At 60.4% G+C, this 54,019-nt stretch carries 64 protein-coding genes, 1 tRNA gene and 1 pseudogene (2 of these 66 running past the window's edge); 44 read left to right on the top strand and 22 right to left on the bottom strand.

Annotated features, from left to right (window positions below):
* Together DU505_RS17315 and DU505_RS17310 are read left to right on the top strand one after the other, a co-directional pair.
* On the top strand, positions 1–676 hold the 3' portion of the coding sequence (locus tag DU505_RS17315) for an O-acetylhomoserine aminocarboxypropyltransferase/cysteine synthase family protein (RefSeq protein ID WP_114480237.1). The gene continues 599 nt to the left of window position 1, outside the view; the window shows 676 of its 1,275 coding nt (coding positions 600–1,275); its start codon lies off the left edge, out of view; it ends in the stop codon at positions 674–676.
* 188 nt (positions 677–864) lie between these two features.
* On the top strand, positions 865–2,457 hold the full coding sequence (locus tag DU505_RS17310; RefSeq protein ID WP_245948025.1) for a methyl-accepting chemotaxis protein: 1,593 nt from the start codon (positions 865–867) through the stop codon (positions 2,455–2,457).
* Between the two features lie 20 nt (positions 2,458–2,477).
* Here DU505_RS17310 and rarD read toward each other — a convergent pair whose 3' ends face one another.
* On the bottom strand, positions 2,478–3,404 hold the full coding sequence (gene rarD / locus DU505_RS17305; RefSeq protein ID WP_114480236.1) for an EamA family transporter RarD: 927 nt from the start codon (positions 3,402–3,404) through the stop codon (positions 2,478–2,480).
* A 140-nt stretch (positions 3,405–3,544) separates the two neighbouring features.
* Between rarD and DU505_RS17300 the strand changes: the two genes are divergently transcribed.
* Positions 3,545–4,360, top strand: coding sequence for an amidohydrolase (locus DU505_RS17300; protein ID WP_114480235.1), 816 nt, complete (start codon positions 3,545–3,547; stop codon positions 4,358–4,360).
* Positions 4,360–5,061 carry a pseudouridine synthase gene (locus DU505_RS17295; protein ID WP_114480234.1) on the top strand — a complete coding sequence of 234 codons (702 nt, stop codon included), beginning with the start codon at positions 4,360–4,362 and terminating at the stop codon, positions 5,059–5,061. The genes DU505_RS17300 and DU505_RS17295 overlap by 1 nt, the downstream gene beginning before the upstream one ends.
* Before the next feature lie 2 nt (positions 5,062–5,063).
* Here DU505_RS17295 and DU505_RS17290 read toward each other — a convergent pair whose 3' ends face one another.
* From DU505_RS17290 to gloB, 7 genes are all read right to left on the bottom strand, one after another.
* Positions 5,064–6,800, bottom strand: a complete 1,737-nt coding sequence (locus DU505_RS17290; protein WP_114480233.1) for a GGDEF domain-containing protein — start codon at positions 6,798–6,800, stop codon at positions 5,064–5,066.
* A 200-nt stretch (positions 6,801–7,000) separates the two neighbouring features.
* Entirely contained in the window at positions 7,001–8,599 is a 1,599-nt protein-coding gene (locus tag DU505_RS17285; protein ID WP_114480232.1) for an ABC transporter ATP-binding protein, read from the bottom strand.
* Positions 8,592–9,677 carry an ABC transporter permease gene (locus tag DU505_RS17280; protein WP_114480231.1) on the bottom strand — a complete coding sequence of 362 codons (1,086 nt, stop codon included), beginning with the start codon at positions 9,675–9,677 and terminating at the stop codon, positions 8,592–8,594. Before DU505_RS17280 ends, DU505_RS17285 begins: the two co-directional genes overlap by 8 nt.
* A 4-nt stretch (positions 9,678–9,681) precedes the next feature.
* Positions 9,682–10,755, bottom strand: coding sequence for a microcin C ABC transporter permease YejB (locus DU505_RS17275; protein WP_114480230.1), 1,074 nt, complete (start codon positions 10,753–10,755; stop codon positions 9,682–9,684).
* Positions 10,756–10,804: 49 nt separating this feature from the next.
* Complete coding sequence (locus tag DU505_RS17270; RefSeq protein WP_114480229.1) at positions 10,805–12,640, bottom strand: extracellular solute-binding protein; 1,836 nt, start codon at positions 12,638–12,640, stop codon at positions 10,805–10,807.
* 273 nt (positions 12,641–12,913) lie between these two features.
* The gene (locus DU505_RS17265; RefSeq protein WP_114480228.1) at positions 12,914–14,071 is read right to left on the bottom strand and encodes a transglycosylase SLT domain-containing protein; all 1,158 of its coding nucleotides are present in this window, start codon (positions 14,069–14,071) and stop codon (positions 12,914–12,916) included.
* 69 nt (positions 14,072–14,140) lie between these two features.
* Positions 14,141–14,908: a hydroxyacylglutathione hydrolase gene (gloB, locus tag DU505_RS17260; protein ID WP_114480227.1), complete on the bottom strand. Its 768-nt coding sequence runs from the start codon at positions 14,906–14,908 to the stop codon at positions 14,141–14,143.
* A 211-nt stretch (positions 14,909–15,119) separates the two neighbouring features.
* Here gloB and DU505_RS17255 point away from each other — a divergent pair, with 211 nt between their 5' ends.
* From DU505_RS17255 to nudC, 4 genes are read left to right on the top strand one after another with little or no spacing between them, the layout of a single operon-like run.
* Positions 15,120–15,908: a methyltransferase domain-containing protein gene (locus DU505_RS17255; RefSeq protein WP_114480226.1), complete on the top strand. Its 789-nt coding sequence runs from the start codon at positions 15,120–15,122 to the stop codon at positions 15,906–15,908.
* A complete protein-coding gene (gene rnhA, locus DU505_RS17250; RefSeq protein ID WP_114480225.1) occupies positions 15,901–16,386 on the top strand; it encodes a ribonuclease HI in 486 nt (161 codons plus the stop codon). The genes DU505_RS17255 and rnhA overlap by 8 nt, the downstream gene beginning before the upstream one ends.
* 16 nt (positions 16,387–16,402) lie before the next feature.
* A complete protein-coding gene (gene dnaQ / locus DU505_RS17245; RefSeq protein ID WP_114480224.1) occupies positions 16,403–17,164 on the top strand; it encodes a DNA polymerase III subunit epsilon in 762 nt (253 codons plus the stop codon).
* Complete coding sequence (gene nudC / locus DU505_RS17240; RefSeq protein WP_114480223.1) at positions 17,164–17,940, top strand: NAD(+) diphosphatase; 777 nt, start codon at positions 17,164–17,166, stop codon at positions 17,938–17,940. The genes dnaQ and nudC overlap by 1 nt, the downstream gene beginning before the upstream one ends.
* Positions 17,941–17,995: 55 nt before the next feature.
* Here nudC and DU505_RS17235 read toward each other — a convergent pair whose 3' ends face one another.
* The gene (locus tag DU505_RS17235) at positions 17,996–18,307 is read right to left on the bottom strand and encodes an SCP2 sterol-binding domain-containing protein (RefSeq protein WP_114480222.1); all 312 of its coding nucleotides are present in this window, start codon (positions 18,305–18,307) and stop codon (positions 17,996–17,998) included.
* Between the two features lie 146 nt (positions 18,308–18,453).
* Here DU505_RS17235 and sohB point away from each other — a divergent pair, with 146 nt between their 5' ends.
* Positions 18,454–19,494, top strand: coding sequence for a protease SohB (gene sohB, locus DU505_RS17230; protein WP_114480221.1), 1,041 nt, complete (start codon positions 18,454–18,456; stop codon positions 19,492–19,494).
* A 14-nt stretch (positions 19,495–19,508) separates the two neighbouring features.
* Here the strand turns inward: sohB and DU505_RS17225 are convergent, their stop codons facing one another.
* Positions 19,509–19,829: an ArsR/SmtB family transcription factor gene (locus DU505_RS17225; protein WP_114480220.1), complete on the bottom strand. Its 321-nt coding sequence runs from the start codon at positions 19,827–19,829 to the stop codon at positions 19,509–19,511.
* Positions 19,830–20,188: 359 nt separating this feature from the next.
* On the opposite strand from DU505_RS17225, the gene DU505_RS17220 reads away from it, so the two are divergent.
* From DU505_RS17220 to DU505_RS17210, 3 genes are all read left to right on the top strand, one after another.
* Entirely contained in the window at positions 20,189–22,099 is a 1,911-nt protein-coding gene (locus DU505_RS17220; protein ID WP_114480219.1) for a propionyl-CoA synthetase, read from the top strand.
* Between the two features lie 202 nt (positions 22,100–22,301).
* A complete protein-coding gene (locus DU505_RS17215; protein ID WP_114480218.1) occupies positions 22,302–22,973 on the top strand; it encodes a 7-cyano-7-deazaguanine/7-aminomethyl-7-deazaguanine transporter in 672 nt (223 codons plus the stop codon).
* 24 nt (positions 22,974–22,997) lie between these two features.
* Complete coding sequence (locus tag DU505_RS17210; protein ID WP_114480217.1) at positions 22,998–23,780, top strand: alpha/beta fold hydrolase; 783 nt, start codon at positions 22,998–23,000, stop codon at positions 23,778–23,780.
* A 20-nt stretch (positions 23,781–23,800) separates the two neighbouring features.
* Here the strand turns inward: DU505_RS17210 and DU505_RS17205 are convergent, their stop codons facing one another.
* Entirely contained in the window at positions 23,801–24,979 is a 1,179-nt protein-coding gene (locus DU505_RS17205) for an ABC transporter substrate-binding protein (RefSeq protein ID WP_181872861.1), read from the bottom strand.
* Between the two features lie 242 nt (positions 24,980–25,221).
* Between DU505_RS17205 and DU505_RS17200 the strand changes: the two genes are divergently transcribed.
* Positions 25,222–26,928, top strand: coding sequence for a potassium/proton antiporter (locus tag DU505_RS17200; RefSeq protein ID WP_114480215.1), 1,707 nt, complete (start codon positions 25,222–25,224; stop codon positions 26,926–26,928).
* Positions 26,929–26,970: 42 nt separating this feature from the next.
* Here the strand turns inward: DU505_RS17200 and DU505_RS17195 are convergent, their stop codons facing one another.
* Positions 26,971–27,516, bottom strand: a complete 546-nt coding sequence (locus DU505_RS17195) for a YaeQ family protein (RefSeq protein WP_114480214.1) — start codon at positions 27,514–27,516, stop codon at positions 26,971–26,973.
* Positions 27,517–27,801: 285 nt separating this feature from the next.
* Here DU505_RS17195 and DU505_RS23185 point away from each other — a divergent pair, with 285 nt between their 5' ends.
* Positions 27,802–27,933 (top strand): small membrane protein YohP, encoded by a 132-nt coding sequence (locus DU505_RS23185; RefSeq protein WP_479688578.1) that lies wholly within the window; start codon positions 27,802–27,804, stop codon positions 27,931–27,933.
* A gap of 40 nt (positions 27,934–27,973) precedes the next feature.
* On the opposite strand, the gene DU505_RS17190 is transcribed toward DU505_RS23185, so the two are convergent.
* Positions 27,974–28,423: a GNAT family N-acetyltransferase gene (locus tag DU505_RS17190; protein ID WP_114480213.1), complete on the bottom strand. Its 450-nt coding sequence runs from the start codon at positions 28,421–28,423 to the stop codon at positions 27,974–27,976.
* A gap of 412 nt (positions 28,424–28,835) precedes the next feature.
* Between DU505_RS17190 and DU505_RS17185 the strand changes: the two genes are divergently transcribed.
* The 12 genes and pseudogenes from DU505_RS17185 (at position 28,836) to DU505_RS23145 (ending at position 36,394) form a co-directional block, all read left to right on the top strand.
* A complete protein-coding gene (locus DU505_RS17185; RefSeq protein WP_114480212.1) occupies positions 28,836–30,065 on the top strand; it encodes a tyrosine-type recombinase/integrase in 1,230 nt (409 codons plus the stop codon).
* Positions 30,066–30,258: 193 nt separating this feature from the next.
* The gene (locus DU505_RS17180) at positions 30,259–30,891 is read left to right on the top strand and encodes a hypothetical protein (RefSeq protein ID WP_114480211.1); all 633 of its coding nucleotides are present in this window, start codon (positions 30,259–30,261) and stop codon (positions 30,889–30,891) included.
* Between the two features lie 116 nt (positions 30,892–31,007).
* Entirely contained in the window at positions 31,008–31,190 is a 183-nt protein-coding gene (locus DU505_RS17175; RefSeq protein ID WP_114480210.1) for a helix-turn-helix transcriptional regulator, read from the top strand.
* Between the two features lie 331 nt (positions 31,191–31,521).
* Positions 31,522–33,225, top strand: a complete 1,704-nt coding sequence (locus DU505_RS17165; RefSeq protein ID WP_114480208.1) for an AAA family ATPase — start codon at positions 31,522–31,524, stop codon at positions 33,223–33,225.
* Between the two features lie 230 nt (positions 33,226–33,455).
* Positions 33,456–33,629, top strand: a complete 174-nt coding sequence (locus DU505_RS22630; RefSeq protein WP_181872860.1) for a hypothetical protein — start codon at positions 33,456–33,458, stop codon at positions 33,627–33,629.
* Between the two features lie 69 nt (positions 33,630–33,698).
* Positions 33,699–33,914 carry a hypothetical protein gene (locus DU505_RS17160; protein ID WP_114480207.1) on the top strand — a complete coding sequence of 72 codons (216 nt, stop codon included), beginning with the start codon at positions 33,699–33,701 and terminating at the stop codon, positions 33,912–33,914.
* Entirely contained in the window at positions 33,911–34,363 is a 453-nt protein-coding gene (locus DU505_RS17155; RefSeq protein WP_114480206.1) for a hypothetical protein, read from the top strand. Before DU505_RS17160 ends, DU505_RS17155 begins: the two co-directional genes overlap by 4 nt.
* On the top strand, positions 34,363–34,653 hold the full coding sequence (locus tag DU505_RS17150; protein ID WP_114480205.1) for a hypothetical protein: 291 nt from the start codon (positions 34,363–34,365) through the stop codon (positions 34,651–34,653). The genes DU505_RS17155 and DU505_RS17150 overlap by 1 nt, the downstream gene beginning before the upstream one ends.
* Positions 34,650–34,811, top strand: a complete 162-nt coding sequence (locus tag DU505_RS22625) for a hypothetical protein (RefSeq protein WP_181872859.1) — start codon at positions 34,650–34,652, stop codon at positions 34,809–34,811. Before DU505_RS17150 ends, DU505_RS22625 begins: the two co-directional genes overlap by 4 nt.
* 154 nt (positions 34,812–34,965) lie before the next feature.
* Positions 34,966–35,169 (top strand): annotated as a pseudogene (locus DU505_RS17145) (hypothetical protein); the annotation flags it as partial.
* 75 nt (positions 35,170–35,244) lie between these two features.
* Entirely contained in the window at positions 35,245–36,039 is a 795-nt protein-coding gene (locus tag DU505_RS17140; RefSeq protein ID WP_147273094.1) for a hypothetical protein, read from the top strand.
* A 43-nt stretch (positions 36,040–36,082) separates the two neighbouring features.
* Positions 36,083–36,394, top strand: a complete 312-nt coding sequence (locus tag DU505_RS23145; RefSeq protein ID WP_422667058.1) for a HEPN domain-containing protein — start codon at positions 36,083–36,085, stop codon at positions 36,392–36,394.
* Positions 36,395–36,517: 123 nt separating this feature from the next.
* Here the strand turns inward: DU505_RS23145 and DU505_RS17130 are convergent, their stop codons facing one another.
* The gene (locus tag DU505_RS17130; protein ID WP_181872858.1) at positions 36,518–37,375 is read right to left on the bottom strand and encodes an RDD family protein; all 858 of its coding nucleotides are present in this window, start codon (positions 37,373–37,375) and stop codon (positions 36,518–36,520) included.
* Positions 37,376–37,829: 454 nt separating this feature from the next.
* Here DU505_RS17130 and DU505_RS17125 point away from each other — a divergent pair, with 454 nt between their 5' ends.
* The 4 genes from DU505_RS17125 to DU505_RS22400 all read left to right on the top strand — a co-directional run bounded on the left by DU505_RS17125 (position 37,830) and on the right by DU505_RS22400 (position 42,110).
* A complete protein-coding gene (locus tag DU505_RS17125; protein ID WP_114480200.1) occupies positions 37,830–38,090 on the top strand; it encodes a hypothetical protein in 261 nt (86 codons plus the stop codon).
* A 242-nt stretch (positions 38,091–38,332) separates the two neighbouring features.
* Positions 38,333–41,212 carry a phage tail tape measure protein gene (locus tag DU505_RS17115; RefSeq protein WP_114480198.1) on the top strand — a complete coding sequence of 960 codons (2,880 nt, stop codon included), beginning with the start codon at positions 38,333–38,335 and terminating at the stop codon, positions 41,210–41,212.
* On the top strand, positions 41,209–41,655 hold the full coding sequence (locus tag DU505_RS17110; RefSeq protein ID WP_114480197.1) for a hypothetical protein: 447 nt from the start codon (positions 41,209–41,211) through the stop codon (positions 41,653–41,655). The genes DU505_RS17115 and DU505_RS17110 overlap by 4 nt, the downstream gene beginning before the upstream one ends.
* Positions 41,655–42,110, top strand: coding sequence for a hypothetical protein (locus tag DU505_RS22400; protein ID WP_147273093.1), 456 nt, complete (start codon positions 41,655–41,657; stop codon positions 42,108–42,110). The genes DU505_RS17110 and DU505_RS22400 overlap by 1 nt, the downstream gene beginning before the upstream one ends.
* A 95-nt stretch (positions 42,111–42,205) precedes the next feature.
* Here the strand turns inward: DU505_RS22400 and DU505_RS17095 are convergent, their stop codons facing one another.
* Positions 42,206–42,460, bottom strand: coding sequence for a hypothetical protein (locus tag DU505_RS17095; RefSeq protein WP_114480194.1), 255 nt, complete (start codon positions 42,458–42,460; stop codon positions 42,206–42,208).
* Positions 42,461–42,698: 238 nt separating this feature from the next.
* On the opposite strand from DU505_RS17095, the gene DU505_RS17090 reads away from it, so the two are divergent.
* From DU505_RS17090 to DU505_RS22620, 7 genes are all read left to right on the top strand, one after another.
* Positions 42,699–43,205 (top strand): DUF1441 family protein, encoded by a 507-nt coding sequence (locus DU505_RS17090; RefSeq protein ID WP_114480193.1) that lies wholly within the window; start codon positions 42,699–42,701, stop codon positions 43,203–43,205.
* 35 nt (positions 43,206–43,240) lie between these two features.
* Positions 43,241–44,314 carry a hypothetical protein gene (locus DU505_RS17085; protein WP_114480192.1) on the top strand — a complete coding sequence of 358 codons (1,074 nt, stop codon included), beginning with the start codon at positions 43,241–43,243 and terminating at the stop codon, positions 44,312–44,314.
* Positions 44,315–44,526: 212 nt separating this feature from the next.
* Positions 44,527–45,312, top strand: coding sequence for a hypothetical protein (locus DU505_RS17080; RefSeq protein ID WP_114480191.1), 786 nt, complete (start codon positions 44,527–44,529; stop codon positions 45,310–45,312).
* A gap of 50 nt (positions 45,313–45,362) precedes the next feature.
* Positions 45,363–45,536 (top strand): terminase TerL endonuclease subunit, encoded by a 174-nt coding sequence (locus DU505_RS23140; RefSeq protein WP_422667057.1) that lies wholly within the window; start codon positions 45,363–45,365, stop codon positions 45,534–45,536.
* Positions 45,533–45,886: a head-tail connector protein gene (locus tag DU505_RS17070; protein ID WP_114480189.1), complete on the top strand. Its 354-nt coding sequence runs from the start codon at positions 45,533–45,535 to the stop codon at positions 45,884–45,886. The genes DU505_RS23140 and DU505_RS17070 overlap by 4 nt, the downstream gene beginning before the upstream one ends.
* A complete protein-coding gene (locus DU505_RS23135; protein ID WP_422667054.1) occupies positions 45,883–46,089 on the top strand; it encodes a phage head closure protein in 207 nt (68 codons plus the stop codon). The genes DU505_RS17070 and DU505_RS23135 overlap by 4 nt, the downstream gene beginning before the upstream one ends.
* 100 nt (positions 46,090–46,189) lie before the next feature.
* On the top strand, positions 46,190–46,354 hold the full coding sequence (locus DU505_RS22620) for a hypothetical protein (RefSeq protein WP_181872857.1): 165 nt from the start codon (positions 46,190–46,192) through the stop codon (positions 46,352–46,354).
* A gap of 146 nt (positions 46,355–46,500) precedes the next feature.
* Here DU505_RS22620 and DU505_RS17060 read toward each other — a convergent pair.
* A tRNA-Ser gene (locus tag DU505_RS17060) sits at positions 46,501–46,590 on the bottom strand.
* Between the two features lie 76 nt (positions 46,591–46,666).
* On the opposite strand from DU505_RS17060, the gene DU505_RS17055 reads away from it, so the two are divergent.
* The 7 genes from DU505_RS17055 to DU505_RS17025 all read left to right on the top strand — a co-directional run bounded on the left by DU505_RS17055 (position 46,667) and on the right by DU505_RS17025 (position 50,083).
* A complete protein-coding gene (locus DU505_RS17055) occupies positions 46,667–47,101 on the top strand; it encodes an NUDIX hydrolase (RefSeq protein WP_181872856.1) in 435 nt (144 codons plus the stop codon).
* A 121-nt stretch (positions 47,102–47,222) separates the two neighbouring features.
* Positions 47,223–47,891: a Bax inhibitor-1/YccA family protein gene (locus tag DU505_RS17050; RefSeq protein ID WP_114480186.1), complete on the top strand. Its 669-nt coding sequence runs from the start codon at positions 47,223–47,225 to the stop codon at positions 47,889–47,891.
* Between the two features lie 74 nt (positions 47,892–47,965).
* Entirely contained in the window at positions 47,966–48,358 is a 393-nt protein-coding gene (gene tusD / locus DU505_RS17045) for a sulfurtransferase complex subunit TusD (protein ID WP_114480185.1), read from the top strand.
* A 10-nt stretch (positions 48,359–48,368) separates the two neighbouring features.
* Entirely contained in the window at positions 48,369–48,746 is a 378-nt protein-coding gene (gene tusC, locus DU505_RS17040) for a sulfurtransferase complex subunit TusC (protein WP_114480184.1), read from the top strand.
* 37 nt (positions 48,747–48,783) lie between these two features.
* Positions 48,784–49,074, top strand: a complete 291-nt coding sequence (gene tusB / locus DU505_RS17035; protein ID WP_114480183.1) for a sulfurtransferase complex subunit TusB — start codon at positions 48,784–48,786, stop codon at positions 49,072–49,074.
* Entirely contained in the window at positions 49,074–49,427 is a 354-nt protein-coding gene (locus DU505_RS17030) for a TusE/DsrC/DsvC family sulfur relay protein (protein WP_114480182.1), read from the top strand. The genes tusB and DU505_RS17030 overlap by 1 nt, the downstream gene beginning before the upstream one ends.
* Positions 49,428–49,486: 59 nt before the next feature.
* Complete coding sequence (locus DU505_RS17025) at positions 49,487–50,083, top strand: acyl carrier protein phosphodiesterase (RefSeq protein ID WP_114480181.1); 597 nt, start codon at positions 49,487–49,489, stop codon at positions 50,081–50,083.
* Here the strand turns inward: DU505_RS17025 and DU505_RS17020 are convergent.
* From DU505_RS17020 to DU505_RS16995, 6 genes are all read right to left on the bottom strand, one after another.
* Positions 50,070–51,278 (bottom strand): molybdopterin molybdotransferase MoeA, encoded by a 1,209-nt coding sequence (locus tag DU505_RS17020; protein ID WP_114480180.1) that lies wholly within the window; start codon positions 51,276–51,278, stop codon positions 50,070–50,072. The genes DU505_RS17025 and DU505_RS17020 overlap by 14 nt on opposite strands.
* Complete coding sequence (gene moaB, locus DU505_RS17015) at positions 51,271–51,792, bottom strand: molybdenum cofactor biosynthesis protein B (protein WP_114480179.1); 522 nt, start codon at positions 51,790–51,792, stop codon at positions 51,271–51,273. Before moaB ends, DU505_RS17020 begins: the two co-directional genes overlap by 8 nt.
* A complete protein-coding gene (locus tag DU505_RS17010) occupies positions 51,789–52,112 on the bottom strand; it encodes a DUF1244 domain-containing protein (protein WP_114480178.1) in 324 nt (107 codons plus the stop codon). The genes moaB and DU505_RS17010 overlap by 4 nt, the downstream gene beginning before the upstream one ends.
* A 105-nt stretch (positions 52,113–52,217) precedes the next feature.
* Positions 52,218–53,276, bottom strand: a complete 1,059-nt coding sequence (locus tag DU505_RS17005) for a formate dehydrogenase subunit gamma (protein ID WP_114480177.1) — start codon at positions 53,274–53,276, stop codon at positions 52,218–52,220.
* Positions 53,277–53,288: 12 nt separating this feature from the next.
* Positions 53,289–53,939 carry a formate dehydrogenase FDH3 subunit beta gene (gene fdh3B / locus DU505_RS17000; protein ID WP_114480176.1) on the bottom strand — a complete coding sequence of 217 codons (651 nt, stop codon included), beginning with the start codon at positions 53,937–53,939 and terminating at the stop codon, positions 53,289–53,291.
* 26 nt (positions 53,940–53,965) lie between these two features.
* On the bottom strand, positions 53,966–54,019 hold the 3' end of the coding sequence (locus DU505_RS16995) for a molybdopterin-dependent oxidoreductase (RefSeq protein ID WP_114480175.1). Its footprint extends 2,802 nt past the window's final position; only the last 54 of its 2,856 coding nucleotides appear in the window; its start codon lies off the right edge, out of view; the stop codon is at positions 53,966–53,968.

Genomic DNA, 54,019 nt, shown 5'->3' with positions numbered 1-54,019 from the left:
AGCGACCAAGTACATCGGTGGCCATGGCACCACGATAGGCGGCGTCATCGTGGATTCCGGCAAGTTCCCCTGGGCCGATCATCCTCAGCGCTTCCCGCTGCTCAACGAGCCGGATGTCTCCTACCATGGGGTGAGCTACACGCGCGATGTCGGTGAAGCCGCCTTCATCGCCCGCGCCCGCGTGGTACCGCTGCGTAATATGGGTGCGGCGCTATCGGCGCAGGCGGCCTGGAATCTGCTGCAAGGGTTGGAAACCCTTTCGCTGCGCATCGAGCGGGTCTGTGCCAATGCGCGCAAGGTGGCGGAATATCTCGACAGCCATGCAGCGGTAACCTGGGTCCAGTATGCCGGTTTGCCCGGCCACAAGGATCACGAGCTCGCCCAGCGCTATATGAACGGTCACGCCTCGGGCATCCTCAGCTTCGGCATCCAGGGCGGACGCGAAGCGGGGGCACGCTTCTACGACGCGCTTGGCATGGTCCTGCGACTCGTCAACATCGGTGATGCCAAGACCTGCTCGTCGATTCCGGCATCCACCACCCACCGTCAGCTGAATGACGAGGAAATGATCGCCGCCGGGGTGACACCCGACATGGTGCGTCTCTCCATCGGCATCGAGCATGTCGATGATATTATCGCCGACCTGGAACAGGCGCTCGCCGCCAGTCAGGCCTGACGACATGGCCGCCCCACGCATGGGGCGGCTCGCCTCCAACGGTACAACCGAGACATAAACCGATTATATCGGCGGATGTGTTTATGTCTTGAGTTGTGCTTTGGTCTGTCAGGCCAAAGTGGTGATGCTAATACGTCTTACAAGACGCTAATCTCTGGATACTTCCTATAACAAAGAGATAAGGCGTCATGCGGATACTGATGTTTCTGTTAGCCGCGGTCTCCCTTGCCGCGGGCGTTCTCGTAGTGAACGATCTCGGCTTGGGCTGGCAAGCCTACCTTGGCCTGGGCCTCGCTGCCCTTGCCGGCTGCCTTTTTTCACTCGCAGGGCTGGCCAGTGTCTATCGCGCCGGTGCCGCTACCCTGGAAACGCAGGGCATCAAGGCCTGGCTGCCGGCTACCCGGGATTATCTGTCATTGCGACGCATGGCCCATGGCTTGATACGCCAGGCCAGTAATACCGCCATTGCCTCTGCCGAAGTGTCGCATCATGCCGACCGCATGGATCAGCGTCTGGAGCGCCAGGGGCACACGGTGCGCGAGGCCTCCTCCAGCATGGCCGCGATCACCACTGCCATCGAACAGGTGGCAGCCAGTGCGGCCAACGTGGCGAATCTTGCCAGCCGCTCCCGGGATGCCAGTCATGTCAGTCGCGAAGCCCTTGGCCAGGTGATCGAGGAGATGCAGGCCCTGGCCGAGCGTTCGGAAGAGGCGCTGGAGCTGCTCAATATGCTGAGCCAGAAGGCCGACAGCGTGCGTCACGTCACCTCGCTGATCGAGGAGATCGCCGAGCAGACTAACCTGCTGTCGTTGAATGCCTCGATAGAGGCGGCCCGTGCCGGCGAGCATGGTCGCGGCTTTGCCGTGGTAGCCGGTGAGGTACGCCAGCTGGCGGGACGAACGGCGGATGCTACACGCAATGTCGAAGCCCTGGTCGGCGATATCGGAGACAGCAGCCACCGCGTGGTCGATACCATCGGGCATTTAATGCAGCGCGTCGGCGATCGGGCCAAGGAGATGAGCAAGGTCGGCGAACAGCTCACCGAGATGACCGGCAACTTCGATCAGGTCGAAAGCGAGATCCGCTCCATTGCCGAGGCCATGGACGATACCAACCAGCACTCCCAGCGCGTGGCCGGAACGCTGACGACACTGGAGGGTGAGACCGAGCAGGGCACGCACGATATGCATGGCCTGGCAAGTCAGGCCCGCGCACTTATGGCGGGTGCAGAAGCCGTCGACGGGGCACTGGCGCAGCAGCGCCTGGAGGGACGGCATCAGGAGGTCTTCGAAGCGGCGCGCGAAGCGGCAGCCAAGATCGGCAAGTTGCTCGAGTCGGCTATCAAGGGAGGAGAGCTCGATGAGCAGGTGCTTTTCTCACCTCGGTACATACCGATTCCCGGCACCAATCCGGTCCAGCATCTCTCGGGGTTCGAGAGTTACACCGACGAGAATTTTCCTGCCATCCAGGAGCCGTTGCTGGAACGCCTGGGGGTGGCCTATGCCATCGGCATCGATCGTCGCGGCTATATCCCCTCGCATAACCTGAAGACGAGTCAGCCCCCGACCGGGGACTATGAACATGACCTGAAATTCTGTCGCAACAGGCGGATCTACGAAGATCCCACCGGCCAGCGCTGTGGCTCCCACGAAGAGACCTTGCTGCTTCAGACCTACAAGCGCGACACCGGCGAGATCATGCACGATCTATCTGTGCCGATCTACGTGGGTGGCAAGCACTGGGGTGGTTTTCGTGTCGGCTACAAGCCCGAATCGGCCTGATCGTTGTTGGCGCTATCCCGTCATTTCGACTGGCTCCCTGCCGGAGCCAGCGGTGGCCGGGAACGGGTATGCCACGCCGACCACGAATACAGTGCAAGGCTGGTCCAGATCAGCACGAAGGTGGCCAGCTGGATCGGGGAGAGCGGCTCGCGAAACACCAGCAGTGCGATGAAAAACTGAATGGAGGGGTTGAGATACATTAGAAAACCGAGCGTTGCCAGACGAAGCCGGCGGGCGGCGCCGGCGAAAGCCAGCAGGGGCAGGGCGGTGATCACGCCGCTGGCGATCAACAGCAGGGTCGTGCGAGGCGTGTCGAGAAAATGGGAGAGCTCGGCCATCGACAGCCAGGAGAGCGCCATCAGCCCAAACGGAAGCAGCAGGAGGGTCTCGACGAAGAGACCCGATAGGCCGTCCAGGGGTACCTGCTTGCGCAGCAAGCCGTAGGTACCGAAAGAGAGCGCAAGAGTCAGGCTGATCCATGGAAGCTCCCCCAGCAGCACCAACTGGATAGCGATAGCAATCGCAGCAATCAGCACGGCCAGGCTCTGCAGTCCGGCCATCCGTTCGCGCAGTACCAGCATCCCGAGTGCGACATTGACCAGCGGTGTCAGAAAATAGCCCAGGCTTGCCTGGAAGACTTGGCGAGTCTCCACTGAATAGATATAGAGCCCCCAATTGATCGCAATCAGCACGGCGCAGCCGAGCACCCTTCCCAGGCGCCTGGGTTCGGCCAGCGCCTGGCGGATCGGTTGCCATCGCTTCATCACTGTGACAAGCCCCACCAGGAAGAGACACGACCAGACGACGCGGTGGATCAGGATCTCGAAGGCGGGCACACCCTGGAACAGGGCGAAAAACAGCGGGAAACAACCCCACATCACATAGGCGGTGAGGCCGAAGGCAATACCCTTGGCGGCTTCGGGGTCGGGAAGGGGCTTGACGGACATTCCATCATCTCTTGGAGAAAGCAGTAACTTAGCAGGCTATTTGTTGTTTTTCCATGGTGGGCGACGGGCGAGCATTGGCTGACGGAGCTGTTCTGCTGAGTTAGGCTGTGGGGATGGCGAATCACCCAAGGGAAGCCGAGATGAGCGATTTGCGTACGACACTGGTGCAGTGCGACTTGCGCTGGGAGGACCCGGAAGCCAACTGCCGCATGCTGGAACAGGAACTGGACGGAATCGATGGTTCGCAAACCGACCTGATCGTTCTGCCGGAGATGTTCTCGACCGGTTTTACCATGAACTCCCGTGAAATGGCCGAGCCCATGGAGGAGAGCCGCGCCGTGGCCTGGATCCAGCAGCAGGCCATCGATCGTGGCTGCGTGGTGACCGGGAGCGTGGCTGTGGTGGAAGGCGAGCACTATTTCAATCGGTTGATCTGGGCTCGTCCGGATGGCAGCCGCGCCTATTACGACAAGCGTCACCTGTTTCGCATGGCCGGTGAGCACGAACGCTACTCCATGGGCCACGAGCGTGTCATCGTCACATTGAAGGGTTTTCGAATCCTGCTGAGCGTTTGCTACGATCTTCGCTTCCCAGTCTGGCTGCGACAACAGCCGGCTACCAACGAGCATTTCGAATACGATGCTCTGCTCTGCGTGGCCAACTGGCCAGCCCCGCGCCGTCATCCGTGGCGGATCTTGCTCCAGGCCCGTGCGATCGAGAACCTCTGCCCGGTGATTGGCGTGAATCGTGTCGGTGAAGATGCCAATGGTATGGCCTACGCCGGCGACTCGATGCTGGTGGACTTCAAGGGAGAAGCCGTTATCGACGAGCCCCGGGACCAGCCCTTCATCAAGACGGGGGTGCTTTCCCGGGATGCGCTCGATGCCTTCCGCGAGAAATTCCCGGCATGGCGGGATGCGGATCATTTCAATGTGGCCGATGGAGTCGGGTTCTGATGCGACTGGACCGATTTCTGTCCGAGACAACCGATCTGACCCGCAGCCTGGCCAAGAAGGTACTTCACCGGGGCGAGGTCACCGTCAATGGCGAGGTGGTCAAGCAGCCGGCCGTACAGGTCGGTGAACAGGACCGGGTGCTATGGGTGGACGAGCCGCTGGCACTGGTTGGCCTGCGCTATATCATGCTGAACAAGCCGGCCGGCGTGGAGTGCACTGCCCGCCGCGGGTTATACCCCAGGGCGATCGACCTGATCGAACTCCCCAAGGCAGAGCGGCTGCAGACGGTAGGGCGGCTCGATGTCGATACCACCGGCATGGTCTTGCTGACCGATGATGGTCAGTGGTCACATCGTGTCACCTCTCCCCGCAAGCGCTGCGGCAAGCTGTACCGCGTTACCCTCGCTGACCCCCTTGAGGGTGAGGCGCTGGAAAATGCCGTGGCCTGCTTTGCGGAAGGGGTCGTGCTCGACGGAGAGGAGAAACCAACGCAGCCCGCCGAGCTGGCCATGCTGACCCCTGTCGACGCCGAGCTGACGCTTTATGAGGGCAAGTATCATCAAGTTAAGCGCATGTTCGGGGCTATCGGTAATCGCGTGGAAGGACTTCACCGCGTGTCCATCGGGCCGTTGAGTCTCGGCGAGCTGGCGCCAGGAAAATGGCGGGAACTGACCGATGTTGAGGTGGCAGCCTTTTTCTGAAATCAGGACGCGGTGTAGGTTTCGAAGCGATCTCGGCCGCGTTGCTTGGCGCGGTAGAGCGCCTGATCGGCTAGCCGAACCAATTCCACGGGATCGTCGGTGTGATCGGGATAGGTAGCGATACCGCAAGAGAGGCTGACGCGGCCCAGTTCCTTTTCGCCATGGACAAAGCGTTGGTCACGCATCGACCCGAGAAACCGTTCTATGCGTTCCGTCGCCTCTGCGGACGTGGCGCCCGGCATGATGACAACGAACTCCTCACCTCCCAGTCGGCAGACCGCATCGGCTTCGCGGAAATAGTCTATCAGCAGTCTTCCGATGCTCATGAGTACGGCATCACCGGTTTCATGGCCATGTAGGTCGTTGAAACGCTTGAAATGGTCGATATCGAACATCACCAGAGTGACGGGCCGCCCCCGTCGGGCGATGGCTGTCTCCTGTTCAAACCTCTCGTCGAAATGGCGCCGATTCTTCAGTCCCGTCAAGGGGTCCTGATAAGAGAAGGCGAGTAGTTTCTCGACCATCTCCTGAAGCGCCTGGGTACGCTCTTCCACTTGCTGCTCAAGGCGCTGATTGAGTCGAATCAACTCAATCTGGGTGCGAGAATAGTGGCGCAACGAAATCGCCACGATAGTCAGGCTGAAGGCCAGGGCGCCGGCGCTGACCGGCACGCGGGCCCAGGGAAGCAGCCCATGAGCGACAGCCATGTCGACCAGCAGAAGTAGCCCGAAGACACCATAGGTGGCAATGACCCACTGCTGTTCGCCAGTCAGCTTGTTCAGGCGCAAGGCAATGATGGCGAACAGGGTTGGCAGGGTGATCGCCAGCAAGACATCGTAAACAGGAAAGGTGCTGGAAAGATTGACGGCGCCACTCAATGCCAGCGTCAGTGCTGCCACCAGATAGACCAGATGGAGTTGCCATAATAGACGAATCCAGCGTGAATGCCGTGAATCGAACCAATGCTCGAGTAGCAGCCCGATGCCGACCGGCAACGCGTAATAGCCGGCAGCAGCCAGGTAGTCCCACAGTAGCGGCAGGTTCAGGAGAAGCTGGCTGGCCTGGGTTTCAGCAAGAATCATGATGCCGGAGGCGAGCGAGAAGAGGCCGATGCCGGCAAAGCTGCGTCGCCTGGTGTGGATCAAGGCAAAGATGCCTGCCAGCAGGGCAAGAAGGAGAGAAAACGCACTGATCACCAGGTCGACGGCGGATTTCGTGAGTATGAGTTGCCAGAGATCGGGGCGATCCATGAGCTTCACCTCACCCCACAGCCCGATATCGATATAGTTGGAGAAGACACGGAAAAAGAGCGGTTTGTTGGCAAAATCCTCCGGCAGGCTGATCATATGCCATGGCCAGCCTACGAAGCGACCCTTGCCCTGTTCATCGAAATGGCCGTACTGGTAGATCAACTCCGATTCCAGGTAGACCTGTACGATCAGGTCGACACTGTAGATATAAAGCACGGGATCGCGCCATTCGCCTGAGGGCAGGGTGATGCGGAACCAGGCATTGCTTTCGCTCTCTCGGCCCGGTGGATTGGAAGGGAAGTCGATCGCCTGCCACGCCTCCGTGGCTTCTTCCTGGATCCAGGCTGGCGTGCCATCGGCTTGCACCGGCGAATCCCCCCAGCGGTACTCCCACCCCGCATCGAGATCAAGCGGCGCCGTGGAAGCGAGAAGAAGCTGTGGCGTGACGACAAGCAGCAGTGCCCAGAGCAGGGAAAGGGGAAGTCTCATAGCGTCACTTTGGGCAGGAAGGCAGGCTACCAGTATAAAGCAACCACACCGAGCACCCATTAGCTGGGACATGGGTGGCTCTCAACGGTGGTATAGGGGTGGCCATGGGCATTATACCGTTATCCTTCTTCTAATATCCCTATGCATGCTGCTGTTTCAACGTCTCATGCTTCAAGCCATGCGATCATCGTGACAGGGGGTCAGGTGTCGGGCCGAAGCCCTGCTGCCTTGACCAGTGCGCGTGTGTAGTCGCTGCCCGGGTTCTGGAGCACATCCAGGCAGTTACCTTCCTCTATCAGCTCACCCTCTTTCAGTACCATCACGCGGTGCGCCATCGCACGTACCACGGCAAGGTCATGGCTGATGAAGAGGTAGCTCAGACCGCGACGAGCCTGCAGGTCGCGAAGCAATTCCACGAGCTGTTTCTGTACGGTGCGGTCGAGGGCCGAGGTCGGTTCGTCCAGTATCACCAGCTCGGGTTCGAGGATGAGCGCTCGAGCCACGGCAATGCGCTGTCGCTGGCCTCCCGAGAACTCATGGGGATAGCGCGCGGCACAGTCGGCCGGCAGGCCAACTTCCTGCAGCGTGGCCTGAACCCGTTGCAGCACTTCGTTCTCCGCAAGCTTGGGATAGTGAAAGCGCAGTCCTTCGCTGACGATTTCCGAGACTGGCAGGCGAGGCGATAGCGATCCATAGGGGTCCTGAAAGACGACCTGGAAGCGACGCCGCCGCTTGCGAAGCGCGTTGCCGCTCAATCGATGGAGACGTTCGCCGCCGAAATCGATCTCGCCGTCACAGGGCGTGAGTCGCAGGAGGGCCATGGCCAGGGTGGTCTTGCCCGAGCCTGATTCACCGACGACGCCCAGGGTTTCGCCGGGGGCGATGTGAAGGTCTATCGGTTTGACCGCTTCGAAGGGTGGCGGACGCTTGGCGAACAGTCGTTTTGGTCGCTGGAAGCTGACTGACACGCCTCTGGCCCGTAGCAGCGGCGCGACGGCGGATACTGGCACGGGGTGCCCCGTGGGTTCGGCCTCCAGCAGGGTCCGGGTATAGTCGCTGCGGGGTGAGTGGAAGACTTCGGAAACCGGCCCGGTTTCCTGCTCGCGGCCATTGTAGAGTACACAAACCCGGTCGGCATGCCGGCGAACCAGGTTGAGGTCGTGGGTGATGAAGAGCATGCCCATGCCGTGGCGGTCGCGAAGCTCGGCGAGCAGGGCAAGAATTTCCTGCTGAACGGTGACATCCAGTGCGGTGGTGGGCTCGTCGGCGATCAGCAGTTCGGGATCGTTGGCAATTGCCATGGCGATCATCACGCGCTGGCGCTGGCCGCCGGAGAGCTGGTGCGGCCAGGCGTCCAGCAGCTCATCGGGGCGTGGCAGTTTCACCTGCTCCAGCAGTGTACGCGTGCGCTCGCGTGCCGCACGGCCCGAAAGCCCCTGGTGCAACCGCAGTGTCTCTCCGATCTGCTTGGCCACGGTGTGCAGCGGATTGAGCGAGGTCATGGGTTCCTGAAAAATGAATCCGACACGTCCTCCACGCAGCCCCTGCCAGTCACGCTTCCTGAGGCTGGTCAGGTCAGTCTTGCCCAGCCAGCGGCCACCCTCCACGCTAGCGTTATCGGGTAGCAGGTTCATGGTGCCCAGCGCTGCCACCGACTTGCCGGAGCCGGATTCGCCCACCAGAGCAAGTGTCTCGCCGCGTCGCACCTCGAGGGTGAGCTCCTGCAATACCGGAACGCCGTCGAACGCGATGCTCAGCTTATCCAAACGCAGCAGGTCTCGTGAATGCGATTCAGGCATTGGGCTGGGTCCTGGTCAGGGGAGTGGCACTCTGGGCGTGCTGAATGTGTCGCGGGTCGAATGCATCACGCAGTCCCTCGCCGATGAACACGAGCAGCGACAGCATCAGCGACAGGCTGATAAAGGCGGTAATGCCTAGCCAGGGTGCATGCAGGTTGTTCTTGCCCTGGGCGACAAGTTCTCCCAGCGACGGTGAGCCGGGTGGCAGGCCGAAGCCGAGGAAGTCCAGTGCCGTCAGCGTGGTGATGGCACCGGTGAACAGGAAGGGAATAAAGGTAAGTGTCGCCACCATGGCATTGGGCAGGACGTGACGCCACATGATCAGGCGCGAGGGTAGGCCCATGGCCTTGGCGGCGCGCACATACTCCAGGTTTCGTGCCCGCAGGAACTCGGCGCGCACTACGTCCACCAGGCCCAGCCAGGAGAAGAGCAGCATGATACCCAGCAGCCACCAGAAGCCCGGTTGCACGAGGCTGGCGAGGATAATCAAGAGAAACAGTACCGGCAGTCCCGACCAGATCTCGGTCAGGCGCTGTCCTACCAGATCGGTCTTGCCGCCGAAATAGCCCTGTATGCCACCGATGAGCACGCCCATCACCAGCGAGCCGGCAGTCAGCACCAGAGCGAAGAACACAGACAATCGGAAGCCGTAGATGACACGGGCCAGGACGTCGCGCCCCTGGTCATCGGTACCCAGCCAGTGACGCCTGTCTGGCGGGGATGGCGAGGGGCGCATCATCTGCATGTCCAGGGTCTGGTAGGAGAAGGGGATCGGTGGCCAGAGCGCCCAACCATGGTCCTCGATCTGCGCCTGTATGAACGGGTCGTGGTAATCGGTTCGTGTCGGCAGGAACCCGCCGAACTCGGTCTCGGGATATTCCACCAGCAGGGGCGCATACCACTGCCCATCGAATTGCATCACGATGGGTTTGTCGTTGGCGATCAGTTCGGCGACGAGGCTCACGCCAAACAGGACCAGGAAGATCCATAGCGACACCCGCGCCCGGCGATTCTGGCGGAAGACGCTGATGCGTCGACGGGCGATGGGGGAGAGCTTGGAGGTGAACGCAAAGGCCATTGGCTCAGGACTCCCGAGTCTCGAAATCGATACGTGGATCCACCCAGACATAGGTGAGGTCGGAAACCAGTTTCAGAATCAACCCGATCAGGGTGTAGAGGAAAAGCGTGCCGAAGATCACCGGATAGTCGCGCTGCATCACCGCCTCGAACCCCAGCAGCCCCAGGCCCTCTAGTGAGAAGATCACTTCGATCAAGAGCGAGCCGGTGAAGAAGATCGTGATCAGTGCCCCGGGCAGGCCGGCGATGATGATCAGCATGGCATTGCGGAACACGTGGCCATAGAGCGTCCGACGGTCACTGGCGCCCTTGGCGCGGGCGGTGAGCACATACTGCTTGTGAATTTCGTCGAGGAAGCTGTTCTTGGTCAGCATGGTCAGGGTGGCAAAGCTGCCGATGGTCATGGCCACTACCGGCAGGGTGATGTGCCAGAAGTAATCCTTGATCTTGCCCCAGGTGGAGAGTTCGTGAAAATCCGGCGAGGTGAGTCCGCGAAGTGGGAAAAAGTCCCAGTAACTGCCCCCAGCGAACAGCACGATGAGCAGGATGGCGAAAAGGAAGCCGGGGATCGCATAGCCCACGATCACCAGCCCGGAGGTCCAGACATCGAACCGTGAGCCATGATGTAGCGCCTTGCGGATGCCCAGCGGAATCGATATCAGATACACGAGCAGAGTGGTCCAGAGGCCAAGCGATATCGACACCGGCAATCGCTCGATCATCAGTTCGACCACCGGTCGATCACGGAAGAAGCTGTTGCCGAAATCAAAGGTGGCATAGTCGCGCATCATGCCGAAGAAGCGGATATGGGCCGGCTTGTCAAAGCCGAACTGCTGCTCGAGCTGTTCGATGAAACGTGGGTCCACGCCGCGAGCGCCGCGGGATTCGTCCCGGACGACAACGTCGCCGCCGCCGGCATCGAGTCGGGTACTGGACATGGCGTCCATGCCTTCGAATCGCGCCATCATCTGGTCGATGGGGCCGCCAGGGGCAGCCTGGACGATGATGAAGTTGAGCAGCATGATTCCAATGAGGGTAGGAATCATCAGCAGCAGTCGGCGCAGGATGTAGCGGCTCACGATGGGGTCATCCTTGTGAAAGCAGCATTAACAGAGGTACCCGCACGGTCTATCGGCGGCGAAGACGACGGTTGATCTCGTCTTCTCGCTCGATGTCGACCCACCAGGCCGACAGGTCGAACCCGTACTCGGGGAAAGGCTCGGGATAACCGAACTTGTCCCAGACGGCAATTCGCGTCTCGCCGGAATGGTAATGGGGGATGGTAATGAAGTTCCACCTCAGCACCCGGTCCAGCGCGCGAGCGGCTGTATTGAGCTCACGCCGGCTGTCGGCCCGTATCAGGCGCTCGACCAGTTCATCGACCACCGGATCCTTCAACCCCATCAGGTTGCGGCTCTGGGGGCTCTCAGCGAAGTCGCTGGTCCAGAATTCGCGCTGTTCGTTGCCGGGGTTGTTTGACTGGGGAAACTGACCGGTGATGATCTCGAAGTCGAAGCTTCTCAGGCGGTTGAGGTACTGGTTGATATCGACGATGCGCAGGCTGCCCTGAATGCCGAGGCGTGACATGTTGCGCAGCATGGGTTGCACGACTCGTTCCAGGCCGCTGTCGAACAGCATGACCTCGACGGATAACGGATGTCCGCGGTCACCGTCTACCAGGACACCATCCCGGACCTCATAGCCCGCCTCCAGCAGCAGTTCGTAGGCCAGTCGCAGGCGCTCGCGCAGATCAGTCGGGTGATCGATAGGTAACGCACTGTCGAAGACCCGCTCGGGCAAGGCGTCACGGTGCGGTTCGAGCAGGGCGAGCTCCGGCTCTGTCGGCAGCCCTTCGGCCGCCATCTCGGAGTTCTGAAAGTAACTCTCTGTCTGGCTGTAGGAGTCGTAAAAGAGGTTGGCGTTGAGCCATGGGAAGTCGAAGGTGAGATTGAGCGCCTCGCGTACGCGAACGTCCTGGAATTTATCCTCTCGCAGGTTGAAGACAAAGGCCTGCATGCGTGACGGCTGCCCGTCCGGCACGGTGATCCGCTTCACCAGGCCGTCGTTGTAGGCGGGGAAGTCGTAACCGATGGCCCAGGTGGCGGCACGAGCATCGGTGCGATAGTCCATGACGCCGGCCTTGAATGCCTCCCAGGCGATATCGCGGTCTCGATAGTAATCGTAGATGAGCCGGTCGATATTGTGGCGTCCACGATTCACGGGCAGTTCGGCGCCCCAGTAGTCCGGCACTCGCTCATAGACGATGCGGCGGCCAGGTTCCACCTCGGCGAGGCGATAGGGGCCGGAGCCGGGATGGCGTGCCAGGGTCGGTGCGCTGAAGTCGTGCTCCTGCCAGTAGTGCTTCGGCAGGATCGGCAACTGGCCCACGATCAAGGGCAGCTCGCGGGAGTGGTTGGTGGCGAACTCGAAGCGGACGGTATGGCGCTCCAGCGCTTCGACACTCTCCACATCGGCGTAGTAGCCGCGGTAGAACGGGTTGCCTTCCTCCACCAGCAGATTGAAGCTGAAGACTACGTCCTCGGCGGTGACGGGCTCGCCATCGTGGAAGCGTGCCTCGGGCCGAAGGTCGAACTCGATCCAGAACCGGTCGGGGTCGAGGCGCATGCCTTCGGCCAGCAGGCCGTAAACGCTGAAAGGCTCATCGACGTTTTCCACCAGTAGGGTGTCGTAGATTTCACCGATGCCGATAGCGGGTGTGCCACGGATGATGAAGGGGTTGGTGGAATCGAAGCTGCTGCCCACGGCGGCACGGGTCAGGCTGCCCCCCTTGGGGGCAGCCGGATTGACGTAGGGGAAGTGATCAAAGCCTTCACTCAAGGCCGGCTCGTCGTAGAGAGCGAGGCCATGAACGGTAGGAATCGCTTCGTGCTCGTCGGCGATTGTCGACGAAACCCAGCCCGTGGCCAGGGCAATCAAGAAGAGGCAACGTATGACGAACCGCATCGATGACATCCTTGCTGAAACATGCCCTGGCAGGCAGGGGTGCCGCCTTAAGGTGTCAGGCCTTCCGTTGCTTGTAAACCTATCCTGTCGAATTTCATGACGCTAGGAGCCTGTCGGATATGACCGATCGTCACGAGAGATTTGGATTTCGAGACAAGTTTATCGATCTGATGAGGCGAATAGCCCGCTATTTAACGAATCAGATCGAATGAAATTGGCCGAAAGACCGGGTCTCGCAGTAGATCAGCGTTAAGTCCGACAGGCTCCTGGCTGTCAACGTGCGGCCAGGCTGCGCCGGGGAATGTCCAGCCGTTGCCCCTCGTGGATGACGTCCCCGTTGAGTCCGTTTTGCTGGCGTATCTCTTCCACGCTGCTGCCGTGCAGGGCGGCAATGGACGACAGGCTGTCGCCTCGGACAACCACATACTGCTCCGCACCAGTGCCGGGGCCCGGCGGTAGCGGGGCCGTGAGGTGGGCAAGGACCGCGTCTTCATGCTCGATCGGCACCAGCACCACTTCGGCCGTGGCGGGATGAGCGCTGCCATTGGTCAGGCCGGGATTGAGTGCCGACAGTTCGGCCTGGTCCATGCCCGAGACGGTGGCCAGTTGAGCAAGGTTGATTGGCGCCTCCACCGTTACCTTGGCGAAGGTCGGTGCATCGTCGATTTCCGGTAATTCGACACCGTGGGCCTCGGGGTCGGCGATGATGGCAGCGATGGCATTGAGCTTTGGCAGGTATTGCATGGTTTCGTTGGGCAACTGGAGATGCCAGTAGTCCGTTGGCTCGCCACGGGCGGAGGCGGCATGTCGCGCGCGGTTTACGGTGCCGGCTCCGGCATTGTAGGCGGCGAGAGAGAGCTCGAGGTCACCCTCATACCACTGTTCTGCCTGCAGCTCGATATAATCCAGGGCAGCCTCGGTCGAAGCCACGACATCGAGTCGACCGTCGTAGCCATTGAGGCGGCTAAGGCCCAGGGCATCTCCGGTACCTGGCATGAACTGCCAGAGCCCGGCGGCGCCGCGATGACTCCGTGCCGTGGGATCGAAGGAGCTCTCCACGAAAGGGATCAGTGCAATTTCGCCAGGCAGACCACGTGTTTCCACTTTCTCGTTTATCCAGGCCATCCAGGGGCGAGCCCGCTCGATGATCTCGACCACGTTGGACGGGTTGCCCCGATAGTACTCGATCCAGTGCTGGACGCGCGCATCGTGGCTACGATCCTGCCATTGCAGGTTGTCACGCAACCGCTCCCAGGTGTCGCCGGGAAGATAATCCAGTTGCAGATCGTCCCAGAAATGCGTCGTCGAGAACGCATTGCTGGCTCCGGGGTGGGGGGCAGCCTGACTATGTGCGCCGGTAGCCAAGGCTCCGAACAGGGCAAGGCTGCTGACGAGGCCCAAGGCTCTTCGTCGAGCGGTATGGTAGGTCATGCGTTCTCCTTCAGGTCGCTGAGGCGGCGTGACGGGGGGCCGCCAGGCTTCCATGGGATGCGTCGAAAATCAGAATGTATCTTTCCAGGCTCGCAGGGTGGCGAAGGTGGCCTGGTCGGTATCGGTATTGCCATGCTGTGAAGCGGCGGCACGCACCTCGGGATCGGCGCAGCGCAGGAAGGGGTTGATCCGCTTCTCGCGCCCCAGGCTGCTGGGCAGAGTCGGCCGATCGAGATCCCTTGCGCGCCGGGTCTCCTCGAGCGCCATGGCCACGTCTGGATTGTTCGGGTCGGCGGCTGTGGCAAATGTCAGATTGGCTTGGGTATATTCGTGTGCGGCGAAGACCAGGGTGTCGTCGGGCAGCCTGGCGAGCGCCTGTAGTGCCTGGTACATCTGTTCCGGAGTGCCTTCGAACAGCCGGCCACAGCCGGCCGAGAACAGGGTGTCGCCACAGAACAGCAGGGGGGGGATACCCGGGGTGAAGAAGGCGATATGGTCCAGGGTGTGTCCCGGTACCTCGATGACGTCGAAAAGGCGTCCCATGACACGGCAGGTGTCGCCTTCGCCGACACGCTCATCGATACCTGCTATCTGGGGGTTGCGGGGGCCGATAACGTGGGGTGAGTATCGTTCGATCAGTTCGGCAAGGCCGCCGACGTGGTCATGATGATGATGGGTGATGAGAACGTGGGCGAGATTCAGCTTGTCCCGCTCCAATGCCTGAATGACCGGGCTGGCATCGCCGGGGTCCACGATGCAGACATCGGGGCTCGTGTCCTGGCGCATTAGCCATATATAGTTGTCGCCAAATGCGGGAATCGGTGTCACGCTCAGCATAGGCCTAACGTCCTCGTCGCGTCGTCAACCGGTGTGTTGCAGGGCGCGGAGCCTTGTTCTCGCAAGCCGCACTATCGATGCGTGTACATGGTTTCCAGACACGACCGACCGATGCGCGCTAAAGCCGAGAGCCATTGCCATGGCGGCCAAACGCTGCCATTTTGCTATAAATTGCCTGCAAAACCGGTGATAATGGAGGGTGTTGTAGTCAATGTCAAACTCACAGGATTTGTTGGCTCTGGCTCAACTGTTCCGCGAAGGGCGCCGCTACTGGTCAAGCCCCGATGGCGTCGCTCACTGGCGTGCCGAACGTGCCTGCCTGGGACCTGTCTGTGAGCGTTTGCATGGGCTCCACAGCCTGGAGCTCGGCATGGGGCCCACTCTGACCGACATGTCGCCCATTCATCACAGCATGCGCTGGGCGCCGACCGCCGAACTGGCCGAGCAGCCGTCTACCCTGGTCTGTCCACCCGATGCGCTGGCGTTACCCGATGAGAGCCTGCAGTTGGTGATCATTCATCACCTGCTGGAAATCGTGCCGAATCCTCACCGACTCTTGCAGGAGGCCGCTCGGCTCACCGGCGATGACGGCTGCTTGATCATATTCGGTTGGGCCCCGCTGGGGGTGGCCGGGTTGACACGCATCTCGCCGGGGCGTCGGCGTCGGCTACCGTGGCGTGGGCAATGGCGGACGCCGGCCAAATTGCGCGACTGGCTGGCGTTTGTGGATTTCCGAGTCGAGCGGGTAGACTACTGCGGCTTTCATCTGCCTGGCAGCATGCCGGGTAACGCGACGCTGGAGACCCTGGGGCGACGTCATAACGTGCCGTTTGGGGACAGCTACATCATACGCGCGCGACGCCGAACGAAACTGGCCCAGATTCAGCGCCCCCGTCTCCGACTTGGTGGCGCGCTGGGAGGCAATTCACTGGGCCATGCTTCCCGGATCGGGCGTCCCGTAGTGGAAGATTCCAGCAAGAGGACCGCAGAGGTTGAGTGATAACGAACAGGGCAAGTCGTTACCCAGCGTCACCATATTCACCGATGGGGCATGCCGTGGGAACCCGGGGCCGGGCGGCTGGGGGGCAATACTGACCAGCGGTCGACACGAAAAGACCCTCAATGGTTTCGAAGCGAACACCACCAATAATCGGATGGAGCTGATGGCGGCCATCATGTCGCTGCGTGAGCTCAAGCAGCCATGTCGGATAGACCTCTGGACCGACTCCGAGTACCTGCGCAAGGGTATAACCGAGTGGATCCACGGCTGGATGAAGCGTGGCTGGAAGACAGCAAACCGCCAGCCGGTCAAGAATGCCGAGCTATGGAGAGAGCTGCTGGAGGAGGCCAACCGGCACCAGGTGCAGTGGCACTGGGTGAAGGGCCATAGTGGCCATCCGGGTAACGAACGTGCCGATGCGTTGGCCAACGCCGCCATCGATGCCCATCGCGCCAAGCCAGACGTCGTCATCAAATAATCGTGAGCCAAGTGTCATGCGTCAGATTGTTCTGGATACGGAAACAACCGGTATCGATCCCAAGGAAGGCCATCGGCTGATAGAGATCGGCGGCGTGGAGCTGGTCAATCGCCGCCTTACCGGCCAAACCTACCATCAGTACATCAACCCGCAGCGGGAGATCGAAGCCGAAGCCATCGCCGTGCACGGTATTACCAACGACGACCTGAACGACAAGCCGGTCTTCGCCGAGATTGCCGATGCATTCTGGGACTTCATTCGCGGTGCAGAGCTGGTGATCCACAACGCGGCCTTCGATGTGGGGTTCATCGACCACGAATTCATGCTGCTTCATGCCCAGCGCCGCGAGCCACGCCTGGGCCCGGTGGCGGAGCATTGCTCCATCCTGGACACCCTGCGACTGGCCCGCGACCGTCACCCGGGGCAGCGCAACAACCTCGATGCGCTGTGCAAGCGCTACGAGATCGATAACGGCCGCCGGGTACTCCACGGGGCCCTGCTGGATGCCGAGATCCTGGCCGAGGTCTACCTCGCCATGACCGGTGGCCAGACGGCCCTGACACTGGATGCCGAAGAGCGCCGTGCCGATGACGCCATGGCCGGGGGGTTGTCGATTCGCCGCCTCACGTTGGCGCCGGGCAGCTTGAACGTCTTGCCCCCCGCTGCGGAAGAGCTGATTGCCCACCAGGCGAAGCTCGACCAGATCCGTCAGGCATCGGGTTCCTGCCATTGGGATGCCCTTGCTGTGGCGAGTGAGCTGGCAGTAAAGCCGAACTGATGTTGCGCCGCGAACTCCCTCTGGAAGCGGCCAGTGGCCGGGTGATTCGGATTGCCGCCGGCCGCATCGCGCCCGGGCCGGATGCCACGCCTCTTCAGCCCGAGCAGGCATGGACGGCGGAGATGCAGCCGCTATGCTACTGGCACGACGAGCCGGTGGCGCTGGCAGTGGAAGCGCATGGTGGTGGTGACTGGCCGGATGGCAGGAGTTGGCTGGCCAGGTTACCCGAATCCTGGTTTCCGCTGGTTTCCACGGCCCTGCAGGTTTCGGCCTGGCTTCGTGACCATCGCTACTGTGGTCGCTGTGGGGCCGGTTCGATACGACTGGATGGCGAGTTTGCCATGCACTGCGACGCCTGCGGCCTGCGTAACTACCCCAGGATATCCCCCTGCATCATCACGCTGGTGACGCATGGCAACGCCATGCTATTGGCCAGGAGCCCTCGCTTCCCGCCTGGTCGCTTCTCTACACTGGCCGGTTTCATCGAGCCGGGTGAGTCTGCCGAGGAGGCCGTGCATCGAGAAATCTTCGAGGAAGTGGGGCTGACGGTCGGGCGGATACGCTACTACCGCAGCCAGGCCTGGCCGTTTCCCCATGCGCTGATGCTGGGTTTCTTTGCCGAAGCCGCCAGCCGGCGTATCCGTATCGACGGTGTCGAGATAGCCGATGCTGCCTGGTTCATGCCGCAGCGGCTGCCGCAGCTGCCGCCGCCCTATTCCATTTCACGCGCCCTGATCGAGACGCATCTCGCCGAAGTGAAGGGCAGCCCCTGTTGAATGCAGGGTGGGCCGTCTAACGGCGGCCCACGTCGGCTTGCCATGTAGCATCGGATCAACGTGCCGGGAACAGGCTCGTCAGCTTCGTCGCCAGCATGACGTTACCGGTCGCCTTGAGCTTGCCGGTCATGAAGGCGGTCATGCCATTGATCTCTCCGTTCATCACACCCTTCAGGGTATCGGTACTCATGCTCAGGCTGACCGAGGGGTCGTCGTGCTCACCCTCTTCAATGGCGAGGTTGCCATCCTTGATGACCAGGTAATGGCTGCCATTGTCGCTGAAGTGAAACTGGAAGACGTCATCCATGCCCTTGGCGGCCTGAGGGTCGAAACGGTCTTGCAGTTTGTCGAACGCGTTACTGGACATGCGAGGGCTTCCTCTGTCTGGGGATCAAGGGAGGGTCGGGCACTTCTGATGAGGGTATTTTAAACAACTGTTTTAATCAAGGGCATTGTACCGGGCGTCAGGCGGCGTCAGGATAAGTCGTCCAACCAGGAAGCGGAGAAAGCAACGTGAACGAGTGGCTGATGGATATCGGGCGCTTCACGGCCCAGCTGACGGTCTTGATACTACTGGTGGGAATCGTGGTGATCATCGTCGCCCGGGCCAGGAGCGAAGGTGGCGACCGTCTGCGCATGCGTATCGAGGAGCTCAACCATCGACATGAGTACCGGCGGCGACGGCTGACCCTTGCCGCCAGCGAGCCGGGTGCTCGCAAGCGACTGCTCAAGGCGTTTCGGCGGGATGACAAGGAACAGGGACGCCAGGGGCGCAAGGCGCCGGGTGAGCCACGACAGACGGTCTGGGTACTGGATTTTCGCGGCGACATCAAGGCATCGGGGGTGGGGCGGCTGGCCGAGGAGATATCGGCCGTCATTGCCGCCGCCTCGGAAGGCGACGAGGTGGTGGTACGCCTTGAATCACCCGGCGGGCTGGTGCACGCCTATGGCCTTGCCGCGGCCCAGATGGATCGGCTACGGGATGCCGGCCTGACGACCACCGTCTGTGTCGACAAGGTGGCTGCCAGCGGGGGATACCTCATGGCCTGTGCCGCCGACCAGCTGCGCGCTGCTCCCTTTGCGGTCCTGGGTTCTATCGGTGTGGTGGCACAGCTGCCGAACCTGCATCGGCTGCTCAAGCGGCACGATATCGATGTCGAACTGCTGACCGCCGGCGAGTACAAGCGAACCCTGACGGTCTTCGGCGAAAATACCCAAGAGGGGAGGGAGAAATTCAAGGCGGACCTGGAAAACATCCATGCGCTATTCAAGTCGCATGTTGCCGAGCGCCGCCCTCAGCTGGATATCGAGGGGGTCGCTACCGGCGAGACCTGGTATGGTCGGGATGCCCTGGACAAGGGCCTGATCGATGCCCTGGGCACCAGCGAGGCGTATCTCGTTTCACGCATGGAGGATGCGCGCGTGATCGGCATGCGCCTGGAGTTGCGCCGAGCAATGGGCGAGCGGCTCGGAATGGCCATATCGAAAGGGGTGGAGGGCGGCATCGAGCGAATAATGGAGCGACTCGATGCCGGCCGCTGGGAGAAACGCTGAGTCAGCAACACCCGTTACGGCTTCTGTAGCCTGACCAGCGTTCCGATCAGCTCTCGGGCCTGTTCACCCTGCAGGGAGTAGTAGATGGTCTGGGAGGCCCGCCGCGTCGTGACCAGGCTTTCCCGGCGGAGGATCGCGAGGTGTTGCGAAAGGGCCGACTGGCTCAGCGACAGGCGTTGATTGAGTTCTGTCACGGACAGTTCCGAGTCGTCGAGCAGGCATAGGATGCGCAATCGGTTGTCATTGGCCAGCGCCTTCAGAAGGGCGGTGGCCTGATCGATGGCAATATCACCGGCTTCAAGCAGACGGGATGCGTTACTGTGCGAGGTGCTCATGTCGTTCTCCCCGTGTTGGCTGCCCGGCTGCGGTGCAGGCCGGGGCTGGCGGCTTCGGGCGGCTACCTCGGCCTGAGGCATCAGCGTTACAGCGTGCTGCGGCAGGAGGCAGGGGTGTGACAGTGCCCTTCATGGTTATGGCATTGCTCATTTAGTTATCATTGATAGTGGCCTATTAGCTGTCAAACGTCGAATCAACGAAGCTTGATCCCCGTTTGGTCAATACATGATTATTGTCAACAATAAGTCCGATTTTCTCACTTGCATGGGCTGGATTAGCCGATGGTATGAAGGAAATTCCCGGGAAACTCTCTAGAGTGTCAACAATCCCAGGCAACCTCGTGTCGGACAGGACGCTCATGACAAGCTATAAAACCGAATTCAGCCGCTCAATCGAGCAACCGGAATCCTTCTGGGCCGAGCAGGCTCGGCGCATTCCCTGGTTTACGCCGCCCACGACCATACTTTCCTACGATGAGCAGCAGCATGCGCGCTGGTTCGTCGATGGTGAATTGAACATCTGTCATGCGGCTCTGGATCATCACGTCGACCATGGGCGGGGCGAGCAGCCGGCTATCCTGTGGGACTCTCCCGTTACCCAGAGCAAGCGAACCCTGACCTACCGTGAGATGCGGGATCAAGTTGCGTTATTTGCCGGGGCGCTGAAGAACCTGGGGGTGGAGAAGGGCGACCGGGTGGTCATCTATATGCCCATGGTGCCAGAGGCCCTCATGGCAATGTATGCCTGCGCTCGTCTGGGCGCGGTGCACTCCGTCGTGTTCGGCGGCTTCGCGCCTCATGAACTGGCGGTGCGTATCGACGATGCCCGGCCCAAGGTCGTCGTGGCGGCCTCCTGCGGGATCGAGGTGGGGCGAGTCATTTCCTACAAGCCGATCATCGATGCCGCCATCGAACAGAGCGAACACAAGCCGGACGCCTGCGTGATATTTCAGCGTGACCAGCAGCTTGCCGAGCTTGGCGAAGGCGACCACGACTGGGCGGAGCTGGTGGCGAAAGCAGAGCCTGCGGCGTGTGTCCCGGTAAAGGGCAGCGACCCGCTTTACGTGCTGTATACCTCAGGCACCACGGGAAAGCCCAAGGGTGTGGTGCGCGACACCGGCGGCTATGCCGTCGCACTCCACTACTCCATGGAGGCAATATATGACGTGGCTCCCGGGGAGGTGTTCTTCTCTGCCTCGGACGTGGGCTGGGTGGTGGGGCACTCCTACATCGTCTACGCCCCCCTGTTGCGCGGCTGTACCACCGTGGTCTACGAAGGCAAGCCGGTCAACACCCCGGATGCGGGGGCCTTCTGGCGCTTGATCAGCGAGTATGGCGTGAAGAGCTTCTTTACCGCCCCCACGGCCTTTCGCGCCATCAAGAAGGAGGACCCGGACGGCAAGCTGTTGGCGCAGTACGATATTTCTTGCCTCAAGGCGCTGTTCCTGGCCGGCGAGCGACTGGACCCACCCACCTTCCACTGGCTGGATGACCTCCTGGAAGTCCCCGTTATCGACCATTGGTGGCAGACGGAGACTGGCTGGCCTATCGCTGCCAACCTGCACGGTCTTGATCCGATGCCGACCAAGGCCGGGAGCGCCACGGTTCCAGTTCCCGGATTTGACGTACAGGTTCTCGACCGTGAGGGGGAACAGGCCAAGCCGATGGAGCAGGGGAGCGTCGTGATCAAGCAGCCCATGCCCCCGGGCTGCCTGGTTGGTGTCTGGGGCGACCCACAGCGTTTTCACAGTGCCTATATGGCAGCCTTCCCCGGTTACTATCTGACCGGTGACGGTGGCTATTTCGATGAGGATGGCTACTTGTTCATCATGGGGCGCACCGATGACGTCATCAATATCGCCGGGCATCGCCTCTCCACCGGTGAGATGGAAGAGGTCGTGGGTGCCCACAAGGCCGTCGCCGAATGCGCCGTTATCGGTATTCATGATGCGCTCAAGGGGCAGGTGCCGGTGGGTCTGGTGATTCCCAAGGATGGATTCGAAGGCGATGAGTTAGCGCTGGAAAACGAGCTGATTGCACTGGTGCGCGAGAAGATCGGGCCCATTGCCTGTTTCAAGCAGGTATTGGTCGTCAATCGGCTGCCAAAGACACGCTCAGGCAAGATATTGCGCAAGCTGTTGCGCAATATCGCCGATGGCAAGGAGTATGGCGTCCCCTCCACCATCGACGATCCGGCCAGCCTGCAAGACGTCCACGATGCGATGAAGGACCGCTCGGTGGGCGCGGCACATGAGGCGCGGCAAATCTGAGCCGCCAGTCTGACCAGCTCGTCTGAACTGGCCGCCTGCGCAGCGATAGCGCCACCCAACCGGTGGCGCTATCGCGTTTGGAGCAGCAAATTGGCCACTACCCGCCATCACACGTATAATCCGCGCCTTTCCGAGGGTTCCCTCACCCCTCGCTCTGCAATGACACGACTCCGTCCGGCGAGTCGTCAAAAAGGACCGGCCGATGTTTGTGTTGACGGATGCCCAGTACCGCCGCTGCCTCATGCTGCTGGTGACGTTTCATATCCTGGTGATCGCTGCCAGCAACTACCTGGTTCAGTTGCCCTTCACGCTATTCGGGTTTCATACGACCTGGGGCGCCTTCAGCTTTCCCTTCATCTTCCTGGCCACCGACTTGACTGTGCGGCTATGCGGCAAGGAGGCGGCGCGCGCTATTGTCCTGCGCGTCATGCTGCCGGCACTGCTGATTTCCTATGTGGTATCGGTGGTCTTTCCCCGGGGTGGCTTTGCCGGGGTGGAGGCCTTGGGCGAGTGGAACCTCTTCGTGGCGCGTATCGCCCTGGCGAGCTTCATGGCCTATGTGCTGGGCCAACTGCTCGACGTCCAGGTCTTCGACCGGCTTCGCGGGTTGAAATCATGGTGGGTGGCGCCTGCGGTATCGACCGTCTTCGGCAACCTGGCCGATACTGCAGCCTTCTTCGCCACGGCCTTTTACCGCAGCCCCGATCCCTTCATGGCAGCCAACTGGGTCGAGATTGCCACTGTCGACTATGTGATCAAGCTTGGCATCAGCCTACTGTTCTTCCTTCCGCTTTACGGCGTGCTGCTCGCCTGGCTGAGTCGCCGGCTGGTCTCTCTGACAGGCCAGCAGGACCTGGCGCCGCAGCGCTCCTGATTCGAAACCGATACCGGAGGCCCCATGACTGTCGAACTCAATTACCACGATGCCGGTGGTGACGGTACGCCGCTGCTCGTTGTGCACGGCCTGCTGGGCAGCGCCGACAATTGGCGTTCCCACGTCAAGCAGTGGCAAGAGCGCCGCAGAGTCGTGGCCGTGGATCTGCGTAACCACGGCCGCTCCCCCCATGTTGCGGGCATGAGCTATCGGGAGATGGCCCAGGATCTGCTGGCCCTGATGGACCGTCTCGGGATCGAGCGTGCCCATCTGCTGGGGCACTCCATGGGCGGCAAGGTGGTTGTCACGTTAGCGCGGCTTGCCCCCGAACGCGTCGCTTCGCTGATCGTCGCCGATATTGCGCCCCAAGCCTACGGGCATGGCCACGACGCCGTTTTTGCCGGTCTTCGCCGTTTGGCGGAGGGCAGGCCTGCCAATCGCCGTGAAGCCGATGCATTGCTGTCCGAACACGTCGAGGAGCGTGCCACGCGCCTGTTCCTGGCGACCAATCTTCAGCGTGGCGAAACAGGCGAGCTCGAACTGCGTATCGGTCTGGAGCAGATCGAGGATGGCTACGAGGAAATCATGCAGGCCCCGGCAGGACAGGGTGCCTTCGATGGGCCGACGCTGGTGTTGCGTGGGGGGAACTCCCACTACGTCACCGACGACATGTTGCCCGCGCTGCGTGAGGTGTTGCCCCAGGCGGAGATCAAGACCCTGGAGGGAGCGGGGCATTGGTTGCACGCCGAACAGCCCGAGGCCTTCCAGGCGGCGGTCAACGACTTCCTCCGCACGCTGGATTCATGACGTCATCCCGAATGCGAGACTCAGGGCGTCAGCGCGCCAAGGTCGATGGCCAGGCGCTCCAGTGGCGTGGCCGTGTCGAGCACCCCGGCGTCAAGGAGGTATTGCTCGAAACCGCGATAGCGGCCGTGGTCAAGGGCGGCTGGTTGTAGCGAGAGGCGTGGGAAGACGTGGCTCCAGGCAGCGTGTGTGGCCGGGTCATCCAGGGCGGGTTCAGAGGCCGCCAGCAATTCCCAGGCTTGTTCCGGATGGTTGACTATCCATAAGGTCGCCTCCTCGATGGCCGCCACGAGCGCGCGAATCGCTTCGCGTTTGCCGTTCAGCCTGTCGCGGTTGGCCATGAGGATCAGGCCATCATGGTGGGGGATGCCATGCTCCTCGACGCTCAGAAACCGGGAGGCAACACCCTCATCCACCAATTGCCGCGGTAACAGGAAGCGGTGGTTGATCATCACGCCATCGACAACGCTTTCTCGCATGGTGTCCCGCGCCGAGTAATGGACTTCACGTGCGTCCACCAGCTCGAGGCCCTTCTCCAGCGTGAGCACATTGGCCAGCAGGCGGGAGAGGAGGATATCGCGCCCATCGAGGTCGGTATAGCCGAGGTGAACACCCTCGAGGCTGAGTTCTCCATTCCCGTTGAACATAGGGTCACGCAGCAACAGCCCCGCCATAGGTGTGCCGATTAGCGTGGCAACACGAATCAGGGGGAGCCCCTTGCTCGCCAGCAGATGAAGCTGCGGTTGTCGACCCAGCGCCAGGTCGGTCCTGCCGGCTGCAAGCAGCTTGGTCGGCACATTGGGATCCGCCGGGCTGACCAGGGTGACATTCAGCCCTCGGCGAACGAACATCCCCTTTTCCCGTGCCACCAGCAGGGCAGCGTGCTGGGGATTGAGGTACCAGTCCAGGGTGATCTCGAGCGCAATCAAGGGGGGCGGGACGATCGGTTCGGCAGGCGTGCTGGCGACGGAGGGAATGTCGGCGCCCTGGGCTTCGATGTCAGGTGAGGGATCCGCTGGCAGCAGCAGCTCTATGAATGAGGGGCCTTCAATCTGAGGTGGTAGTCGGACGAGCGGGGTCAGCTCATCCTGGGCAAGGGTTTCAGCCCGGTAGAATGCCGGCGGAGGTGTGTTGACCTCGGTTTCTAGCGTGAGTGGAGGGGCGATCAGTGCTTCGGATGATTCCCCTTCGGATGGAGCCAAAGAAGAATCGGCGAGAAGAGCTGTTGGCGTCAGGGCAAGCAACACGACCATTGGGGCCAAAGCGCGTACTGCGGACCATCGATAGGGTCTAGCCATGGGATGGATGTGTCTCCAGCGGCGATGGCAAACAATCGGTAAGGGACCAGTTTAGCCTTGCCGAACGATGGAAGGCCAGCGGCGCCCTTCGCTGCCCAACCTTCCCTGTCATGTCATAATGACGGGCTCCGCGTCTCGAGGCATCTATGGATACCATCAATACCCTTTTCCTGTTGAGTGGTTTACTGATCGCTCTCAGCGTGCTGGCCAGCCGCCTCTCCTCCATGGTGGGGCTCCCCCTGCTGTTGATCTTTCTGGGGCTGGGGATGCTGGCAGGCGAGGAGGGGGTGCTCGGCATCCAGTTCGACGATTACTCTCTGGCCTTCCTTATCGGCCATCTGGCCTTGGCCATGATCCTGTTGGATGGTGGGCTGCGCACACGCCTCAAGACGTTCCGGGTAGGCTTCAAGCCAGCCTTGTCGCTGGCTACGCTCGGCGTATTCGTTACCAGCGCCCTGGTCGGCATCATCGCGATGTGGGTGTTCGAGCTCACTCTGGTCCAGGGCCTGCTGGTTGGAGCGATCGTGGGGTCCACCGACGCGGCCGCCGTCTTCTCCATGCTCAGCGGGCGTGGTGTCCACCTCAATGAGCGTGTCAGTGCCACCCTGGAGATCGAGTCCGGCACCAACGACCCCATGGCGATATTTCTCACCCTGTTGTTGGTCGAGGTGTTGGTGGGCGACATCAGGGGCGTGTCGTCCACTCTGCTGTTCCTCCTCACCCAGTTCGGCCTGGCACTGGTGATTGGCCTGGGTGCCGGCTGGCTGAGTGGCAAGCTCTTGCGCTGGCTGGACCTGGCGCCGGGCCTTTATGCCTTGTTGGCCCTGGCGCTGGGTTTTTTCGTGTTTGGCCTGACCAGCTTCCTCGGGGGAAGTGGCTTCCTGGCGATCTATCTGACCGGCCTGATGATAGGCAACCAGCCGGGGCGCCATCTCAATTTCATTCTTCCCGTGCATGATGGGCTAGCCTGGCTGAGCCAGATCGGGCTCTTCCTCATTCTTGGCCTGCTGGTCAGTCCCAGTGGCTTGCTGGAGTATGCGCTACCGGCGTCCCTGGTTGCCTTGGCATTGATCTTCGTGGCCCGACCGCTGGCGGTGCTGGTCACCGTCAAGCCATTCTTCAAGTTTCGCTGGCGAGAGATCGGGTTCATCTCCTGGATGGGCTTGCGGGGGGCCGTGCCTATCGTGCTGGCAATCTTTCCGGTGATCGGCGGAGTAGAGAACTCGGAACTCTACTTCAATGTCGCCTTTGCCGTGGTCTTGATGTCACTGCTCATCCAGGGGGGGACGCTCCCGTTGATGGCGCGCTGGATGCGAGTCGAGATTCCGCTGGGCGTGACGCCGAACCATCGTGGGCCGCTGGGCATCCTGCCCGAGAACGACTACGAGATGTTCGTCTACAAGGTCGATAACCAGGACCTTGATGACGTGCCGATACGGCTGTTGCGCTTTCCTTCCGGCGCTGTTATTTCGGCGCTATTTCGCCAGCACGCCATGCTGCATCCCAAGGGCAGCACCCGCCTCAAACTGGGTGATGTGATCTGCGTGATCGGACGTAGCGACGATCTGCCTTCTCTGAACCGGCTGTTCAGTGGCGATGCCAAGCTCAAGCAGGAGCGGGCATTCTTCGGCACCTTCACTTTCGACGGTAATGCCCTGATGCGTGATATCGCCGGCGTCTATGGCTTGACCCTGAGCCCCGGTGAGAACGACATGACCCTGGCCGAGTTCGTCTCCTTGAGGGTCGGCGGCCACCCGGTGGTTGGTGATGACGTGGACTGGCACGGCATCCACTGGGTGGTCAGCGAAATGGATGGCAACAGGGTGACCCGCGTCGGCCTACGGCTTTATTGACCGCGGGGCGGGGCGCTCTCCGCGCAGGGTAGGTGGAGCGTTTCACGTTGCTCGCTGGCGTTCACTGAGGGTCACTTCCACCGCCTGTTCGGGGCTGGCCAGCCAGAGCATGCCATCTTGAATGGTACAGTTCAGTGTCATGCTTTTCGCCGCCAATGATGCCAGCGATTGGACCGATGCGACGTCGACATCGATAACCGACAGATTGGTCAGGCCGGCAAGCTTGGTCGCGTACTGCTCCCACCAGAGCGAAGCACCATGGCCGCTGTACGTGTAGAGCGTGACACGACGAGCCCGACCGCAGGCCTTGCGAATGTCCCTCTCATCAGGCTGGCCCAGTTGAATCCAGTGTTCGATGGCACCTGTCAGGTCTTTCACCCAGAGGTCGGGTTCATCATCGGTGCTGAGACCCCGGCCGAAGGCCAGCGACTCGCCAGCGTGGCGAGCGAATGCCAGGATTCGAACCATCATTCGTTCGTCGGTTTCCGACGGATGGCGCGCCACGGTTAGGGCGTGGTCTGCATAGTATTGCCGATCCATGTCAGCAATCTGCAACTGGGCCTTGTGAATCGTTGCCTTCGGTGCCATTAGCCTTCCATACCTCGCTCAGGAACAGGGTTCCATGATGCCATATCCGAGCACGCGTCAACGTCGACATTACCCACATGATGGCGAAATGTGTCTGTCCGGCGCATTTTCGGCTTGCATTTCCGGTTGAGCAGCGGCTACGTTTCTTCTTGTCGACTCTGCGTTTTTCGGCGCGCTAAGTGCAAGAAAGTAAAAGAAAAACAATTAACGTAATATCAGGGTAAGTCTTTGCCGAGTAATGTAACGGTTGGACTGTTACACACGCATTGCGAGCCATATAGAGCCATGCGAAACCGCCTGGACACGAAGCGCCAATACACGGAGGTAGTCATGTTGAAATTTCTCGCCAGCACTGTGGGCATCATCTTTCTTATCGGGCTGGTCGTCGTCATCGGCCTTCTGATGCTGATTTTTTAGGGCGGGTTCCCAGTAAGGCTAGCGAGGGGGTGGGTATTCGTCACCCTCGGATCTCGGCGATCATCTCGCCGGTTTCCTCGCTCAACCCCGTCTCCTGGAAGCCGAGGCTGGCATAGAAGTGCCGGGCGATATGGTTGGTGGGTACATAGCAGATCGCGATCCTCTCGAAGGGGCCCTGTGCCCTGATTTCGTCCAGCACGCACCGCATGGCTCTGTGCCCGATGCCTCTTCCCTGATGGCGTCGGTCGACCATGAGGCGGAAGATGTTGTAGGCAGGCGGCCTGTCGTCATGGTGGAAGGATTCGTACATGAGAAAGCCGACCACTTCCCCGTCACAATGAACGGCGCGAGGATGATAGGTTGGATGGAAACTCGATTCGGCAATGGAGTACAGGTTATCAGCGACATAATCTTGCTGTGATGACGCTACCTTCAGCGCAATGACGGCCTCGAAGTTCTCTCGGGTGATGTTTTTCAATGTTACGTCCATCGCATGCTCCTCCCTTTGGAGACATCACCTGAGTCCCGGGCGAAGAGTCCGTTCCGGGATTTCGATCGCTTGTCAGGCTATACCACAGTTAGAGTACACGGCCCGGCGGCCAAGAACCGAGAGAATCGCTGCAGAGACTAGCGTTTGAGGTAGGCGGACAGGTGGGCGGGTAAACGAAAAAACCAGCTTTAAATAGCTGGTTTTAAAGGAGAAGTGGCGGAGGGACAGCCCGCCCTGGCGCAATGTATCAACGCATGTCATCCCTTATCATTGAGTAGCACAGACGCCTTTTAAAGCAACATCTTAGCTTCGCACCCCGCCTTCCTCGACACCCCTTCTTGTGTTACAGAGTGCTACGGGCTATCATCCAACAACATCATTTATGTTGGGTAGGTTGTTGGAGATGTGAAGCATGCCTAAGAAAGCCCGAGAACTCACCGCCGTTGAGGTGAAGCGTCTGACCGAGCCAGGCTTGTACGCCGTGGGCGGTGTGGCCGGCCTGCATCTTCAGGTAGTCAAGACTGGCGCTCGTTCTTGGGTACTGCGCGCCATGGTCGGCAGCAAGCGCCGAGACATTGGCTTAGGTGGCTTCCCTGATACCACGCTCGCCAGCGCCCGAGAGAAGGCCAGGGTGGCGCGCGAGAAGATTCAGCAGGGCATTGACCCGGTTGCCGATCGTCGCGCCCTGAGAAGCGCTCTGCTGGCTCAGCAGGTACGCGACATCACCTTTGAGCAATGCGCTACCGAGGTCATCAAGAAGAAGCAGGCCGAGTCTCGCAACGCCAAGCATGCCCAGCAGTGGGAAAACACGCTCAAGACCTACGCCTATCCCGTATTGGGCAAGATGGCCATTGCTGACGTGGATCTGGCCCATGTGCTGAAAGTGCTCAAGCCTGGGTGGGAAACCAAGACCGAAACCATGACCAGGGTACGCCAGCGTATCGAGGCGGTTATTGCGTGGGCAACCGTGCATGGCCATCGTTCCGGCGATAATCCGGCACGCTGGAAGGGCAACCTTGACGCAATCCTGCCGAAACCTTCCAAGGTGGCCAAGGTGAAGCACCACAAGGCGCTGCCCATCGATGACATGGGCGAGTTCATGGCGAACCTGCGCCAGCAGAAGGGCGTGGCTGCGCTGGCCCTGGAGTTCGCTATCCTGACCGCCACGCGTTCCGGCGAGGTGCGGGGCGCGACATGGGCCGAGATAGACCTAGATGCACGAATCTGGACCATCCCGAGCGACCGTATGAAGGCCGAGAAGGAGCACCGCGTACCGCTCTCCAAGGAAGCCATAGCGCTGCTGGAGCGCTTGCCGCGTGATTCGGACCATGTCTTTACAGCCCCCAAGGGCGGCAAGTTCAGCGATGCAGCTTTGGCTGCCGTGCTCAAGCGCATGGGCGTTGATGCCACCGTTCACGGCTTCCGCTCGACGTTCCGTGATTGGAGCGCTGAACGCACGAGTTACCCGCATCACGTCTGTGAGATGGCCCTGGCCCACACGATCAAGAATGCTGCCGAGGCGGCCTATCGTCGTGGCGACCTGATGGAGAAGCGGGCAAAGCTGATGCAGGATTGGGCGAAGTTCTGCGGCACGATCCAGCCGAAAGGCGAAGTCGTCCCGCTGCGTAAGGCGGAGATGTAATCCGCAGCAAGTGAAACGAATTCAATGGCCTATGAGTGTATTTCAGGCGTGCCCAACAAACGCCCCATCATAAGCCACCAGAACACACGCGGCGATGCCGCACCGTGTTGGCTGGCCTAGGGTAGCTCCCGAACGTGCGGCAACTCCAACGCACTGGCCAGCCTCTTCCATGGAGAGCGTGAGGAGTAACGCTATGGGCGCCGAAACAATCCAGTCCTCGAACCACTACGCTAAAGGACTAAGGCTGAAAAACGACGATGGCAGCCTGCGTAGAGTTGAAGAATTAGTTGATCAAATCGAGGCTGAGGCCAGCAGAATTTTGTCTGTTTATAATCGGGCCGAAGAATCAGAGAGGCATAAAATAATCGAAGCCGAGCTATGCCAAGATATCGCTAACCAATTGAAAGAAAGCGACTTTTTCCAGCAAGGCCTGTCTGAGTCTCAAGCCGATATGTGTCGCATGCTGCTGCTAGGGTATATGTATGGATCACTTAGCGCGCCGGGGTTCGTTGAAGTAAATTCCGGGTTGAAGGCTACTCTCACGGTGATTAAGCAGCAAAAAGGCCCTCTAAGGAGAAGGCATCAGCAGCAGATGGCTAGGGAGTGGATGATAAACGAGGCACAGCAAATATGGGCTAATGACCATGCTGAGAAGTTGCGAATTGGTATTGTTGTGGATGAAGTGAAAAAAAGGGTCAAACAGAAGAAAAAGGAAGATGAAGTGGCCAGGAACCACTGGCCTGAATCCTTGGAGATTATCAGAGACGCCATCCGAGAGGTGGCTCCCGAATACGCCAGAAAGCAAGGTCGGCCTCGGAAGAGATAGGAATAATAATGGTGTCGTGTGCTGAAAACCCCCTTTTCTGCACACGCGCTTATTTTTAAATATACACCGCCTCGCCATGCTCTGCCTCGTACTCCCTTGATACGAGGTAAGAGTAAATGACTTACGTTGATGTGAAATTCCTGCGCGACCGCTACCAGAACAGCGTACCGACTATCTGGCGCTGGGCACGCGAGCGCAAGAACGGCTTTCCTGCCCCCATAAAGCTCGGCCCGAATTGCACACGCTGGCGACTAGCCGACTTGGAGGCATGGGAGGCAACACGGGAGATGGCGCAATGAGCCGGCTCCCATTATTCCCCACAGATGAACACTTCATCACCCATACCCGCGCTGTCCTCGCCATGCTACTGCGTGGCGAACTTTGCGATCAATTCTCCTATCACCAGCATACTGGCTTGCCTATCGCGGACTTCCGAACCCGTGTGAGCGAGCTTTACCGCAATGGCTGGCCAATCGAGCGTGCTTTTCACCAGACTTGCGACACCAACGGCGAGCCACGCCGATGTAAATACTACTGGTTGGACCGTGAACTGATGAGGGCTTACTTCCGCCAGGAGCCGGCCTTCAAGATCCGCTGCGAAGCGTTCGGGAAGAAGTACGGGGGCGGCCAATGCAAGAGCCGATAAAAGAAAACCCCGTCCTGGCGGCTACCAGTGACGAGGCTTCATTTCAGTCTGAACACCTGAATGATAGCCCATCCAGCCGCGAAGAACATCCTTACCTTAACCGCAAGGGGCTGACCCTCTCCGAATTACAGGAAGCGGCACATTGCCCGGTTGAAGTCGTGGGCGATGTGCTACAGCGTCGGCTAGTCGATGCTGTCGGCACTGACCAGGGCTATGAGCGTATCTGGCCTGACGGCAGCAAGAAGGCTGGGCATGGCTCGAAGGTGAGCGGCACATTCACGCCTTTTGGCTTCCAGCCTGATGAGCTGCTGAACTTCCAGGGCTCGCTGATCGTCTGCGCTGGCCTTGCCGACGGTTACCGCATCCATGAAGCAACGGGGCTGCCGGTGGCCTGTTGCGTCGGAGAACCGACCCTAGCCAGCCTGACGAAGATCCTTTTTACCGTTGCGAGCCAAGCCGATGTGTTGGTGGCTGCCGACAATGACGAGGCCGGTATGCGCGCCGCAAAGGCCACAGGGCGCCGCTGGGCCGTGCCAGAGCGTGAGAAGGACTGGAGCGACGTTTACCAGCAGGAGGGCATGCACGCCGTGAGGGAGCAACTGGCGAACGTACGCGAGCCATATGACGACGATGACGGGCCCCTGCCAGAGCCAGAGACAGAGCGCCGATTTAGATTCGTGGCGGCTGGCTCCATGGTCGCGCATCTCAAGCCGATTGCCTGGCTGGTGAAAGGCTACGTCGAGCGCGACTCCCTGGCTGTGCTGTTTGGTGAGCCCGGCCACGGCAAATCATTCATCGCTATCGACATGGCGTGCAGCGTGGCCACAGGCGCCCCCTGGCATGGATGCACAGCAACCCGAGGGGCAGTGTTCTACATCGCCGGGGAAGGCCATAACGGCATCGCGCGCCGCCTCAAGGCATGGGAGCTGCAGCGTCAATTGCCACTGTCCGATGCGCCGCTGTTCGTGTCGGAGACGAGTGCCAACCTGTCGGACTATTCCAGCGCTGCAGAAGTGGCCCAGACCGTGAAGACCATGGCAGAAGAGATTGGCCAGGCGCCGGCGCTCATCGTCGTGGACACACTCGCCCGCAACTTCGGTGGCGACGAGAACAGCGCTACCGACATGGGCGCCTTCATCCGCCACCTGGACGATATGCGCCACGAATGGAAAGCCACCGTGCTTGTCGTGCATCACAGCGGCAAGGACAAGACGAAGGGCGCCAGGGGCTCCACTGCTCTGCGTGGGGCAGTCGATGCTGAGTACAGCGCCACCAAGGACGAATTCGGCGCCATCACCCTGGAGTCAGGGAAGATGAAGGATGCGGAGCCCCCCGAACCCATGTCCTTCAAGCTGGAGGGCGTCAAGCTGCCGCTGCTTAACGACGAGGGCAACCCGGTCTTTGGTGCTGCATTGACTCATATTGCCGGCTACCAGCCGCCCAAGCGTGAAACAGCCAGGATGGGCAAGAACCAGACCGCTGCACTGGAGTGCCTGCGCAAGCTCTACCAGAAGCACGCCGAGCGCCTAGAAAGCGGCGGGCAAGATCCGAGCAAGGCGCTTGTCGCTATCGAGGATTGGCAGAAAGAAACCGGGCTAAACCGGCAGCGTTTCCAAGAGGTGCGTACCAGCCTGGAGGAAAAAGGACTGGTCAATATCACTGCGCCCTATGTGGAGCTGGCCTCTTGAGGTGTCCGAAATGTCCGATTTAGAACGTCCGAAACGTCCGATTAGTCCGAAACGCCGTGTCCGAAACGTCCGAACACCCTTTAGGGTTCGGACGGACGGACAATTCGGACATGGAAACGGCTATGTGGTGACTGGATCTGCTGAACCCATCATCACGTCAGAAAAAAGTGTTGGCTGTCTTGGTGCTTTTGCCATACATTGTCATACATGCGCATACATAAGGACGAGTCATGGCCCCGCACGATCAACACATCAGCCTCCGGCTATCTGCCGACTTGCTGGAGAGGGTGGAGACGTACCGCCTGGAACTGGAGAAATTGACACGCCAGCCCGTGAGCCAAGCTGCTGCAATACGAGCGCTGATCGATGCGGGCCTGGAATTGGTAGAGAAGGGAAGGCAGTAAATGAAGAAGCCCCCGCGCCTGCTGCAACAGGCCGAGGGCATGACACCGTAGAGTAATTGGAGAACCACGATGCCGAACCATGATACCACCCTGGAAGAGAAGCTCGACAACATCGAGACTCACGCACACCGCGCATGGGCGCTCGCATCCATGTTGCAGACCTACCTGGATCAGGACATGAACCGCCTGACCAAGGAAGTATTGACGGAAACCGTTGATGAGATCTGGGAAAAGCTGGACGCCATTGGCGCCGAGCTGCACCACCGCCCGGAGGCTGCGCAATGATCGCACTCGATAAGCTTTGGGATATGGATCTAAAGACAATCGCTTATCACGAGGCGGGGCACGTTGTCTCCATTCGCTCCCTAGGTGGCCATGCCCATATCCGCATCGAAGAGAAGGAAGGCGCTGACCCGCTGAGCGAGAAGTGCTTTACCGGACGCGCTCATGCGCTCGATCTTCCTACCGGCTTGGATGATCTTCGCGTGGTGGCCGTAGCTGGAATTGCCGCTCAGATGCTGGCCGATGACCTGGAGACAGCACCCGAAGAGGTCATGGAGGCAATCGAGCTGGGAGAGATCGAGCTTTCAGACACTGACGCTGAGTATGGCGTCACTCCGGAGGCCATGGAGCGCGCTTTCGAGATACTGCAAAGCCAGTGGGAAGAGGTAGAGCGCGAGGCCCAATGGGAAATCGCTTGTTTTGAGAATCCGCACCGCCTGGAGGCCAAGTAATGAGCTATTCAATCGACACCACCAGCCACATCGACGCCGACCGCAACCGCAACTTGCTACAGGGCTCTTTCCTGTTCACTCAGCAGGTGCCGGGGCTGACCAAGGAGCAGCGTATTCAGCTGATGCACGATGCCAAGGAGCGCATCCGCCGCCGCGATGCTGAACCGGCCGCATGGTTCGTTGGCCCGACCCGTGCCAAATGGGTAGAGGCGCGCATGGATCTTGGAGAGTTCAAGGGCAAGTCTGACGAGGAGCTGGGCCGCGCCCTCACCGGGCAGGAGGCAGCATGAACACTACCAGCACCAAGCCTAACAACAGCGCAGTTCTCGCCACTCCTAGCGACGACCGGGAGAAGCTGGCTCGCATGGAAAAAGCCGACCCAAGGCTAACGCCGCTCCTGGTCGAAATCATCGCCAAATTCATGCGCAGCAAGCCGCTGCCAAAGTAACTAGCAACCAAGCGTGTAGCCCAAGCCCTGGCCAACGCCGGGGCTTTCGTTGTGCGGCTCCTGGTGACCGCATCAGAGACACCGAGGTGCTGGGCGTCGTGGTTGATAACCGGAACAGAAAGGCACAGCATCGAGCTCTCGCCCCGAGCATCTTGAGGTGCTGGGTGCCTTCCAGGCCAACGGCAGTCAGTGGCGCATCATCGCCGGCATGGCCGGGACGCGGTATCAGGGCCTCGACTACGTTGTGGTGTATGGCCATCCCCGCTATGCCCGGCTCGAGGGGGATGAGCAGGTCGAGCGCCTTGAGCAGTTGCAGCAGATCGAGGTGGGGGCAGTCGAAGCGTTGAATAGAGACTGATTGTGCATCCAGTAGTGAGATGCACTTTTAGTGTTTATACTCACGACTCATTTTCGAGAGCTGCTACCAGACGTCATGCCCAGACCCAAACCAGTAGGCCAGGCGCTTCAGGAAGCCATCAACTATTCTATCAGGCTAGAGGAAGAGCGAGCCGATCTGACTGATTTTCAGATCGCCCGACTTGCTCGGTTGGCATGTCCATCTCCAGGTAACTATCTGTTGCATCTGGTGAAAGAGATGCTGGTGGCGGAAATGGAAAGGGATTTTAAGCGATTCGACCAGGCTGCAGAGAGATTTTTGGCAAGCCGGGTGACAGACGATCTACTGATCAATATGTCGTCAACAGCTCTGTTCGCTCATAGCCCTGGCGCGGCCGTGACCATGTTGCGCCGCCTGATGAACGATTACCCAGACCGGTTGGATGGCTTCGTATGGGCGGTGGAGGTCGCATGGTTCGTCGGCGATCTTGAGCTCTGCGTCGAGTTGCGGGAGCGCGTTGAGCGACTAGGAGGTAGCATGGAAAGGGACGGTAGGGATCTCGAAGCAATCAGGGTGCTTTCGGAGGCAGGGGTATCCCTCGATAGCTACCGAGCCTACCTGGAAGGTGTGCATAGCCTGATTAGGCAGCATGTCGAAGGTCGCCGAGACGTTCGCGTAGTGCTCAACTTCGGTACCACTCAGCATGAAGATGGTTACGAAGGAGTCATCCTGGAAATAAAGTCAGATCTAGAGGAAGCCGCACTGGACCGCTTGGATGATGACTTGCTTGTCTATGCAGGCAGTAATGAAGCGATAGAAAGTGGCGTCAGCAATGCGGTAACTATCTTGGTGAGAGACCTCCCGGAGCATCGGTCAGAGAGGGTTGCCTAACGTGCCGTATCGCCTCGTTGAGCTGGCTGACAGGCTGAAAGAGATGGACATCTCGGACGCCCCATACCTAGACCAGCATCAAATGCGTAGCGTGGTGAACCGGGCGTACTACGCAGCCTACATCACGGCTCGCGATTTTTGCGAAGCTAAGGGCTTCCAAGGAAGCGGCTCCTCTCACCAGCGCGTTATAGAAGCGCTTAAAGGCAAGCCCCAATGGCGAGCTACAGCTAATCGGCTTCAGCAAATGAAGGAACTACGACACCAAGCTGACTATGATTGGCAAAATCCGATGCGATTACGAGATGCTCAGAGCGCAATGAAGACGAGCCAAAAGGTGATTGAAGCACTGCAATAACCCTGAGCCCCGCCATCGAGCGGGGCTTGTTCATTCAGGACTGCTACACGAACGGTTCTAACCTGCCTAATAGTCGAAAGAAAACACCGCCATTAACAACTATGTAAAAGACGGTAAGAACCATCAAAAATATATAGCACCGCTGTCTATAGACCTTTCGATAAGCCGAGTGAAGACATGCAGGAATAGCATACTGAGGCCGACTGCGAATACAGCGGCCCATCGCAAAATCGTCAACCGTTTACTGACCACCCGAAACGAGCCTTCATCATAGCTGGCCGGCTTGCCTTGGCTGAGTCGCTTGAATTGATAAATCTGAGTAAAAAATGCCACAAAAGGGATACTGGCTCCCAGCCCAGAAATATGAACGCCAACCAAACGTTCTGCATATTCGCGAGTATTAAGCTTATTTTCCCGCAAGTTTTCGACCTGCAGCCCCAGCACTCCTTTTCCCAAGGTAGTGCCGAAAATGGCATACGTACCGATTTCTAAAATTAGAAAAAATACAATACCAATCAGCCAACCAGCCACGATAAAGCCAAACTCTCCCGAGGCCAAGCCAGAAAAGAACTCTGCCAGTGGATGCGTCACAGCAATCTGACCGCTCCTGATTGCGATCATGGCCCAAGCGGTCAGCACCATGGTGAGGGCGAAGAACACAGTATAGAAGGCAGCTAGATCGATAAAACGCGCTATGAATCGTCGCCATGGGCCGGCTATCCTAGTCTCGCTCTCCAGATCATGAGTTGTCGTATTATCCGCTGCCGCTTCACCTACCAGAGCGCCAATTTTTTGCTCGACAAGCCCCGAGTTGAGAGCATCAGAAAACTCAGGAATATCCGATACCGCGACCCAGTCACCGTATCCCTCGCCAGAGATCATGTCATCGCTATAAAGCTCACCGGACCGTATCTGGGCCCTGATCTCATCTTCTGAGAATGGGCCCCTCCTCAATACACCATCAAGTCGCCACCACTGCATCATTGTTCCCTTAGAATTTGCTTATCTATTTTTTCATTATTTCGTGCTCAAGCGAGGTCTAGGGGCACCTACCTGCTGTTTGTTTACGAAGCGGTGAATCCTCCCCGAGGACCAGCTTGACGATTCCTAAGAGCACTTAACGCTGGAGTTTACGTTAGACCCTCGGTGAGGGCTAACCAACCAAACGCCGACCTACATTCAGCGGGGATTCTCCTTGTCCTATACCCAGGCTGAAAACAGGGCAGGCATGAGCTAGCAGCGTCCTGCCCTACTGACCTACCTACTCACCCTGAGGAAGCCTCTTAGGGCCTTGAGCACCCGCCCGCCAATACTGCCCACGCGCTGCAATAAAAGCAATGACTTGCCACCCTTGCCATGAATCAAATTCATGTTTAATGGAATCAACATGAAAAATATGCTATTTTAATAGCATGAACATGAATGAGATTCATCGATGATCGACCAAGCGCTAGTGCTGCTGGAGACGACCGACCTGCCGAGCTGGGAGAAAGATGCCCCGTTGCGCCGTGAGCTGCTCCGGCTGGACGAGGAATGCCGCGCCTACCACATCGCCGCCTACTGCCCAGATCGTGCCGCCCGCATAGCCAGGCGCGTGAACGAGCGTGCTGCTCGCATTACCGCATTCATGCAAGGGCACCGACACGGCACCCATGCTCGCCGCCAGTGGGCTGACTTCATGGAGTCAACGCTATGAGCCAAGACCGCACAGGCCGCCCCAGGGGTAGCCGCAACATCAAGCCGAGCAAAGCCGCTGTGGCCAGCTATTACCGGCTGTTGCAGGACAAGGCAGACACAGGCGACACCGCCGTTGCCGGCTGGCTCCTGCTCCTTAATGAACAGCGGCAGGACTCGGACCGGAGTTCGCCAGCATAGCCCAAGGCGACCATCCGGCGACTTCCCGCGCTGGTGGCGTGACACGAATAGAGAGATAGACCCATGGCAGATTTGGAAAAAAGCGTAGCGATAATCTTCGAAGGCGTGGATGCCATGGGTGCGGGCGTAACGTCAGTCACCAGGCAGCTCGACAACGTGGCCGGCAGCGTCCAGGGCGCCGCCCAGCCGCTGGCCGACTTCACCTTTGGGGTGCTGAAGGCACAGACCGCGCTGCTGGCAACCGGGGCCGCTGTGACCGGCCTTGCCGTGAAGGTATCCGGCGACTTCGACGCCAGCTTTCGAGAGATCACTACCCTGCTGGATGAGTCGGGCGACTCCCTGGACGGGCTGCGCTCGGGGATCCTCGATTATGCCACCGACAGCACGCAATCCATCGATACGATCACTGGCGCCTACTACAACTTGATTTCGGCCGGCAATGACACTGCCGAGTCTATGACCTTGCTGGGCGCTGCCGAGCAACTGGCAGTCGGCGGCAAGACGAACCTTGATACCGCCGCCAGGTCGCTGGCCGGCACGCTGAGTGCCTACGGCGCTGAAGCCAGCGAGGCGAGCGACTACACCGATACGCTCTTCGTGGCCATGGCCAACGGCATGACGACCATTGGAGAGCTGGCAAGCTCCCTGCCTAACATCACCGGCCTGGCCTCACAGCTGGGCGTGGATTTCGAAACCCTTTCCTCTGCCGTGTCGGCTCTGACTACCACCGGTCTATCGACCAGCCAGGCAGTAACGCAAGTCGGCGCCGCCTTGAATTCGATCATGGGCCCCTCGCAGCAAGCGCGGACGCTGGCGGAAGAGCTGGGCATCGAGTTCAACGCGACGGCTCTGCGAAGCATGGGCCTGGCCGACTTCATGGACATGCTTGCTGAGGCCACTGGCGGCAGCGAGGAACAGATGCGCATCCTGTTCGGTTCCTCCGAGGCAACCAAGGGCATGTTGTCGCTGATGGGGCCGGTGGCCGAGGCGTTTGCGGATGGCCTGGAGGACATGGAGAACAAGGCCGGCGCGACAGCCACCGCCTTCGAGAAGATGGCCGGCACCGTCGAACAAGGGTCTCAGAAGATCAAGAACGCGATGACCGTGGCGCTGATCAACCTGGGGGATCCGCTACTCGATTCGTTCGGGGGCATTCAGGAAGCCATTGCCGCCATCTTCAACGCCATCGGCATATCGCTGAACGATGGCCAGCTCAATCAGTTTGTCGAACAGCTCGAAAGCGTCTTTCAGGCGATGGAGGCCAAGCTACAGGCTGTCGCCGCCAACCTCCCCGAAGCCCTGGAGTCGGCCGACTGGAGCGGGTTCCTCAACGGTATCGAAGCGATCCGCGAAGCCATCGGCGGAATATTCAACAACGCTGACATCACCAGCGCCGAAGGCCTCGCATCGGTAATCCAGACCCTGGGCACCGGCTTCGAGATGCTGAGCCAATACACCGCCGGGACGATCACCGCCCTGGTGCCGTTCATCGAGCAGCTTGCCGACCTGGCTAGCTGGATCATGAAGATAGACCCCGAGTGGGTTGCTCTGCTGGGCAAGATTGGCGGGGGTGCCGTCGTCTTGACCACGGTGCTGAGCGTCTTCAGCAGCCTGCTGGGCATCATCAACGGCCTGGCCGGAGCCAAGGGCGCAATCCCGGTGATGACAGCCGCGACCGGCAAGCTGGTGGCTGTCATGGGCGCTACCGGCGCCGCTGGGCTTGTCGGGGCTGCCGGCCTGGCTGCCGGCGCCCTGGTCTACCTGACCGGGAAGGCAGTGGACTACGTGGTAGGCATCGGCGACATCGAGGAGGCACAGGGCAAGCTGCTGGATGCTGTCGATGAATCCGCCAAAGGCATGGTGGAGAACTACGACGACCTTTTCGATGCCATCGAGGACGGGACAGTCGTATGGGACCACGCCACCGCACAGTGGATCCGGTCCACCGGGGAGGTCAATACCGCACTGGGGGCAATGGCACGCGGAACAGACGAGGCCACCACCAGCACGCGGACCATTTCAGACGCTGCCGTAAAGGCCGCTCAATCCGTGGCAGGCACCGGCACTTCCATCATGGAGGGGGTCAACGCCTGGAACGAATGGCGTGCCGCCCTGGAGGCCGCGAACCGGCAGGCCGACCAGACCGCGCAGGCGCATTCGACCAATGCGGACACGCTCTGGAATTACATTCACGGCATCGAGGAATCTGCCGGCGCCTGGGAAAGGCTCAACGACAACTCCTACCAGGCCGTCGATAACAGCCGCCAGGTAGAGGAAGCCTTGGGCAAGGTACGCAGCCAGTTCGAGGCGGGAATGATCGATGAGGATGTCTATGACGCCATGGTGGCCACCCTCAATGACATGAAGGACGGCAGCGTCGAGGCGGCCAGCGGAATCAGCATCCTGGGTAGGGACATGGAGGAAGCCGGTAAGAAGGTTGACCTCACCACGGACCAGTTTTTCGAGCTCGAAAAGCAGATGAACGAGCTGGCCAGCAATGAGCGCATCAAGGCCATGGAGTTCACGGCCTCCATTAGCGTCGCGGAGATCGAGGCGGATGCTCGCAAGGTTGAGGCCATCCTCTCGGCAACCAGCGATGTCGTCACCGGCCTGGCCGAATCTTCCGCGAGCATGTGGGACACCCTGGCCGGCGGAGACCTGTCGATGAGCCAGCGGTGGGACCTTGAGGGCGCCATTCAGCAGCAGCTCGATATTCAGCGCGAAGCGGCGGACCAGCAAAAAAGGGTGATCGACGCACAGATCAGCAACCTTGAAGCCCGCACCCAGGCGCTACGGGATGGAGAAGGATTGATCAAAATCGAAAGCGACGGCCTGGAGCCGGCGCTGGAGATGATCATGTGGAACATCATCGAACGGGTGCAACTGCGGGCCAATGCCGAAGGTGCCGAGTTCCTCTTAGGGATTAACGGAGGCGCCGCATGATTGGCATCGACCCGACTCACTCGCCCGCCATGCGCGAGCTGCTGATAAAGATCGCCGGCAGCCGAATGGCCCTCAAGGAAGCCCGCAAGACACTGGGCCAGGTACGCGAAGCCTTCGCAGCACTGACCCGGCAGGTTCGACCCCTGGGTGATCCGGTAATAACCGAGGCGGGTGAAGCCTTGGCCACTGCCCTCAATGATAAGCGCCGTGTTCCGTTCCGGGAATTCACGGATGGGCTGGTAAGGCATGCACGACAAAATCCCCCGGGGGCTGTCGAGCGCGCCCGCCTGATGGGTCTCGTTGCTCAGGCCAACATCATCATGTTGAAGGCCCAGGAAGCTCGCCAATACGAGCTCCGCGCCATGGAGCGACTAAGCACCCTTACACGGGAAGCCGAGAACCTTTATGCGCTTGAGCGCAAGCAAGGGGGAGGGGTCCATTGATGCCGCCAACTCTATCCCGAGAACTTTGTGAGAAAGCCACCGCTGCCCGCCAGCGCCGTGACTACCATCACCGTCAGTTCAACCAAGCCCTCACCAGGCTGAAGACGCTCGGCACCCACTGCCCAGGCGTGAGCTGTCCGCGAGTCCAGGCAGCAGGCCTGGTGCTGGCAAAAGCCACCCGGAGGGAGGTGCATGCGCCATTCATGACCTTCGCCGATGCCATCCGTGAACACGCCCGCGACCTGCCGAAAAACAGCAGGGGGGATGGAGTGAAGCGCCTGGCGAACCGGGCCGTTGGCTACATGCGAGAGCTGGCCCACCACGTCGAGCGAGAGGCGGCTGCGCAGCGAGAATTACAGCTGTTCCAATACACGCTGGAAACTATCGAGGCGGGTATTGAGGAGGCCCAGGGTAACGGCGCCATTGAAGGTCCCGGCGACCGGTGGGCCAAGTGATGACCGTGCCAGCTTTGTTTCAGGGCCAGAGGCCATACGCCTGTGGAGCGTGGGCTGCCGGCAAATTGCCGATGGCTCCAGAGAAGTGGCGCGAGCTACTGATCACCCCGTTCAGCTGCCTTCTGGCGTTCATTCATTTCCGTGATTGCCTGGTGGACCTCCCTTTCTTGAGTCCCGGTAACCCAGCCGCTAAGAGTGGCCATGAAAAGCAACACCCCCGCGATGACATAGGCCCACCAAGGGCCGGCCCATTCGAGCCATATGCCGGTGGCCACTGGGATCAGGACGGCAGCAACAAAACACCAGCCAGCCGCTGTGCTCCCGTGTTCTTCAACTTTGTTCTGCGCCATGCGCTTGCCCTCAGCAATGTGTGGCTAGTCAGTGTAGCGCAACGTAACAAAACGCCGGGTCCTCCCTGGCGACCCTCCCCCGACCATGGGGACGTAGAGGCCCGGCGTTCGAGGGAATTTCGAGGTTTCAGGGCGCTCCACCACAGGTGCCTGAGAGCCGCACAGGGCGCCGCCTCTGGCCGTATCGAGGTGAGCATCACGCGCCGGCAGACCGGCCTGCTGATGTACAGGTGCTGCCATGGGTGAAGTCGTCAGCCGAGAGCGTGCCTATGAGTGGTCAATCAACCGCATTGCCGAGGCCATCGGCCGCGACCGTCGCACCGTGGCAAAGGTGATTCGAGAGGCAGCTGTATCGCCTTGCGGCACGCGACACGGCAACCCGGTTTACCGCCTGGCTGATGTCGTGGAGGCCATGACCGCCCGCCAGTCCGAGAACACCGGAGCGGCAGACGTTGGTGACTTTCAACCGCAAGACCGGAAGGCGTGGTTCCAGAGTGAGAACGAGCGCGTAAAGCTGGAGCGCGAACTGCGAAATCTGGTGCCAGTGGAAGAGGCACAACGGGAAATGAGCATCCTGGCCAAGGCCATGGCAAGTGGCCTCGATTCATTGGCCGACATGCTTGAGCGGGATGCAGGGTTACCCCCGGAGGCGATTGAGCAAGTCGAGCGCATCACCGACGCGCTACGTGAACAGATGTACCGGGCCATTGTGGCCGACGAAGACGAAGGCGCCGCCAGGGCGTGACAAGAACCACCACACCGCAAAACCGAGGAGGCAACATGGCCACCCCAACCAAGAGCAAGATCACTACCCGCACCTTCGCAAGCTGGGGGGAGTGGTTCGAGTCCCTGAAGGCGAAGCAGACAGAACTCGCTGAAGTGACCGGCATCGGCAAAGTACAGGATGAGGTGAAGCGCGCCCGCAATGGCCTGGAGCACGCCATCCGATCCGCCAACGGTAGTGGCGCCATGCCTCTGCGTGCGTACCACTACACCATCCAGGGCGATGAAACCCACGAAGACATGGCTGCTGAGGCAAAGCGCCTCGCTGACATTCTGAGTCAGATCCTCCGGGCAAATGATCGCCACGCTAATCCCGAGCGCGACCAGTTCGCACGCGCCACGTTGAGCGCTATCAGTGGCCACCTGCAAGCCCTCAATGAGGCAACCACCGACCTCGAACACCTGACTGCCCAGCGTGAAGCCGTGCTAGCTGAGCTGGAAGCCATCGAGGGAAAGGCGCCGAAGGCCAGTGCCTCCACGCTTGGCGATATGCGCAAGGAGGTTAAAAACGCCGAGGGTGAGCGCGACCGCATCGACACCACCCTGCGGAACATGGACAGCGATGAAGGCCCTTTGCAACTGTGCCAGGATGCCGAGCGTGCTGCGATGGAACGCCTTGAGGAAGCCGAAGCGCTGGCTGCACTGGGCGAGGCAGGAAGCGAGGAGGTGAAGGCCGCGAAGGTGACGGCAACAAAGGCCGCCGAGGCGCTGGCGAAGGAACAGGCACTACACCGCGAGATGACCGCCGCTCGCCGAGGGCTGGAGCGCAAGCTGGAAGGTGCAAATCAGACCCTGGCCTCCGTGCGGAGCGTTTACCACACCGCCCTGGACCGGGTACGGCAAGCCGACCTCGCCGCCCGCGAGAGCGCCCTAGTGGAGAAGATCGAGGCCATGCGCGATGACCTGGCCGACCTTGATCGCATCTATGCGGACTTGGAGGAGGCGAACCCGGAAGCCAGCTATGGCCGCGCCCGACTGACGGCGACAATGCCATACCTTCACCACCACCCGCGCCGCGACCTGTTCAACAGCAATGGTCTCGAAGTGACAGCCGCTGGCATCGAGGAGTGATCCTATGATAGCCATTCAAAGATTTCCGCCCGGCAACGGGTGACATGATCGGTGGGGCTAGCGGGCATTTACTCCTCTCGATGCCCGCATCCTTGGGGCCCTTTCTGGGCCCCTTTTTTGCGCCTGTCACATGAATCGTTGGCGCGCCGATAGCACATAGCTGACTGCCTGGTGCTAGGTTGAAGGCATCACCTGCCTGGAGTTCTAGAACTATGGACTGGAGCTACTTTCGCAAGGAGCCCGATGCCTTTTCTCTGAAACGCCTGCCTGCCGTCACCAAGCCGGTGCGCATTAAGGATGTAACCGACCTTGATGACTATCGATCCGATTTCCGCAATCTTTCATTTTCAGAAGGGGTCGACTGGTATCAGCGTTGGATCGATTTCTATGAAATTGAGACTGACACTTTCGATGAGGCTGCTGATCGCGCCTCAGCGCCATTTCTGGCAGAAATGGCCCCATTCAAGGGTCATATGGAGGAAGCGGCGTGGCTGATGGAGGACTCGGAGCCTATCGAGCTTGGCCTGTCAGCGCCGGCTATCAAGAAAGCAGAAGCGTCAGGACTCATCACCGGTGATGCTGATAACGGCTACCAAGCGGGTCCAGAAATGGCGAGTGCGTTCACAAAACTGATTCAGCGGATGATGGATGGGGTGCATGAGTCAATCCGTGACATGCCGGAGCCATACCAGGAAACCGTATGGCATGAGCTAGTAATGTGGGATGGCCTGCCAGGGCCGCTCGGTCGTCAAGCGATCAGGGAATATGGCGGCTCTATTGGGCAGCGTGTCGCGGAAAAGGCTCAAGCAGAGGCGGATAGCCATGCGCCAGGCAGCAAGCGTGGTGATCCTTCATCACCGGTGAATGGCTTCAATAAAACCGGCTCGCCTGGCGTTACGAGACAGCCAACAGCCGCCAAGCCTACCATCCCGTTGTACAGGCGGCCGGGAGCATGGGGTTTTGTCGCCATTCTGATTTGGTGGTTTTTCCTGAGATAGGCAAAGTTGAATCTTCGGCACCCTTACCCTGACGATCCGGCAACAGCACCCTGACCTGGATGGCATCGAACGTCACGGTAGAAACCGACGCTGCCGGGAACGTGAAGCCGAGCAAGAAGAAATCGACCGAGAAGATAGACGGCATCGTCAGTTCAATTATGGCCATTGGTAGGGCGATGGTGACCAGTGGCCGACCAATAGAAACCGAGGTGGTTTTCGTATGACCACGACCCTAGCCGAAGCCAAGGCGCATTTGCGCGTCATGCACGACCAAGACGACCAGTTCATCGAGCACCTGATAGAAGCCGCAGAGGGGCACGCAGCGGCCATCCTAGGTGATGACATGCCCAACCCTATGCCCGCGGCTATCCACGCCGCTGTGATGCTGCTGGTGTCCGATCTGTACGAGAACCGGGAACGCCATTTCGACCGCACCCACTACGAGAACACCACGTGTCAGATGCTGCTGGCCCCGTTCCGTCCGCTGAGGTGCTGTGATGCGAGCCGGACAACTACGCCCCCCCCATCGACATCGAGGCGTTTACGCAGACCCAAGACCCGAACACCGGCTTGATTACCGAAGAGTGGGCAGTGATTGCCCAAGACTGGGCAAGCATCGTTGGCGTCAGTGGCCGCGAGTTCATCGCCACCAGTGCTGAGCAGTCAGAGACAACCTACCGCGTCACGATGCGTTACCGCCCCGACCTGGATACGAGTATGCGCTGGTGTCTGCCGGCATCCGCGCCGTACTGCCCGACAACCGCCGCACGACGCTAACGCTGAAGTGTGAAGCGTTAGGCTAATCCCGTAGAAACTAATTTAATTTAAATGGTAGATTGCTCGGGCAGCATCAAGACAAACTTAATAAGGAAAATCTATGAAATATTTGTTTGTGATAGCCTTTCTTGCAGTTTTTTCCTCATTCGCGCTGGCCCAAGAAATTACTAGCACAGCAGGCGGCGGTACGGTTACATCCGGGAGCGGTGGAACCAGTATCACCAGCACAGCAGGCGGCGGTACGATTACATCGACTTTTGATTAATCTAGTCTAGATAGGGTGTGCTCCTAACCATTGCGTTAGGGGCATTTTTTGTCCAGAAAACAAAAAACCCACCATTTTTTCAATGATGGGTATTTTGTTGGGTCGGCTAGCAAATAAGAGCTAACTAACTGATTTGTAAGGCGAGGTGGCGGAGGGACAGGGATTCGAACCCTGGGTAGGTTTGACCCTACGCCGGTTTTCAAGACCGGTGCATTCAACCGCTCTGCCATCCCTCCGGCTCACGGGGGCGAATATTACCAGTTATCCTCATGAGGTCAAGGGGTTCCACTGCATCGACTTGAGGAAATGAGGATGGCGAAGCCACGAAGCAGGGCAATCGATATGCCGCGCGTGGCGGTTTCCGCGGCATTGCTGCATGAGGGTCGGGTGCTGATGGTCCGGCGCAGGCGTCCACCCAATGCCCGCATGCTGGCCCTGCCGGGAGGGAGGGTCGAACCAGGCGAAGCGCTGCTGACTGCTGCAATTCGTGAGCTCTGGGAGGAGACTGCTATCGAGGCCGAGCCCCTAGATGTGTTGACTGCGGTTGAAGATAGGCAGTACGACGCCGTTGGCAGGCTGCTGAGCCACTATGTCATTGTGGTGGTACGATGCCGCTGGATTGGTGGAACGGGAGTGGCCGGCAACGATGCCAGTGAAATCCACTGGTTGGATGCAGGTGAGGTGAGCGATGACGCAACGATCTGCGCCAGTACCCGAAAGATCGCGAATCAGCTGCTTGTCGGCTAAAATTCTGCGATGATGGTGCGTTGAGGCTTTCAGAACTAAGGGGTTGCGTCGGGAACCAACCGGCGGCATTCTTTGTCCACTGCCGAGATCACTCAGATCAACTACAGGGAGCTCTGGATCAATGGCCTATAATGAAACGCATGTGGCACAGCATTCGTCACAGGTACTCAGTACCAACAAGGTGCTGCGCAACACCTACGGCCTGCTGGCCATGACTCTGCTGTTCTCCGCTGTGACTGCTGGCGTCGCCATGACCATGGGCGTCGAGCGGATGAATATCTTTGTATTCTTCATCGGCGCATACGGCCTGATGTTCCTGGTGCACAAGACAGCGAACTCAGCCGCCGGCCTTTTGGCCACCTTCGCCTTCACTGGCTTCATGGGCTTTACACTCGGTCCGATCCTCAGCGCCTACCTGGCCCTCCCCAATGGTGCCGCGCTGATCATGAATGCGCTGGCCATGACCGGCCTGACCTTCATTGGTCTGTCTGCCGTTGCGCTGATTACCAAGAAGGATTTCAGCTTTCTTGCCAATTTCCTGATGGCTGGCGCCATCGTGCTGATCCTGGCCATGGTGGCGGGCCTGATCTTCCAGATCCCGACACTGATGCTGATGGTGTCGGCCGGTTTCGTGCTGTTCGCATCTGCGGCGATCCTCTACCAGACCAGTGAGATCGTGCACCGTGCCGGGGAAACCAACTATATCCTCGCGACCATCACCCTCTACGTCTCGATCTACAATCTCTTCGTCAGCCTCCTCGCACTGCTCGGCATCATGAGCAACGACTGACGTCAGGTTCGACAGTGCAATCCGCAGGCCCCGCTCAGGCGGGGCCTGCTCGTTTGATAGGGCAGGAACCGCTCATGCGCTACGCATTGCTCGTTCAGGGCGCACCCTATAGCAGCCAGGCCTCGCATTCCGCGCTGCGCTTCTCCGAGGCCCTGCTGGCCCGGGGGAATCGCCTGGTGTGCGTCTTCTTCTATCATGATGGTGTCTATAATGCCGCACGGCTGGCAGCACCGCCTCAGGATGAGCCCCATCTGGTTGACGCCTGGGTGAGACTGAACGAGAAGCACGGCACCCAGCTTCAGGTCTGCATCGCCGCTGCTCTACGCCGCGGGTTGCTCGATGAGCGCGAAGCCTCCCGCCACGGCAAGTCGGGCCATAGCGTCGAACCCCCTTTCGAACTGACGGGTCTGGGCCAGCTGATTGACCTGGGGCTAGGCGTTGATCGCCTGGTGACCTTTGCGCCCTGAGGAGGATGTGATGCAAGCAGAGACCGTTCTTAACGGAGATGTGCTGGTCATACTGCGCCATCCACCCCACGGCAGCAGTTGGCTGCGTGAGGGCCTCGATGCCGCCCTGGTGGCGGCGGCCTTCGGGCAGACCGTGAGCCTGCTGTTCCAGGGCGACGGGGTGCTGGGGCTGCTCCAGGGGCAGGGGCCTGGCCCCCTGGGACAGAAGGGCAGCTCCGCCACGCTGGATATGCTGGCGATGTACGATATCGAGTCGCTGTTCCTGGACGCGAGGTCACTCGCCCGCCTGGGCTTATCTACCGAATCGCTGCAGCTGCCGGCGAGTCCTCTCGAGCCGCCATCGATAGCGGAACTCATAGCCGGGCACCGGCTGGTTCTGACATTTTGACGCCATCGGTGACACGACGATAATCGCGAGGCCGATCATGATCCTGCACATTCTCAATCGTTCCCCCAGCTCGAGCCTGGTCTACCGTGACGCCCTTGCCGGCATGGGCCCGGAAGATCGTCTGTTGCTGGTCGAAGATGGCGTACAGGGCGCGCTGCCGTCCCAGGTTCGTCATTTCGAGGTAGTTGGCGATCGGCTATTCGCCCTGCGTGAGGACCTGGTGGCCCATGGACTGGATGGCCACTGCGATGCCAGTGTCCAGGTGGTGGATGTCGACGGCTTTGTGGCGCTTACCGAAGAAGCCGACAAGACAGTGAGCTGGTTCTGATGGCTTCGACGGAAATCCACCGTTATCTACGGGTGGGAGCCCAGCGTATTGCCCTCGATCCGGAGGGCTATCTGATAGAACTCAACGACTGGACACCGTCTGTGGCCAGCGCCATGGCGGCCGAGGAAGGGCGCGAGCTGACCGATGAGCACTGGGAGATCATCATGGTACTGCGCGACTTCTATGCTCGCTACGAGGCCTCGCCGGCCATGCGGCCGCTGGTCAAGGCCGTGGGGCAGACGCTGGGAAGCGAGAAGGGGCGTTCGCTTCACCTCATGCGTCTCTTTCCGGAAAGCCCCGCCAAGGTGGCAGCGCGACTGGCAGGGCTGCCGAAGCCTGCGAACTGTCTCTGATGAAGGAGTTTTCCATGAAGGTCTTGCCATGAAAGCGCAATCTCGATGAGGCGTTCCGCGTGAACTTTCTGGCCCATGGCTGGCTGGCCCGTGGTGGCAGCGACGAATTTCTCTACGGCAACCTGATTGCCGACGGCGTCAAGGGCAGTGACTTCTCGGCCTGGACCGCCGAGGTCGCCAGCGGTATCCGGCACCATCGACGGGTCGATGCCTTCGTCGATAGCCATCCGGTGATTCATTCGGCACGAAGCAGGGCGCCGCAGACGCTTCGCCGTTATACCGGTATCGCCCTGGACCTGATGTGGGATCACTTCGTTGCGCGCCAGTTGCAACTCGACGTCGTCGAATCCCGCGTGGTCTTACGCTGCTACCGAGTGCTGGAGCAGCGTCCTGCCCCCGCCCGCCTGGCTCTAATGATGCCGGTACTGGTGGAGCAGGACTGGCTACATCGCTACGCCGACTTCGACTTCACCTGCCGGGCGGTGCGCGGTATCGGTCAGCGGCTTTCGGGCCCCAACCGCCTGGCGGAACTGGTGCCCTGGCTGGAAGCGGACTACGCCAACCTCGAGACCGATTTCCGGAGGCTGTGGCCCACAGTGACCGACGAACTCGAGATCGCCGATACCCGCAAGGGCCCGTCGCTCAATCGACCCTGAGCCACAGGCAGTCAACGGCGTCGCCGGGTACGATGTGCGACTGCTCGGGTATCACGGCCAGTGCATCGGCGCCGACGCAGGAAGAGAGCACGCCGGAGTTCTGGTCGCGAAACGCGCTTGCCACGATCCCTTGCTCAGCGAACTCGAGGGCCACGCGCATATAGTGGCGACGAGGGCCGGTGTCGGTGGCGAAGTCGGCACGGGCGCGGAGCGTCGGCAGCTCGGCAAGGGCAGGGCAGCCAAGCAACGCGCCCATCAGTGGGCGAAGGAACAGCCAGGCACCGACGAAGCACGACACGGGATTGCCCGGCAGGCCGACGAAGCGCACTGGCCTGCCGTCTTTGCCGGGCAGGCGCCCCAGTGCGAGCGGCTTGCCGGGCCGTATGGCCAGGCGCCAGAGGTCGAGCCGACCGATGGATTCCAGTGCCGCGCGGACGTGGTCCTCCTCACCCACACTCACCCCCCCCGTGGAGATCACGACATCCGCTTCCTGGGCGGCCCGGCTGAGGGTGGTACGGGTGCCTTCCGGGTCGTCGGGCACCGAGGCGACCAGCACCACCTCGGCGCCGAAGCGTTCCAGCAACTGCCTGAGCATGGGGCGATTGGAGTTGTAGATCTGTCCCGGGGCCAGGGGCTGGCCTGGATCGACGATCTCGTCACCGGTGGAGAGCAGGGCGACACGGGGGCGACGGCGCACAGCCACCTTGGTGATCCCCTGTCCGGCAAGATGGCCTAATGCGGCGGCATCGAGGCGTACGCCGGCATCGAGCAGTGGAGCCCCCGCCCGTACGTCACGGCCCCGGCGGCGCACGTTGTCACCGGCCGGGATATCCGCGGGAATGACCGCCAGGTCATCCTTCTTCTCGACGCGCTCCTGCATCACCACGCAATCCGCCCCGGGCGGCAGTTCGCCGCCGGTGAAGATCCGTGCGCAGCTCGCCGGTGACAGCGGCTGGACGGCACTCCCCGCGGCGACACGCTGCGTGATCGTCAGTGTCTTTCCCGCATCGCCGTGATGCAGGGCATAGCCGTCCATGGCGCTATTGTCGAAGGGTGGCACGTCGAGTCGAGCCAGCACCGGATCGGACAGCACCCGTCCTGCGGCTTGGCTGCAGCTTACGATCTCCGTCGGTAGCGGGGTGACATCCTCGAGTAGCGTAGCGAGTGCTGCCTCGATGGGTTGAAGCTCAGCCATGTTGACCCCGGCCGGGTATGACCAGGTTCGCGAAGTTGCAAGGCTTGTGACGGCTGTCGAGCTGCTCTGCCAGCAGGCCATCCCAGGCGGTGCGGCAGGCGCCGCTGGAGCCGGGCAGGCAGAAGATCACGGTGGCATTGGCCAGGCCGCCCAGGCAGCGGCTCTGGATCGTCGAGCTGCCGACGTCGTCAAAGGAGAGCTGGCGGAACTGTTCGCCGAAGCCTTCGATGCGCTTGTCCAGCAGCACCGACACGGCTTCAGGCGTCGAATCGCGACCGGTGAACCCGGTGCCACCGGTGGTCAGGATGACCTGAATATCCGGGTCGGCAATCCACTCGGAGACGACGGCACGGATACGGTAGATGTCATCGATCACGATCCGACGCTCGGCGAGCCGATGCCCTGCCAGCTCCAGGCGCTCGGCCAGCAGGGCGCCGCTGCGATCGGTATTCAGGTCCCGGGTATCGGAGATGGTCAGTACCGCTATCGTCAGCGGTATCATCGATTCGTTCATGACCCTTTCTGCTCCCGTTTACGGGCCTGTTGGGCCTCGAAGGCGGCCATCTGTTCCGGCGTGGCCTTCTGCTGGTAGTTGGCTTTCCACTCGTCGTAGGGCATGCCGTAGACATATTCCCGGGCCGTTTCATAGTCGAGATCGGCACCACGCTGCTCGGCCGCCGACACCAGCCACTTGGAGAGGCAGTTGCGGCAGAAGTCGGCCAGAATCATCAGGTCGATGTTCTGCACCTCCTTGTGTTCGTCGAGGTGTTCCAGCAGGCGGCGGAATGCCGCGGCTTCCAGTTCGGTACGGGTGGCATCGTCGAGATGCTGCATGGCGTGTCTCCCTGCCGGTCATGAAGGTTGTGAGGCGTGTTGCCAGCATAACAAAAGACACCGCCCGAAGGCGGTGTCGATAAGGCAGTGTATCAACGAGGCTGATCAGGAACGAGTGGCGGCCTCCTCGCTGTCGTCGGGCGGCGGACGGCCGACCGAGAGCTCTTGTTCTGGGACCGCCTGATCCTTCACCTCCTCGTACCAGAGGTTGTGGTGGTCCTTGGCCCAGGTCTCGTCCACGTAGCCGGTGGTCATGCCCTCCAGCGAGCCTTCCGAGCCGATGGTGCCGATGTAGATATGGCCCACGGCCACGGCGGTCAGCCCCAGCGCCCCCACCGCGTGTAGGATGTTGGCCCACTGCATGGTGTCTCGGCCCTGGCCGTAGTTGGGGAAGTCGAGCACGAAACCGCTGACAACCACCACCAGGCCCACCGTGGCGAGCAGCCAGAACCACGCCTTCTCGCCGCCGTTGGCGAAGCCGGCATCGACATGTGCCTTGCCGACCATGCCGCCTCCCTTCTTGAACCACTCAAGGTCGTGCTTCTTGGGCCAGTTGTGCTTGAGCACACGCGCCAGGAGCACGATCAGCAGGATGCCGAACAGCGGCCCCAGGTAGTTGTGGGAGACCTTCGAGGCGGAGATCATCGCACCCCACACGGCATCCCCGAACAACGGCCGGAAGACGAACTTGCCATACAGCAGGTTGAGCCCTGTGAGCGCCAGGACGATAAACAGCGTGGCTACGGTCCAGTGGATCGAGCGTACGAGCAGTGGCCAGCGCAGCAGCTTGCGTCCCGTGCGCGGGCCACTGAGGTCCTTGCGGCCGATGATCAGGTAAAAGAGCGCGATCACCACGATCATGCCGCCAATGGCGATCAGGCCGAAGGGCGAGACCCAGCGGTTGCGTAATTGTCGCCAGTTCTCCCCGCTGGCATTGACCAGGTTGTAGGTGGAGTCTGCCCGGCTGTCGCGGAAGTTGGGCCCGATCTCTCCGCTGCGCACCTGGCGCCAGGTGTCGGCGTCCAATGCCGGCACTGCCAAGCTCGCTTCGCGATCGGGATCAGCCTGTGCTGGAACGGCTTGCGAAAACGCCAGCCCGACCGCGAACAGGAGGGTAAGCAGTGGCAATCGCCATAGCAACCGCCGGTCAATGAAGTAGCTCATGACATCCCCTCCTCAGCTCTGGCGGGCTGCGTCGTAGGCCAGCGAGTCGGCCGCGGACAGGTCGTCGCCCTGGCCAGTGCGCGTCCGCTCACGACGCTGGTTGCCCGACCAGCCGCCGTCGGGATGGCCGCGCTGCACGACGCGCTGTCGGAAGATGTCCGCCACCGTCTGGGCATCGCCGGCTAGCAGCGCCTTGGTGGAGCACATCTCGGCACACAGCGGCAGCTTGCCCTCGGCGATGCGGTTGGCGCCGTATTTCTCGTACTCCTCTTCCTTGGAGTCGGCGGGGCCGCCGGCGCAGAAGGTGCACTTGTCCATCTTGCCTCGCTCGCCGAAGGCGTTCTGCTTCGGAAACTGCGGGGCCCCGAAGGGGCACGCGTAGAGGCAGTAGCCGCAGCCGATACAGAGATCCTTGTCGTGGAGTACGATACCGTCATCGGTCTTGTAGAAGCAGTCGGTGGGACAGACGGCCATGCATGGGGCATCGTCGCAGTGCATGCAGGCCACCGAGATCGACACCTCGCCGGGTTCGCCATCATCGAGGGTCACCACGCGGCGGCGCTGGATGCCCCACTCGACATCGTTGGCGTTCTTGCAGGCGGTAACGCAGCCGTTGCACTCAATGCAGCGTTCCGCGTCGCACATGAATTTCATCTGGGCCATGGGAATCTCCTGGTTGGCGAGCGGAATCAGCTGGCTTTCTCGATACGACACAGGGTGCACTTGGTTTCCTGCATCTGCGT

This window comes from Billgrantia montanilacus (assembly GCF_003336675.1).
Taxonomy (GTDB): domain Bacteria; phylum Pseudomonadota; class Gammaproteobacteria; order Pseudomonadales; family Halomonadaceae; genus Halomonas; species Halomonas montanilacus.
The sequence above is the reverse complement of the archived record's forward strand: the minus strand, read 5'-3'. Positions and strand labels throughout refer to the sequence as shown.

Excerpts from the sequence above, each read along its gene's own strand:
- DU505_RS17310 (WP_245948025.1), top strand. The coding sequence starts at position 865 with ATGCGGATACTGATGTTTCTGTTAGCCGCGGTCTCCCTTGCCGCGGGC.
- rarD (WP_114480236.1), bottom strand. The coding sequence starts at position 3,404 with ATGTCCGTCAAGCCCCTTCCCGACCCCGAAGCCGCCAAGGGTATTGCC.
- DU505_RS17300 (WP_114480235.1), top strand. The coding sequence starts at position 3,545 with ATGAGCGATTTGCGTACGACACTGGTGCAGTGCGACTTGCGCTGGGAG.
- DU505_RS17295 (WP_114480234.1), top strand. The coding sequence starts at position 4,360 with ATGCGACTGGACCGATTTCTGTCCGAGACAACCGATCTGACCCGCAGC.
- DU505_RS17290 (WP_114480233.1), bottom strand. The coding sequence starts at position 6,800 with ATGAGACTTCCCCTTTCCCTGCTCTGGGCACTGCTGCTTGTCGTCACG.
- DU505_RS17285 (WP_114480232.1), bottom strand. The coding sequence starts at position 8,599 with ATGCCTGAATCGCATTCACGAGACCTGCTGCGTTTGGATAAGCTGAGC.
- DU505_RS17280 (WP_114480231.1), bottom strand. The coding sequence starts at position 9,677 with ATGGCCTTTGCGTTCACCTCCAAGCTCTCCCCCATCGCCCGTCGACGC.
- DU505_RS17270 (WP_114480229.1), bottom strand. The coding sequence starts at position 12,640 with ATGCGGTTCGTCATACGTTGCCTCTTCTTGATTGCCCTGGCCACGGGC.
- DU505_RS17265 (WP_114480228.1), bottom strand. The coding sequence starts at position 14,071 with ATGACCTACCATACCGCTCGACGAAGAGCCTTGGGCCTCGTCAGCAGC.
- gloB (WP_114480227.1), bottom strand. The coding sequence starts at position 14,908 with ATGCTGAGCGTGACACCGATTCCCGCATTTGGCGACAACTATATATGG.
- DU505_RS17255 (WP_114480226.1), top strand. The coding sequence starts at position 15,120 with ATGTCAAACTCACAGGATTTGTTGGCTCTGGCTCAACTGTTCCGCGAA.
- dnaQ (WP_114480224.1), top strand. The coding sequence starts at position 16,403 with ATGCGTCAGATTGTTCTGGATACGGAAACAACCGGTATCGATCCCAAG.
- nudC (WP_114480223.1), top strand. The coding sequence starts at position 17,164 with ATGTTGCGCCGCGAACTCCCTCTGGAAGCGGCCAGTGGCCGGGTGATT.
- DU505_RS17235 (WP_114480222.1), bottom strand. The coding sequence starts at position 18,307 with ATGTCCAGTAACGCGTTCGACAAACTGCAAGACCGTTTCGACCCTCAG.
- DU505_RS17225 (WP_114480220.1), bottom strand. The coding sequence starts at position 19,829 with ATGAGCACCTCGCACAGTAACGCATCCCGTCTGCTTGAAGCCGGTGAT.
- DU505_RS17220 (WP_114480219.1), top strand. The coding sequence starts at position 20,189 with ATGACAAGCTATAAAACCGAATTCAGCCGCTCAATCGAGCAACCGGAA.
- DU505_RS17215 (WP_114480218.1), top strand. The coding sequence starts at position 22,302 with ATGTTTGTGTTGACGGATGCCCAGTACCGCCGCTGCCTCATGCTGCTG.
- DU505_RS17210 (WP_114480217.1), top strand. The coding sequence starts at position 22,998 with ATGACTGTCGAACTCAATTACCACGATGCCGGTGGTGACGGTACGCCG.
- DU505_RS17200 (WP_114480215.1), top strand. The coding sequence starts at position 25,222 with ATGGATACCATCAATACCCTTTTCCTGTTGAGTGGTTTACTGATCGCT.
- DU505_RS17195 (WP_114480214.1), bottom strand. The coding sequence starts at position 27,516 with ATGGCACCGAAGGCAACGATTCACAAGGCCCAGTTGCAGATTGCTGAC.
- DU505_RS23185 (WP_479688578.1), top strand. The coding sequence starts at position 27,802 with ATGCGAAACCGCCTGGACACGAAGCGCCAATACACGGAGGTAGTCATG.
- DU505_RS17190 (WP_114480213.1), bottom strand. The coding sequence starts at position 28,423 with ATGGACGTAACATTGAAAAACATCACCCGAGAGAACTTCGAGGCCGTC.
- DU505_RS17185 (WP_114480212.1), top strand. The coding sequence starts at position 28,836 with ATGCCTAAGAAAGCCCGAGAACTCACCGCCGTTGAGGTGAAGCGTCTG.
- DU505_RS17180 (WP_114480211.1), top strand. The coding sequence starts at position 30,259 with ATGGGCGCCGAAACAATCCAGTCCTCGAACCACTACGCTAAAGGACTA.
- DU505_RS17175 (WP_114480210.1), top strand. The coding sequence starts at position 31,008 with ATGACTTACGTTGATGTGAAATTCCTGCGCGACCGCTACCAGAACAGC.
- DU505_RS17165 (WP_114480208.1), top strand. The coding sequence starts at position 31,522 with ATGCAAGAGCCGATAAAAGAAAACCCCGTCCTGGCGGCTACCAGTGAC.
- DU505_RS22630 (WP_181872860.1), top strand. The coding sequence starts at position 33,456 with ATGGCCCCGCACGATCAACACATCAGCCTCCGGCTATCTGCCGACTTG.
- DU505_RS17160 (WP_114480207.1), top strand. The coding sequence starts at position 33,699 with ATGCCGAACCATGATACCACCCTGGAAGAGAAGCTCGACAACATCGAG.
- DU505_RS17155 (WP_114480206.1), top strand. The coding sequence starts at position 33,911 with ATGATCGCACTCGATAAGCTTTGGGATATGGATCTAAAGACAATCGCT.
- DU505_RS17150 (WP_114480205.1), top strand. The coding sequence starts at position 34,363 with ATGAGCTATTCAATCGACACCACCAGCCACATCGACGCCGACCGCAAC.
- DU505_RS22625 (WP_181872859.1), top strand. The coding sequence starts at position 34,650 with ATGAACACTACCAGCACCAAGCCTAACAACAGCGCAGTTCTCGCCACT.
- DU505_RS17140 (WP_147273094.1), top strand. The coding sequence starts at position 35,245 with ATGCCCAGACCCAAACCAGTAGGCCAGGCGCTTCAGGAAGCCATCAAC.
- DU505_RS23145 (WP_422667058.1), top strand. The coding sequence starts at position 36,083 with ATGGACATCTCGGACGCCCCATACCTAGACCAGCATCAAATGCGTAGC.
- DU505_RS17130 (WP_181872858.1), bottom strand. The coding sequence starts at position 37,375 with ATGCAGTGGTGGCGACTTGATGGTGTATTGAGGAGGGGCCCATTCTCA.
- DU505_RS17125 (WP_114480200.1), top strand. The coding sequence starts at position 37,830 with ATGATCGACCAAGCGCTAGTGCTGCTGGAGACGACCGACCTGCCGAGC.
- DU505_RS17115 (WP_114480198.1), top strand. The coding sequence starts at position 38,333 with ATGGCAGATTTGGAAAAAAGCGTAGCGATAATCTTCGAAGGCGTGGAT.
- DU505_RS17110 (WP_114480197.1), top strand. The coding sequence starts at position 41,209 with ATGATTGGCATCGACCCGACTCACTCGCCCGCCATGCGCGAGCTGCTG.
- DU505_RS22400 (WP_147273093.1), top strand. The coding sequence starts at position 41,655 with ATGCCGCCAACTCTATCCCGAGAACTTTGTGAGAAAGCCACCGCTGCC.
- DU505_RS17095 (WP_114480194.1), bottom strand. The coding sequence starts at position 42,460 with ATGGCGCAGAACAAAGTTGAAGAACACGGGAGCACAGCGGCTGGCTGG.
- DU505_RS17090 (WP_114480193.1), top strand. The coding sequence starts at position 42,699 with ATGGGTGAAGTCGTCAGCCGAGAGCGTGCCTATGAGTGGTCAATCAAC.
- DU505_RS17085 (WP_114480192.1), top strand. The coding sequence starts at position 43,241 with ATGGCCACCCCAACCAAGAGCAAGATCACTACCCGCACCTTCGCAAGC.
- DU505_RS17080 (WP_114480191.1), top strand. The coding sequence starts at position 44,527 with ATGGACTGGAGCTACTTTCGCAAGGAGCCCGATGCCTTTTCTCTGAAA.
- DU505_RS17070 (WP_114480189.1), top strand. The coding sequence starts at position 45,533 with ATGACCACGACCCTAGCCGAAGCCAAGGCGCATTTGCGCGTCATGCAC.
- DU505_RS22620 (WP_181872857.1), top strand. The coding sequence starts at position 46,190 with ATGAAATATTTGTTTGTGATAGCCTTTCTTGCAGTTTTTTCCTCATTC.
- DU505_RS17055 (WP_181872856.1), top strand. The coding sequence starts at position 46,667 with ATGGCGAAGCCACGAAGCAGGGCAATCGATATGCCGCGCGTGGCGGTT.
- DU505_RS17050 (WP_114480186.1), top strand. The coding sequence starts at position 47,223 with ATGGCCTATAATGAAACGCATGTGGCACAGCATTCGTCACAGGTACTC.
- tusD (WP_114480185.1), top strand. The coding sequence starts at position 47,966 with ATGCGCTACGCATTGCTCGTTCAGGGCGCACCCTATAGCAGCCAGGCC.
- tusC (WP_114480184.1), top strand. The coding sequence starts at position 48,369 with ATGCAAGCAGAGACCGTTCTTAACGGAGATGTGCTGGTCATACTGCGC.
- tusB (WP_114480183.1), top strand. The coding sequence starts at position 48,784 with ATGATCCTGCACATTCTCAATCGTTCCCCCAGCTCGAGCCTGGTCTAC.
- DU505_RS17030 (WP_114480182.1), top strand. The coding sequence starts at position 49,074 with ATGGCTTCGACGGAAATCCACCGTTATCTACGGGTGGGAGCCCAGCGT.
- DU505_RS17020 (WP_114480180.1), bottom strand. The coding sequence starts at position 51,278 with ATGGCTGAGCTTCAACCCATCGAGGCAGCACTCGCTACGCTACTCGAG.
- moaB (WP_114480179.1), bottom strand. The coding sequence starts at position 51,792 with ATGAACGAATCGATGATACCGCTGACGATAGCGGTACTGACCATCTCC.
- DU505_RS17010 (WP_114480178.1), bottom strand. The coding sequence starts at position 52,112 with ATGCAGCATCTCGACGATGCCACCCGTACCGAACTGGAAGCCGCGGCA.
- DU505_RS17005 (WP_114480177.1), bottom strand. The coding sequence starts at position 53,276 with ATGAGCTACTTCATTGACCGGCGGTTGCTATGGCGATTGCCACTGCTT.
- fdh3B (WP_114480176.1), bottom strand. The coding sequence starts at position 53,939 with ATGGCCCAGATGAAATTCATGTGCGACGCGGAACGCTGCATTGAGTGC.